Consider the following 57,671-nt stretch of genomic DNA (forward strand, 5'->3'; position numbering starts at 1 on the left):
CGGGAAAACTCGCTTCGCTCAGACAGTTCCCGTTCTTTTTTCCGCCCGCTTACACAAATTCAAGGCGCCATCTAGGGCAGGGTACGGCCACACCATCTGTGCGCTGCCCGTGGCGCTGTGTTTCTTGCTCCTATCGAAGCCCAAAGCGTCAAGGCCAGGACTCCCAGAGCCGATGCTGACGCCCAAAGCCCCGGCGCTGGCACTCACAGAGTCAACGCCGGGCCTCTCAGAGTCGATGCTGACGCTCCAAGAGCCGGCGCTGACACTCAGACAGCCAACACTGGGACTCAGAGAGCCAGCACACCGAGCTCGAAGCGTCAGCGTCGGGCCTCCAAGAGCCGATGCTGACGCTCAAAGAGCCGGCGTTGACACTCAGAGAGCCAACACTGGGACTCAGAGAGCCAGCACACCGAGTCTCGAAGCGCCAACGCCGGGCCTCCAAGAGTCGACGCTGACGCTCAAAGCCCCGGCGCTGACATTCAAAGCGCCAACATCGGGACTCAGAGAGCCGGCACCGAGTCTCGAAGCGTCGGCGTCGGGTCCCCTAGAGCCAATGCTGACGCTCAAAGCCCCAGCGTTGACACTCAAAGAGCCAACGTCGGGACTCAGAGAGCCGGCACCGAGTCTCAAAGAGTCAACGTCGGGTCCCCTAGAGCCGATGCTGACGCTCAAAGCCCCGGCGCTGATACTCAAAGCGTCAACACCGGGACTCAGAGAGCCAGTACCGAGGGTTCCGCGACGGTGTGGCCGTTCCTTGCCCTAGATGGCGCCTTGAATTTCTGTTGCAGGGAGGAAAAAGAGGGGAGGCTTGTCTGAGCGAAGCGAGTTTGCCTCCCCTCCCTCCCTGCGACAGAAATTCAAGGAGTCTTTCGCCATCTCGGGCGCGCCTTTCTTTGCTGACTTTCTTTGGCAAGACAAAGAAAGTGAGTCAGCCCCGGCAGGGGATGAAACAAGGGGTGCACCACCAACAAAAAAACTCAAACCTTAAAAACAACAACCGCAAGCGGCGGCAACCGCAACACCAGAGACTGCCCCTGCCCATGCGCCGCCACATGATCCACATCCACCGCCCCACCATTCCCCATATCACTCCCGCCATACACAGCGGCATCCGTGTTCAGCACCTCGCGCCAATGCACAGCCCCGTCTGCCGGCGGCACGCCAATCCGATACCCCTCCCGCGGCACAGGCGTCATATTCGCCACCACCAGCATCGGCCGCCCCTCGCCATCCAGCCTTAGGAACGCAAACACACTGTTGGCCCGGTCATCGCCAATCACCCAGTTGAACCCTTCGGGCGCGCAGTCCCGCGCATGCAATGAAGGCTCGCTGCGGTACAGCGCGTTGAGGTCATGCACCAGCCGCTGCACGCCACGGTGCCGCGGGTCGTCCAGCAGGTGCCACTCGGGCGAGGCATCGTGGTTCCATTCCCCCACCTGCCCAAACTCGCACCCCATGAACAGCAGCTTCTTGCCCGGGTGCGTCCACATGAACGCCAGGTAGGCACGCAGGTTGGCGAGGCGCTGCCATTCATCACCCGGCATCTTGCCGAGCAGCGAGCCCTTGCCATGCACGACCTCATCGTGCGAGATCGGCAGGATGAAGTGCTCGGAAAACGCATACACCAGCCCGAACGTCATGCCGTCGTGATGGTGCTGGCGGTACACCGGGTCGCGCTGCATGTAGTGCAGCGTGTCGTGCATCCAGCCCATGTTCCACTTGTAGTCGAACCCCAGGCCGTTGAATTCCACGGGGGCGGTCACGCCCGGCCACGCGGTGGATTCTTCGGCGATGGTGATGGCGCCGTGGCAGCGTTCGTGCACCACCGTGTTCATCTGCTGCAGGAAAGCGACGGCTTCAAGGTTTTCACGGCCGCCGTAGCGGTTGGGTACCCACTCACCGGTGCGGCGGGAGTAGTCGCGGTAGAGCATCGAGGCCACGGCGTCCACACGCAGGCCGTCGATGTGAAAGCGTTCCAGCCATTCCAGCCCACTGGCGATCAGGAAGCCGCGCACTTCGTTGCGGCCGAAGTTGTAGATGAGCGTGTTCCAGTCCTGGTGGAAGCCTTCGCGCGGGTCCTGGTGTTCGTACAGCGACGTACCGTCGAATTGCGCCAGGCCGTGCGCGTCGGTCGGGAAGTGTGCGGGCACCCAGTCGACGATGACGCCCAGGTTTCCCCGGTGGCAGCGGTCGACAAAGCGGGCGAACGCCTCCGGCGTGCCGAAGCGCGCAGACGGCGCGAACAACCCCAGCGGTTGATAGCCCCAGCTGCCGCCGAATGGGTGTTCGGCCACCGGCAGCAGTTCGATGTGGGTGAAACCGAGTGCGCTCACATACGGGATCAGGCGGTCGGCGAGTTCGTCCCAGGTCAGGTTGCGGCCGCCGTCTTCCAGGTCGCGCAGCCACGAGCCCGCATGCACTTCGTAGATGGCGATGGGTGCGTCGGGCTTCTGGCGCTCGGCGCGGGTTTGCATCCAGTGCTCGTCACTCCAGCGCAAGGGCGCGGGGTCGGCTACGACCGAGGCGGTGGCCGGCGGCGGTTCGGTCTGGCGGGCCACGGGGTCTGCCTTGACCAGCAGGCGGCCGTCGGCGCCGAGCAGCTCGAACTTGTAGCGCGCGCCGGGGCCGGCACCGAGCCCGCTGGGCAGGAACAGTTCCCACACGCCGGCCTGGTGGCGCAGGCGCATCGGGTGGCGGCGACCGTCCCACTGGTTGAAGTCGCCCACCACGGACACCCGCTGCGCATTCGGCGCCCACACCGCAAAGCGCACGCCGCTCATGCCATCCATCTTCATGGCCTGCGCGCCCAGGCAGTTCGCCAGTGTCCAGTGCGTGCCCTCGTTGATCTGGCGCAGGTCTTCGTCGTCCAGCAGCAGGCCGAAGGCGTACGGGTCTTCGGCTTCCTGCACGGCTTCGTGACCCGTGCCGGCGGGCCACACGATGCGCAGTCGATAGACCTCCGGGTGGCCGTACACGTCCTGCGCATCGGCGCACAGCGGCCCGTGGAACAGCCCGGTACGGCCCACCGGCGTCAATTCGGTGATGATCTGGCGCCGTGCATCGATAGCCTGTACGCGGCGCGCGCCAGGGTAGAACGCGCGCACCATCCAGCGCGGCCCCTCTGCCGTCTCCACGCGATGCGGCCCCAGCACGGCGAACGGATCACCCAGGCGGCCATGCGTGAGCGCATCCACCTGTGTCTGGTCCACGCCGGGTGGCAGCGCCATCGGGGGTTCGGGCGCAGTGGTGGCTTTGGGTCGGGTGGCAAAGTCGAGCGCGGTCACGGTGGGCCTCCGGTCGAATCTTCCGCGGCGGGTGGCGGTGGTTCCGCATGCAGCAGGCGGCGTGCCACGCGCGTGAAGCCTGCCAGTGGAATCGGCAGCCACCCTGGCCGGTTGGAAGCCTCGTAGTTGACTTCGTACGCGGCCTTCTCCAGCAGGAAGAGGTCGAGCAGGTGGAGATCCACAACGGGCTGGTCGAGCGTGTTCAGATCGGGCCCCCGAATGGCGGCGGCATAGGCTTCCAGGAAGCGCTCCGTCGAGGCCGCGCGGAATACGTCGAGCAGATGGTTGCGGCGCTCCTGCGCGGGGCCGGCCACGTGCTCGGGGCCTTGCCGCATGGCACCCACCACGTAGTCGAGCGAGCGCATCAGCCCGGCCACGTCGCGCAGCGGGCTGGTCTTGCGCCGGCGCTCTTCCACCGGGCGCGAGGGCTCGCCTTCAAAGTCGATCAGGAAGGCATCGCCCTGTGCCACCAGCACCTGGCCGAGGTGGAAGTCGCCGTGGATGCGCGAGAGCTTCGCGCCCAGGCCGTCCTCCGCATGTTTTCGCGCGGCGTCGAGCAGTGCCTGGCGTTGTGACAGCAGCCACTGCACGTCGGGTTGCTGGGCGCTCTCCGGGTTTTGCTGTTGCCATGCCGTCAGGTTGTCGAGCGCGCGGGTGAGCTGTTCGCTCACGCGGGCTGTCCAATAGGCAGCGTCATCGGTGTCGGCAATCCGGGCACCGAAGTTCGGGTCTTCCGTGGGCGCAGCCAGTGCCGCATGCAGCTCGCCCAGGCGCGTGCCGATCATGCCGATGAAGCTGACGTAGCCGGCCAGGGCCTCGTCGGTGTCCACGCGGGCCTCGGATACCGCCACCGGTGACGATGCCCCGTCGCCCGCCGTCACGCCTTCCATCTGCACGGCCAGTTCATCGATGTTGCGGCGCAGGTAGTCCAGCGCCCATGTCCACGCATCGCCCTGGTTGGGCACGAAGCTCTGCATGACGGCCAGTGTGGCGCGTTCGCCGGCCGCGCTGTGGTGCGCGATTTCGCCGATCAGCGCGGCCGTGTTGGCATAGCCCACGCGCGTGAGGTGGCGCGTCATCTCCACCTCGGGGTGGATGCCTATGGCGATGCGGCGGATCAGTTTGACGATGACCGATTCGCCAATCACCAGCGAGCTGTTCGATTGTTCTGCAGCCAGCCAGTGGATGGGCGCGTCAGGCGCAAGCGGCAGCGGGGCCGGGCGCACGGCCCCGGCTTCTGCGCTTTCGGCGGGCTCGGCCAGCTCTGCGATGTTCGGTTCGGGCTCGAAGCTGACGGTGCCGTCGTTGGCTTCCAGCGTGACCCCGCGCACGAGGTTGGTGAGCAGCGCGCGCGCGAACGTCTCAGTGGCGAAGGCGTCGGTGAGGTAGCCGACATGGCGGCCACGGCGCACGCGCGCCAAGGCGAGCTGAATCGGTAGCGCCGGCAGCGTGGCCGACTCCCATGCGATCGACAGCGGCAGCAGGTAGCGCTCGACACGCTCGGTGCCATCCGGCGCCCCCAGTGTGACGGCCACCTCGTTGAAGAACACCTCGGGCCGCGTCGCGCCGGCCAGCGGGCGGTTGGTGGACGCGGCATCCACCGGCACTGCCGCGCCCCAGGCGAACTTCGCGCTGCGCAGCACGCTGTCCTTGGCGGCAAACCAGCGGCGCTTGGGCAGGTAGGTGGGCAGGATCTCGCGTTCGATCTGCTGGCGGTGTGCCTCGCGCAGGCGCGTGTCGGCCACGGCATCCAGCCCGGCGCGCAGCACCAGCGTGGTGAACTCCGGCAGTTGCTCGGCTGCGGGTTGCGACCAGCTTGGGCCGGGCTCGTTCTCGCGCAGCTCCAGCCAGTAGAACGCATACGGCGGCAGCGTGAGCAGGTACGACAACTGGCCGATGGGCGGAAACGCCGTCCCGCCGATCAGCTCCACCGGCACGCGCTGTGCAAACGCCGACAAGTCGAGCTCCACCGCCTGTGATGCGCGGGAGAGATTCGCCACGCACAGGATGGGTGCCTCGCCCTCCAGCGCGCGGATATAGGCCAGCACCTTGCGGTTGGCCGGCTGCAAAAATTGGATGGAGCCCCGCCCGAACACGCGATGCCGCTTGCGCGTGGCAAGCAGCCGGCGCGTCCAGTTCAGCAGCGAATGCGCATCGCGGCTCTGTGCCTCCACGTTGACCGATTCATAGCCGTACAGCGAGCCCATGATGGCCGGCAGCACCAGTTGCTCCGGATCGGCGCGAGAGAAGCCGCCGTTGCGGTCGGGCGACCACTGCATCGGCGTGCGCACGCCGTCACGGTCGCCCAGGTGGATGTTGTCGCCCATGCCGATCTCGTCACCGTAGTACATGACGGGCGTGCCGGGCATCGAGAACAGCAGGCTGTTCATGAGCTCCACGCGGCGGCGGTCGCGCTCCAGCAGCGGCGCGAGGCGGCGGCGGATGCCGAGGTTCAGGCGCGCGCGGCGATCGCTGGCGTAGACCTCCCAGAGGTAATCGCGCTCGGCGTCGGTCACCATTTCGAGCGTCAGCTCATCGTGGTTGCGCAGGAAGATCGCCCATTGGCAGGTGTTCGGCACTTCCGGCGTCTGCCGCATGATGTCGGTGATCGGGAAGCGGTCTTCGCGCGCGATCGCCATGTACATGCGCGGCATCAGCGGAAAGTGGAACGCCATGTGGCATTCGTCGCCGGCGCCGAAGTATTCCTGCGTGTCTTCCGGCCACTGGTTGGCCTCGGCCAGCAGCAGGCGGTTCTTGAACTCCGCGTCCATGGCCGCGCGGATCTTGCGCAGCACGGCGTGCGTCTCGGGCAGGTTCTCGTTCGACGTGCCTTCGCGCTCCACCAGGTACGGCACGGCGTCCAGCCGCAGGCCATCCACGCCCAGGTTCAGCCAGAACTTCATCACGCCGAGCACCGCTTTCAGCACGCGCGGGTTGTCGAAGTTCAGATCAGGCTGGTGCGAATAGAAGCGGTGCCAGTAGTAGGCCTTGGCCACCGGGTCCCATGTCCAGTTGGAGGGCTCGGTGTCGATGAAGATGATGCGCGTGCCGGCGTACTTCTTGTCGTTGTCGGACCACACATAAAAGTCGCGCAGCGCAGACCCCGGCTTGGCGCGCCGCGCGCGCTGGAACCACGGGTGCTGGTCCGACGTGTGGTTGATGACGAGTTCCGTGATGACGCGCAGCCCGCGCGCATGCGCCTCGGCAATGAAGCGGCGCGCGTCGGCCATGGTGCCGTAGTCGGGGTGCACGCTGCGGTATTCGGCGATGTCGTAGCCGTCATCGCGGCGCGGCGACGGGTAGAACGGCAGCAGCCAGATCACATCCACGCCCAGCTCGGCGATGTAGTCGAGCTTGGAGATCAGGCCGGGGAAATCCCCCACGCCGTCGTTGTCCGAATCGCAGAACGACTTGACGTGGATCTGATAGATGACGGCGTCCTTGTACCAGAGCGGGTCGTCCACCAGCAGCGCGGTCGGGTTGCGCGTCATGACGGTTGTTCCTCCGATGGCAGGGCCGGGCGCACGCGCCAGATGGCAAACGGCTGCTCGGGCTCCAGGCGGATGTGCTGCCACTTGCCGCGCCATACCGTGCGCTGGCCGCTGGCCAGGTTCTCCGCCATCAGCGCACCGTGGTCGGGCAGGCCCCATTGCCACAGCGGCAGTTCGATGTCGGATTCGTGCGCGTGATGCGGGTCGAGGTTGATGGCAACGAACAGCGTGTTGTCGCCGAAGCGGTCCTGCTCCCCATGCTGCAGGGCGTTGGCAACCTCGGCCGGGTTGCTGGGCAGCACCGGCGGCGTCGATTTGCTGAAGAACAGGATGTGCTCGCCCGAGGCGGGCTGGAACGTCACGCCCAGGTGCGAGTGCAGCGCCGGGTTTGCCCGGCGAATCCGGTTGAGCAGCGCGATCTCTTTGACGATGTTGCCGGGGCGGTCGTGGTCCCACGCGCGCAGCTGGTACTTCTCGGAATCGAGGTACTCCTCCTTGCCCGGGATCGATCGCCCTTCGCACAGCTCGAAGCCGTTGTACACGCCCCAGAGGCCCGACAGCGTGGCGGCCAGCGCGGCGCGGATCAAGAATCCTGGCCGGCCCGATGTCTGCAGAAACACCGGATTGATGTCCGGCGTGTTGACGAAGAAGTGCGGGCGGAAGTATTCCCGCACCGGCGTGCGCGTCAGCTCGGTCAGGTAGTCGATGAATTCCTGCTTGGTGTGCCGCCACGTGAAGTACGTGTACGACTGCGAGAACCCTACCTTCGCCAGCCGGTACATCACCTTGGGCCGCGTAAAGGCTTCGGACAGGAATACCGCATCGGGATAACGCGCGCGCACCTCGCCGATCATCCATTCCCAGAACGGCAACGGTTTGGTGTGCGGGTTGTCCACGCGGAACAGGCGCACGCCTTCGTCGGCCCAGAACATCACCACGTCGCGCAGGGCGATCCACAGCGCGGGTTTGGCGTCGTGCGCATAGAAGTCGACGTTGACGATGTCTTCGTACTTCTTGGGCGGGTTCTCGGCGTATTTGATGCTGCCGTCGGGGCGCCACGCAAACCAGCCGGGGTGCTCGCGCAGCCACGGGTGGTCGGGCGAGCATTGGATGGCGAAGTCGAGCGCCAGCTCCAGGCCTTTCTCGCGGGCTGCATCGCGCAGACGGCGGAAATCGTCCAGCGTGCCGAGCTGCGGGTGGATGGCATCGTGCCCGCCTTCTGCCGCGCCGATGGCGTACGGGCTGCCGGGGTCATCCGGGGCAGCCTGCAGGCTGTTGTTGCGGCCCTTGCGATTGGTCCGCCCGATGGGGTGGATGGGCGGGAAGTACAGCACGTCGAAGCCCATGCCGCGGATGGCGCCCAGGCGGCGGATCACATCATCGAAGGTGCCGTGCCGCTGTTCGTCGTCCGAGGCGGAGCGGGGGAAGATTTCGTACCAGCTGGCGAACGCCGCTCCGGCGCGTTCCACCTCCAGCGGATACGGCACGCTTTCCACATAGAACGGCCGGTAGTGCGAGGCCTGCGCCATCACCTGCGCGGTGACGGGGTCCAGCAGCAGCTTGAGGCGATGCTTAGGGTCTGCATCGGCCAGCAGGTGGGCGAGCTTGTGTAACGCGTCTGCCGCGGCCTCCTTCGGCGCGTGCTCGGCCGCCTGCGCAACCAGGCGCGCGCCTTCTTCCAGCTCCAGCGTCACGTCCACCCCGGCGGTGTGCTTTTTTTCCAGCTCCGAGCGGTACGTGCCGAACGCATCGCGCCACGCGCCCACGGCGTACACGTGCCGTCCGAGCCGTTCTGGCCGGAATGCGCCGCGCCAGCGGTCATTGCCCAGCGGCACCATCGGCACGTTTTGCCAGGTGTCTTCGTCCTGTGCGCGCCACAGCAGGTGCACGGCCAGTTGGTCGTGTCCGTCCATCAGCACATCCGCTTCGACGACGATGTCGTCGCCCACCAGGCGCTTCACGGCAAAGCGGCCGTCGTCAACGGAGGGCTGCACCTGTTCGATGCCGATGCGTGGCGACGCAATGGCGGCATTGACCGGGTCCTTCGCATCGCCACTCTTCGTGCGGGGGGCCTTTGCAGGCTTGCCGGCGGCGGGATAGCGCACCGGCGCGTTGCGGAACACGCGCCAGACCTGCACGTCGCCGGGCAGCAGGTCGATCTCGGCCAGGGGCCGGGCATCGGCGCGCAGGGTGTCGTCGCAACTGCCGACTGGTTCGGTCAGCAGGTCCAGCGCCACCCCGCGCGTGAAGCCGCCAGCCACGCCGGGCAGGAAGTGGTCCGCATGCACCGACACGCCCATGTGCAGATCCGGGTTGATGACGGTGAGCGTGGCGGCATCGCTCGCGCGCAGGTCGGGGCCGTCGGCGCGCAGCAGGGCAGTGGCCGGCGCATCGGGGCCGGTCAGCATGCGCAGTTCGGCGTGCGGTGCCACCGTGTTGGTCTCGCTGTTTGTCTCACACGCGGCGCGGATGGTGGCGTTCACATCGCGCACCGCGTCGCTCAAATCGAAGGCGGCGTGTGCGTCGATCCACTGCTGGTCGGACGGGTCGCCGCGCTCGGCCAGCATCGGCAGCAGCGCGCCGCGCTCGAACCCCAGCGGCATCAGCCAGCCGGCGTCGAGCGTATCGGCCACGTGCAGCAGCCGGCGGTACGCGCGCTCGCGCACCATCGCATCGCCGAATGCCTGGCCGTAGCGCGTGCCGAACGGCGCTTCCACGGTGGCAATGGGCGGCGCCACGGCGGCCAGCCGCGCGTGCTCCTCCACCATCCAGCCCGCGCGGAAATCCCACCAGCGCAGCGACGAGAACGTGGCATCGAAGCCGGCGCCCGCCAGCGCATCGATGGCGGCGCCATCCATGCCGGGGGTCCACGCGAGGAAGCGCAGCTCGGTCGCGTCCTTGCGTGCATCGTGTATCAGGGTTCGCCAACGCCCCGCAGGCAGGCGCGCGGGAGCTTCACAGCGGAATCCGCCGATGCCGAGCGCGGCCCAGGCGCGCAACTGCTGCGCCCACCACGCGAGGATGGCGTCGGCGCAGCGCGGGTCGTCATGCCGGAACGAGGCCACTTCGAGGTGCGAGGGCGGCAGGCGGGGGTCCAGCGCATCGCCGTCTTCGGCGTGGGCCGCAAACCAGTCGGGGTGGTCGGCGCGCAAGGGCGCATCTACGGCCACCCGGTCGATCACGAGGTCGAGCAGCGGCGCGAGCCCGCGCGCACGGCATGCTTCGGCCAGCTTGGCGATGGCCGCATCGGCCGGTCCGTCACCCAGCGCGTCGTGCAGTTGGGCGTGGTCCCGCGTGACGAACACGTTGCCGGCGGCGCCCACCGCAAATGGCGGCGCCATCAGCACATGATCGAAACCCAGTGAGGCGATGCGGTCCAGCACGCCATCCCACCGGTCGAGCCGGCCGAGTTGCAGCGGATGCAGGTAGCAGATGGCGGGGGCATAGGGGGGCGCCGTAGCGCTGGGCGCGCGGGGCACCGGCTTCGTCACCGATTTGGCTTCGCTGCCGGGGGGCTTGGCCGCCTTGAGCGCGGCCGTGGTTTTGCGGGAAGAGGCGGGCTTTGGCGATTTGGTCTCGGGCATGCGTGAAAGCGGGGCAGCGCGTCAGGTGCGGTCAGGCACGGATCTTCTCGGCGCGGGCGGCGCGCGCTACCGCGTGCGCTCTGACCTCGTCGGGCAGGGCCGTCGAGCGTCGCCGCGCCGGCGTGCGCACAGGTTGGTCGGGGCGTGGTGTGTGCAGCGGGTCTTGCGTGGCGGATGCCTGGGCCAGCGTCACGGCCGGCATTGGCGTAGCGGCCGGCACCAGGTTGCGATACAGCGCGATGTATTCACGCGCCGGCTGCGACCAGCCGAAATCGGTCGTCATGCCGTTGTATTGCAGGATGCGCCACGCCTGCGGCTGGGCAAAGATGCGCAGCGCGCGCTCCACGGCGGCCACCATCGCCTCGGCGGTGTCGCCGTCGAACAGGAAACCCGTGGCGCCGTGCAGCGCGGCTTCGGGCGAGCCGTGATCGGTGATGGTGTCGATCAGCCCGCCCGCGCGGGAGGCCACCGGCACCGTGCCGTAACGCATGGCGTACAGCGGGGTCAGGCCACAGGGTTCGAAGCGGCTGCCGTGCAGCAGGATGTCGGCGCCGCCGTGCAGCAGGTGGGCATGGGCCTCGGTGTAGCCGATCTTCACGGCCACCTGGCGCGGATAGCGCACCGCGAGTTCGGCCATGCCGGTCTCGTATCGGTGCTCACCGCAGCCGAGCACGGCCACCTGCAGTTGCGGGTTGGATTCGAGCAACTGCGGCAGCGCCTGCAGCGTCACGTCGGCCATCTTCTGGTGCGTCAGGCGGCTGCCCACCGCCAGCAACGGCGCCTTGGCATCCTCGGGCAGGCCGAAGCGCTGCTGCAGCGCGCGCTTGGCGATGTGCTTGCCGCTCAGGTTGGCGGCAAAGAACGGTTGCGGCAGCAGCGGGTCTTTCGACGGGTTCCACACATCGTTGTCAATGCCGTTGAGGATGGCGACGAGGTCCTGCTGGCGAGCACGCAGCAGGTCTTCCATGCCGCAGCCCGTGCCATCGATCAGGATCTCGCGCGCATAGGCGTGGCTGACCGTGGTGATGCGGTCGGCCCACAGCAGGCCGGCCTTCAGGAAGCTGAACTGGCCCCAGAATTCGGCCTCGTGCGCCGCATCGGGCGGCACGCCGATATCCGGCACCACGCGCATCGGGAAGTTGCCCTGGAAGGCGAGGTTGTGCACGGTAAAGACAGTCTTGACCGGCACCTGCGCGCGCTTGATGAACAGGGGCACCAGGCCTGTATGCCAGTCGTGTGCCTGCACGAGATCAAAGCGATGCACGCCGGGCATACCACCTGCCACGCGCGCGGCGGCCTGGCTGAAGGCGGCAAAGCGCAGGGCGTTGTCGTCATATGGCTCGCCGTGGTCGTCCAGGTACGGATTGCCCGGCCGCGCAAACAGCGCCGGCGCATCGAACAGCAGCACCGGAATGCCTTGCGGGCCCATACGGCCGTTCAGCAGGCGTGCACGACCGCCTGGCAGGTCGGTCCATTCGCACACGGTGCGCGGGTGCTGCAACTGGGCGATCGCGTCCGGATAGCCCGGCAGCATCACCGTCACCTTCAGGCCCGCACGCCGCAATGCGCCGGCGCACGCCCCGACCATATCTGCAAGGCCGCCGGTCTTGGCCAGCGGCACGGCTTCCGAAGCGACAAACAGGACGTTCAGCGACAAGGTCATGCTCCCGGGGGAATCGCCGGCCGGGCCATCAGCCACCAGCATGAGCGGTGGAGGGCGCAGGTGCGCGGCGGAGGTTTTTGATCCTCCCCATCGCGCAAGACCTATGCCAGTCGGACAGACGCTGACAAAGCTGTGAACCTTCGAGCACGGCGCCTTGGCTGTACGTGATGCGCGCCGTTCGCGAACGGGTGCGGGGTGTGCAACCTGCGGGTGCGTTGTGTAATTTCGTCTATGCGTGCGGACGCACATCGAAGGGATGTGGTGCTTCGGGCAGCGGTCGCCGGGCGTCAGAGCAATAGAAAAAAACAATCAGTAAAATCAGATCAATCAACTTGTGCAATAGGTCGAACGACGATACGATTCACTCCGTTGTCAACCAAGCAACCCAACCGAAAACCACTATGTCGCTGATCAATACTCAAGTCCAACCGTTCAAGGCCCAAGCGTTCCATAACGGCAAGTTCATCGAAGTTACGGATGAGTCGCTCAAGGGCAAGTGGTCCGTGCTGATCTTCATGCCGGCCGCATTCACCTTCAACTGCCCGACCGAAGTGGAAGACGCAGCGGACAACTACGCTGAATTCCAGAAGGCTGGTGCTGAGGTCTACATCGTCACGACCGACACGCACTTCTCGCACAAGGTGTGGCACGAAACCTCGCCGGCCGTCGGCAAGGCCCAGTTCCCGCTGGTGGGCGACCCCACCCACGCGCTGACCAACGCCTTCGGCGTGCACATCCCCGAAGAAGGCCTGGCCCTGCGCGGCACGTTCGTGATCGACCCGCAAGGCGTGATCAAGACGATGGAAGTGCACGACAACGCCATCGCCCGTGACGTGAAGGAAACCCTGCGCAAGCTCAAGGCTGCCCAGTTCGTCGCCAACAACCCGGGCAACGTGTGCCCGGCCAAGTGGAACGAAGGCGCGAAGACCATCAAGCCGTCGCTGGACCTGGTCGGCAAGATCTAAGTTGTCAAGGCTGTTGCTGCAGAAATGCAGCGTGAAAAACGGCCGGCTCTGCCGGCCGTTTGCTTAAGGGCGCAGGCATGTGCCGCGCCCCGTTTCAGACTCAACGAATACAAAGGAAGTCGTCATGCTGGATGCTGATGTCAAGGCCCAACTGAAGGCCTACCTCGAACGCCTCGTGCAGCCCATTGAGCTGGTCGCCAACGTCGATGACAGCGAGGGCTCCCGCGACATGATGGACCTGCTGCGTGATGTGGCCGAGCAGTCCAGCATGATCGTGCTGACCGAACAACGCGACGCTGCCGAACGCGCACCGTCGTTCCTGATCCGCCGCACCGGCGCCGATGTGAGCGTGCGCTTTGCCGCCATCCCGACGGGCCACGAGTTCACCTCGCTCGTGCTGGCGCTCCTGCAAGTGGGCGGCTATGCGCCCAAGCTCGAAGCCGACGTCATCGAGCAGATCCGGAATATCGAAGGGGATTTCCGCTTCGAGACCTACATGTCGCTCACGTGCCAGAACTGCCCGGACGTGGTCCAGGCGCTGAACGTGATGTCCGTGATCAACCCGCGCATCCAGCACGTCGCCATCGACGGCGCGCTGTATCAGGGCGAAATCGAAGCGCGCCAGATCATGGCCGTGCCGACCGTGTTCCTGAACGGCGAAACGTTTGGGACGGGCCGCATGGGCGTGGAAGAAATTCTCGCCAAGATCGACACCGGCGCTGCCGCGCGTGATGCTGAAAAGCTCGCCGCCAAGGATCCGTACGAAGTGCTGATCGTCGGCGGTGGCCCGGCAGGCGCCGCTGCAGCCGTGTACGCGGCACGCAAGGGCGTGCGCACCGGTGTGGTGGCCGAACGCTTTGGCGGCCAGGTGCTCGACACGCTGGGCATCGAGAACTTCATCTCCGTGCAGGAGACCGAAGGGCCGAAGTTTGCCGCCGCGCTGGAGCAGCACGTGCGCCAGTACGACGTCGACATCATGAACACGCAGCGCGCGGTCAAGCTCACGCCGGCAGACAAGCCGGGCGGCTTTGCCGAGGTCACGCTGGCCAATGGCGCGGTGCTCAAGGGCCGCTCGATCATCCTGTCGACCGGCGCGCGCTGGCGCAACGTCAACGTGCCGGGCGAGCAGGAGTACAAGAACAAGGGCGTGGCCTACTGCCCGCACTGCGATGGCCCGCTGTTCAAGGGCAAGCGCGTGGCCGTGATCGGTGGCGGCAACTCGGGCGTGGAAGCGGCCATCGACCTCGCCGGCCTGGTGAATCACGTCACGCTGATCGAGTTTGCGAGCGAGCTGAAGGCCGATGCCGTGCTGGTGCGCAAGCTGCAAAGCCTGTCGAACGCCACCATCGTCACCAACGCGCAGACCACCGAGATCACCGGTGACGGCCAGAAGGTCAACGGCTTGCGCTACAAGAGCCGCGTGGATGGCGTCGAGCACGAAATCGCGCTCGAAGGCGTGTTCGTGCAGATCGGCCTGGTGCCCAACACTGAGTGGCTGGACGGTGCACTGGAACGCAACCGCTTCGGCGAGATCGTCGTCGACGCGCGCGGCCAGACCAGCGCGGAAGGCGTGTTCGCCGCAGGCGATGCGACCACGACGCCGTACAAGCAGATCATCATCGCCACCGGTGATGGCGCTAAGGCTGCATTGTCGGCGTTCGACCACCTGATCCGCGTGCCGCTGGCCGAAGCGGCCTGAAGCTGAAACACGCTGTACGAAGCCGGACCTTGCGCAAAGCAGGTCCGGCTTTTTTCTTTGGCATTCAACCGGCGGCGGAAAGCAGTGTCTTTGCCCGCTCGCTGCACATATCGACCAGACGATCGCGCAGCACGCGGCCCGCGCTGTCGACGTCCGGCCGGGCAAACAGAGCCAGCTCGAGCCCACCAATTTCCGGAAATCCATCCGCGGTGCCGAGCACCCGATGCCCGGCCTGCACGGTGCTGGCCGGCAGCAGGCTTACGCCCAACCCCGCGCTGACCGCCGCACACAGGCTGGCCAGGCTCGGGCTTGAATACGTGATGCGCCACGCTTGGCCGATCGATTCCAGCGCGTGCAGCATCTCCTGCCGATACAGCGCGCCGACTGGAAACACCACCAGCGGCAGCGGCGGTTGCGATGGTCCGGGCGGCGGCATGTGCGGCCGCTCGGCGCTGTCGATCCAACAGATCGGTTCCGCCCAGCGCGCATGGCAGTCGCTGTCGGTGCCCCATTGCTTGACCAGCAGCAAGTCCAGATCGCCATTGCGGTACTGGCGCAGCAGATGGTGAGACAAGCCGCTTTCCACCTCCAGCCGCAGCCGTGGGCGTTCGCGCGCAAAGCTGGCGATGAGCGGCATCAGCGCGCCGCTGCCGAGGTCTTCCGGCACGCCCAGGCGCAGCACGCCCTCGGTGTGCTCGGGGCTGAGCGCCTCGCTGGCCTCGTTGGCCAGGCGCAGCAGCCGGCGCGCATAGCCGAGCAGGCGATCGCCTTCTTCGGTGGGCAGCACCTGGCGCTGGCTGCGGTCGAGCAGGCGGCAGTCCAGTTGCTGCTCCAGCCGCAGGATCTGCTGGCTGACGGTCGATTGCGTCAGGTGCAGGTGCTCGGCTGCCCGCGTGAAGTTGCCGGTATCCACCACCGTGACAAAGCTGCGCAATAGGACGAGATCAATCATTTGAAATCTCACTGGACGTCATTCAACTATTTAATTTGAACATATTTAGGCGCGCAACCATAATCGGCTGCTTACTCACCGCAAATGGAGGTCGCCGGCATGGCATTGCGTGTCTGGAAACGTTGGCTGGTTCTCGCATGCGCGTTTGGCGCGGCAACTGGCGGCGCAGCGGCCGGTGAGCCGTCCTGGCTGTTGAATGCAGCGGCCAAGGGCGATACCGGCAAGGTGGTCGAGCAGTTGAAGCAAGGCGTGCCGGTGGATGTGCGTGATGGCGGCGACAACACGCCGCTATTGCTCGCCACGCAAGGCAATCACGTCGACACGGCACGCGCCCTGATCGACGCCGGCGCCGACGTCAACGCAAAGAACAAGCGGCTCGATAGCGCCTATCTGCTGGCCGGCGCCGAAGGGCGGCTCGAGATCCTGCGCCTCACGCTCAGCCACGGCGCCAACCTCAAGAGCACCAACCGCTACGGCGGCACGGCGCTGATCCCTGCCTGCGAACGCGGCCACGTCGAAGTTGTCAAGACGCTGCTCGATGCCGGCGTCGACGTGAACCACGTCAACAAGCTCGGCTGGACGGGGCTGCTCGAAGCCATTCTGCTGAGCGACGGCGGCCCGCGCCACCAGCAGATCGTCCGTTTGCTGATCGATCACGGCGCCAATGTCAACCTCGCCGACAGCAAGGGCGTGACGCCGCTACAGCACGCCCGCGAGCGTGGCCAGAAGGCGATCGCTGACATGCTCGTCGCTGCCGGAGCGCGTTGATCTGCAGGTCGCAAGTCACTCACCCATCACGCTGACTGGAGAACACCATGACCGATGAACAGTACATGCGCGAAGCCGTTGCACAGGCCTACGCCAATGTGGAGGCCGGCGGCCAGCCGTTCGGCGCCGTGCTCGTGCGCAACGGCGAGATTCTCGCCAGCACCTCGAACAAGACGCACATTACGCACGACCCCACGGCCCACGCCGAGATCCAGGCCATTCGCGAAGCCAGCGCCAAGCTCGGCACGCCTGACATGACTGGCGCCGTCATGTACGCCAGTGGCCAACCGTGTTCCATGTGCTACGCCGCCATGGCGCGCTGCGGCATCCGGACCGCATTCGTTGCGTATTCGGATGCGGACGGCGAACCGTTCGATTTTTCGACTGTCGCGTCGTATGAAGAAATCAGCCGCGCTCCCGAGGCGCGTGTACTCCAACTGCGTCCGCTGAAGCCCACGGGTGAGCGCGGTCTGTACGAGGCGTGGCAGGCGCGTCAATCGTGAGCGAGGTGGCCGCACAGGGCGCCACAGCGGGCGCATCCTCCGCATCTTCCGCGCGCATCGACGCCGGTTGGATCGGCGTGGCGGTGGTGATCGCGCTTGGGCTGAACCTGCGGCCGATCCTCACGACCATCGGCCCGTTGCTGGCGGAGATTCGCGCCGGCACGGGCCTGGGTTTGCAAGGCGCATCGCTGCTCACGGTGATTCCCGTGCTGTGCATGGGCAGCGTGGCGCTGTTTTTGCCGTGGCTCGAACGCTGGCTGCCGGAGCATCGCGGTGTGGCATGCAGTCTGTTGGCCATCGCAGGCGCCTGCGTGTGGCGGCTGTGGGCAACACATGGTGCCGGGCTGATCGCCAGTGCGGCATTGGCCGGCACAGGCGTGGCGATCGTCCAGGCGCTGGTGCCCGGCATCGTCAAGCGATGGTTTCCGCAGCGCGTGCCGATGGCGCTGGGTTTGTACTCCTCGTCGCTGATGGCGGGCGGCGGCATTGCCGCCACGCTCAGTCCGCGCATTGCGCATATGGCGGACTGGCACGTTGGCCTCGGCGTGTGGGCGTTGCCGGCACTGGCGGCGCTGGTCCTGTGGTCCACCGCGCGCCCACGCGAAGCCGCCGCACCCGTGCAGCGCGGCCCCGTGCTCAACTTCTTCGGCAACCGGCGCGCGTGGCTCCTGGCGATCTACTTTGGCGCGGCCAACGGCGGCTACACCAGCATGATCGCGTGGCTGCCCATGTTCTATCGCCAACTCGGCTGGAGCGCGCAGAACGCCGGCGGCCTCATCGGCGTGATGACGATCTTCCAGGTGATGGGCGCGTTTGCCTTGCCGTTGCTGGCGCGGCGCTCGCCGGATCAGCGCCCGTGGCTGATGGCAATGCTGGTCATGCAGCTTCTGGGAATCGTCGGCCTGCTGCTCTCGCCTCTCACCGGCACCGTACTGTGGGTCGCGCTGATCGGCTGCGGCCTGGGCTCGATGTTCCCCCTGTGCCTGACGCTCACGCTGGATCACCTGCCTGACGCCCGTGCCGCGGGTTACCTCGCGGCATTCGTGCAAGGGATCGGCTTCATCATCACGGGGATCATTCCTTACGCAGTCGGCTGGCTGCGCGAAGCCACGGGGGGCTTCCAGATGCCGTGGCTGCTGCTGATCGCGATCGTGGTCGCATCGATGGCCACGACGCTACGCTTCGCGCCTGCCGGCTATACACGCGCCATTGGGTCCGTGTAACTCCGCGCGCGTTGCCGGGTCACCGCGCCCGGAGCAAGTTCACCCACGGCCTTCAAAAATCTCTTGTAATGCGAATCATTCGCATTTATAGTGTGTCCATCGACAGCGCTGCAGCCGATGGACACACCCCGAAAGGGCATCCCCAAAAGCACAGCGCGTCGAACCGAATTCCGCTGCGCGCGCCTGCCACTGCGTAAGTTGGCGCCCAGCCACCGGTCTTTTGTGGGGACCGCTCTGACACACAGAGCGTTTGGCCGTAGCAAGCCGCCCGACAGTCGGGAAAGCACTCAGACCCCGCTTTCCCGACTGCGACTTTCCCGGGCTGCCAGCCATGCCATTTTTTTTCAGAACGCAGTGACCGTGTCTGCACGGTTGCGAATGCCCGTCACTCGGTGTTCTGACCTGCTGTCGTGCCCCGCCTGCTGTACCCAAATCTCGCCCTAACGAACGCCATGCCAAACTCGACCGACCTACGCCGGGCCGGGCTCAAAGCCACGTCGCCGCGCGTCAAGATCCTGGAAATCCTGACCGCCGGCACGGACCACGGCCGTCACCTGAGCGCAGAAGATGTGTACCGCCAGTTGCTCACATCGGAGCTCGATGTCGGCATCTCGACGGTCTATCGCGTGCTCAATCAGCTGGTGGATGCCGGCGTGCTGCTGCGCCATACGTTCGAAGCCGGCCATGCGGTGTACGAACTCAACGAGGGTGCGCACCACGATCACCTGATCTGTCTGTCGTGCGGCCGCGTGGAAGAGTTTCACGACGATGCCATCGAGGCGCGGCAGGAGCACGTCGCAAACGATCGCGGCTTCGTCCTGCGCGATCACGCGCTCGCGCTCTATGGCGTGTGCCCAGCGTGTCAGGCGGCCGCCGGCGCTTCACACTGACACCGTACGGTAACGCCCTGAAACAGTATCGGGGCATCGTGGCGAAACTCATCGGGCGGCGGCGGTTCCAACCACCGTGTTACCCAGGAGATGCCGATGCGACGCCGTCTGAAGTCCGAAGATGAACTCAAGACACTGCTGGCCCGCTGCGTCCAGCAACACCCGGAATGCGCCCAGTGCGAACTGCGCGCGATGTGCATTCACCGCCCCGATCACACCGGCTGCAATTGGAGCGCCGAGTTTGATTTCCCCACCGACGATGATGCGGCCGCCATTCGTGGCCTGTCAGTCGCCAAGCGCTTGTTGACGCTGGCACGCACGCAGTACAACGTGGTGCCGGCTCACTAACGGATAGCGTTATCCCTTTGCCTGGCGAGAGATCCGCTCGAGTAGTGCGCGAGCGCTTTCGCCATGCCCCTGCTGTGCCAGCAGGCGTGCATTCAGCACGAGGTTTTCGAGCACCAGCTTGGCGATGCTCGCGGTGAGCGAGACGATCACCTCGTCTTGGCTGAAATGGGCTTCTTCCATTTGCGACAGCTGGCGCGAGACCAGCTTGCAGACCAGGTCACGCAACATCTGCTCGTCGAAGGGCAGGTTGGCGAAATCCACTGGGTCTTCCTTCTCGACTTCCGCAATCAACTGGACCAGCAGTTCTTCGGTCATGATGCGTCCCCCGTTCAGGTTTGGACCAGTCTACGCCTGCGCTTCACAAAAACAAAACGGGCCCGCATGGTTTGTCCCCATGCGAGCCCGTTGGTGTTGTGACGTTGCGTCGGCGCGGTTACCTGCGGCGCACGAAGTGGATCGGCTGTTCCATCGCAGCGGACGACGATTCGCCCGACGCACAACCACTGCAACCGCTGCCGCAGGCGCTGCCCGAGAGCGGATCGGAGTGACACGACGGCGTCGCGCCAGGCGTGAGCAGGCGTTGCCCGAAGGCGCGCATCCACTCCGGTCGCGACGGCCGATCACACCAGCCAGCCACGCGCGCCATCGTGCGGGCGCGCATGGCCGGCGCATAGCGGCCAGTGAGCGACAGCGCGCTCACTGCCACGACCGTGGCAACGACGCCGGTTTCGACAACGTGGTACAGGCTCATGTCAGCACCCGTGCGATCTGGTAGGTGGCGAAGGCGGCCAGGTAGGCCAGCGCGAAGAGATACCCGGCGGTGCTCGCCATGACCTTCCACGAGTTCGTCTCGCGGCGGATGGTAGCCAGCGTCGAGATGCACTGCGGCGCGTACACGTACCACGCCAGGAAGGCCAGCGCCGTGGCCAGCGACCATTGCTGCGAGATGATCGGCGCGAGTTGCGCCGCTGCATCTTCATGCGTAGCCGACAACGAATACACCGTTGCCAGCGCGCCCACGGCCACTTCGCGCGCGGCCATGCCCGGAATCAGCGCAATGCACATCTGCCACGTAAAACCGATCGGCGCGAACACGACTTCCAGCGCGCGGCCGATCATGCCGGCAAAGCTGTAGTCGATGGCCGGTAGGGTGGCGTTTGCCGGCGGCGCCGGGAACGTCGACAGGAACCACAGCACCACCATCATCTTGAGGATGACCGTGCCGATGCGGCGCAGGAAGATGCGCGCGCGTTCCAGCAGACCCACAGCGAGGTTGCGCACGCTCGGCAGGCGGTACGATGGCAGTTCCAGGATGAGCGGGTGTTCGTTGCGATCGCGCTTGAGGTACTTGAGCACGTAGGCCACGACCAGCGCCGACACGATGCCCGCCATGTACAGCCCGAACAGCACCAGCCCCTGCAGGTTGAACACGCCCCACACCTGCCGCACCGGAATGAAGGCGCCGATCAGCAGCGCATACACCGGCAGCCGGGCAGAACACGTCATCAGCGGCGCAACGAGAATCGTCACCAGACGGTCGCGCGGATCCTGGATCGTGCGCGTGGCCATCACGCCGGGGATTGCACACGCAAAGCTGGAGAGCAGCGGGATGAACGAGCGGCCTGACAGCCCCGCGCCCGCCATCAGCCGGTCGAGCAGGAAGGCCGCACGCGGCAGATAGCCAGACTCTTCCAGTGACAGGATGAAGAGGAACAGGATCAGGATCTGCGGCAGGAACACCAGCACGCTGCCCGTGCCCGCGATGATCCCGTTGACCAGCAAGCTCTTGAGCATGCCGTCGGGCATGACCGTGCCGACCCACACGCCCACGGCTTCCACCGCGCCCTGGATGCCGTCCATGAGCGGCTGTGCCCACGAAAACACGGCCTGGAACATGAAGAACATCAGCACGGCCAGCAGCGCCAGGCCGAACACGGGGTGCAGCACGATGCGGTCGAGCCGGTCATCCAGCTCGGCGGTGCTGCGGGGCATCGAGACAGCCGCGTCGAGCAGGCGCTTCACCTCGATGTGCGGGTCGGCATCGGTCGGCAGCCCAACCGGCACGGCGGGCAACTGCTCGTGATCGATATGCGCGACAAGTTCTGCCGCGCCATTGCGCTTGATGGCCACCGTCTGCACCACCGGAACGCCCAGCGCAGCTTGCAGCTTGGCGCGGTCGATGCGGATGCCGCGCCGTTCGGCTGCATCCACCATGTTGAGTGCGAGCACCATCGGCAGCCCCAGGCGTTGCAGTTCCAGCACGAAGCGCAGATGCAGGCGCAGGTTGGTGGCATCCACCACGCAGATCAGCAGGTCGGGGCGGGCCTCGCCGCGGAACGTACCGAGGCAGATATCGCGGGTGATGGCTTCGTCGGGGCTGGTGGCGACCAGGCTGTAGGCGCCGGGCAGGTCGAGAATCTGCACATGCCGGCCCGACGGGGCGGTAAAGCGGCCTTCCTTGCGCTCGACCGTCACACCCGCGTAGTTGGCGACCTTCTGGCGGCTGCCCGTCAGCAGGTTGAACAGCGCGGTCTTGCCGCAGTTCGGGTTGCCGACCAGGGCGACGCGCAGTGCGCTGGAGGAGGAAGAGGTGGAGGAAGCGTGCATCTGCATGAAGCCGGATAAGCGGGGCCGCAAAGCGGCGGCAATGGGTGGCGGCGTTTGGCTGTCGTCAGGCCGCCTCGCGCTCCTTGGGCGGCGGAGCCGTTTCTGAGGCCGTAACGGCGCCGGGCTGCCCGGCCGCTTCGGCGCGCAAGCGTACGCGGGCCGCCTCCTGGCGGCGCAATGCAAAGCGGGTAAAGCCCACTTGTACGACCAGCGGGTCGCCGCCGAATGGGCCAACCGCCACGACCCGCACCTCTTCACCCGTCACGAACCCAAGTTCGCGCAGGCGCTGGCTGATGGGATCGGCGGGCTCACGGTCTTCAACGTGATCCACCACCGCCGTCGCCCGGCGGGAAAGCTCGGAAAGCCGCATCGTGCGTGATCGTTAATCTGAGGTGGTACAGCAAGGAGGCTAAATGCGAATCGTTTTCATTATATCGCAACATCACGCCTGACGGGCTGCGGCGTCCGGTCGCCGGGAATCGGTATTTCGGAGGGAGGGTTTATGCGGAGGTGGCGGCACAGGCGAGCGTTGTGCCAAAAGCACACCCGAAGGGGGCGCGGGCGCAAAACCGCCGTCAGTGCAGGGTTTTTGCCAAATTACCCCATCCTGGGTATTGGCGCGGGCATGGACCATTGCCTATGCTTCAAACGCGCTGAACTTCCCCGTTCAAAGCGTATTCTTCAAGCCACCGGGTACCGCTATCCGGTGGCTTTTTTCATGGGCGATTGCCGAGTGTAGGCGATGTGCGGGGGCAGGGGCCCCAGAGGGTGTGTTGTCCCCGTCGCGGTTTCCGATGGGCGCGGGTTGTCGGATCCCAGTTCGGGAGCGCGACAAACGGTGGCCTGCGCTGCGTGATCGCGCACGCTGCTACTGCCCGTTCGGCCGCCCGTGATGCCGATCTGCAGCGCGGTTTCGTACAGACTATCCACAAGTTGCGTGTGATAGGAATTGCAAGCAAAATGCTTGCGCACTGCGTCAGCCGCCTGCCGGCACGATGCTGCAACTGCATCGTGCGCCGAGGAGTCGGTCCTTGAGCCGCGCATCGTGCAAGCGCAGAGTGCACATGCTCTCCATATAAGGCTCTACCGGTCATCCAAGTGCCGAAGCACGCTCTCTTTCCCACCACGCTGCGTGGCCGCTTGCTTGCCCTTGCCGCGGTGGCCGCATTGCCGGCCATCATCGTGGCGATGGCCGGCGTGGCGCTCTACCGGGACCGGCTCAACGACCATCTTGCCCAACGCCTGACCCACGAAACCGAAGCCGCCGCCGCGCGCGTCGGCATGGTGCTGTCCAACGCGAATACGCTGCTCTCCGTGCTGGTGGCCGACGACTCGGCGCTGCGCATGGACGAGCAGGAGTGCAGCGGTTTCGTCAACCGCGTCTTCCATCACCAGAGTGAGCTCGCCAACCTCGGCATCATCGACGCGCATCGCAAGCTGGTATGCACGCCCGACACGGTGAAGCTCGGCATCGATTTGTCGGACCGGCCGTACGTCAACGAAATCATGGCGACGGGCCGACCATCCCTGTCGACCTTCGTCACCGGACGCGCTTCCGGCCAGGCCGTGTTGATTTCTGCGCGGCCAATGGCAGGCGGCGATGGCGCCATCCGTGGCGTGGCCTACGCTGCGGTGCGGCAGACCGCGCTGATGGCGGCGGCCGTGGACAACATGCCGGAGGCGCCGGTCTACCTGGTGGATGCGGCCGGCAACGTGTTGTCGACCCGCGGCACGCTGGAGGCTGCACAGGTGCCGGCCATCGTGCGTGGGCACCTGGTGGCCGCCGCGGGCCAGCAACCGGGCGCACCCGTGCTGGTGGACGACACCGACGGCGTACGCCGGGCTTACGCCGCGATGCTGGTGCCGCATGCGGCTGGCGGGCACCTGCGCATCGTGCGCGGCGTGGACGCCACCGACATCGTCCGCCAGCAGCGTGACATCACGCTGGCCGGCGGCGGCGCCATCCTGCTGATGGTCGTAATGCTGCTGGCGCTGATCCAGATGACGCTGCGGCGGCTGGTCATGCCGCGTATCGACGCGCTCGTGGATGCGGCACGCCATTACGCTGCGGGCGATTTTTCCGCGCGCGTGGCCGAACACGCATCGTCGCGCGACGAGTTGTCGGTGCTCGAACGCGCCTTCAATGAAATGCGCGGCGCCATCCAGCGGCACGACGCCACCGTCCACCGCCTGACCGAACGCTTCCAGCGCGTGGCGCGCGCCACCAACGACTGGATCTTCGACTGGAACATCGCCACGGGCGAGTCGTGGGCCAACGCCAGCCTGCATCGGTTGCTCGGCAGCGATGCGCTGCTGAGCCCGGGCGATGACGACGGCATGGGTGGCGGCACCTCGCGCACGCTGACCTTCCATCAGTTCGTGCACCCGGACGACGTGGAAGCCTTCGGCAACGCGTTGCGTGCGGTGTTGAACTCCGAGCGCGACAGCTGGCAGCGCGTCTGCCGCGTGATCGACGCTAACGGCGCGACGCGCACGGTGGAGATCCGCGCGAGCATCTACCGCGGCGACGATGGCCGCGCCGTGCGCATGGTCGGCGGGGTGACCGACATCTCGTTGCGCTCGGCCATGGAGCAGGAACTGCGCACCAGCGAAGCGAACCTGCGTGTGGCCGAGCAGATCGCGCTGCTGGGCAGCTGGCGCTGGGATGTGCTGCGCGATTCGGCCACGTGGTCGTCGGGCATGTATGTGCTGACCGGCATGCCGCTGGGCACGCCGCCCACCTTTGCGCAGCAGGGGCAGTTCTTCACCGCCGAGAGCTACAACCGCCTGCGCGAAGCGGCCAGCCGTGCCGTGACCGAGGGCGAGCCGTATTCGCTGGAGCTGGAGATGATTCGCCGCGACGGTGAACACCGCTGGGTGCTCTCGCGCGGCAACATCGAGCGCAACGATCGCGACGAGGTCGTTGCCCTGTTCGGCACCATGCAGGACATCACCGAGCGGCGCGAATCCGATGATCAGTTGCGCCTGCTGCGTCGCGTGGTCGAGTCCGTGCCATCGGGCATTTCCGTGGCCGACGCGCAGCAGCCGGATTTGCCGCTGGTCTATGTGAACCCTGGCTTCGAGCGCATGACTGGCTACCGCGCCGAAGAGGTGCTGGGCCGCAACGCCCGCTTCCTGCATTCGTCCGAGCCGGGGCAGCCGGCGCTCAATGAAGTGCGGGCCGCCCTGCGGGATGCGAGCGAGGCCCGCGTGCTGCTGCGCAACTTCCGCAAGGACGGCCACGCGTTCCTGAACAACTTCCTGCTCTCGCCCGTGCGCGATGCCAAGGGTGCGGTCACGCATTACGTTGGTATCCAGGACGACGTGACCGAGCAGGAAATGACGCGCACGCGCCTGGCGCAGCACGCCACCATCGATCCGCTCACCGGCCTGCCCAACCGCACGCTGCTGGCTGACCGCGTGCAGCAGTCGGTCGAGATGGCCGCGCGCCAGCGCAGCCGTTTCTATGTGGCGCTGGTCAACATCGATCGCTTCAAGGTCATCAACGACAGCCTTGGCCACCTGCTGGGCGACGAGGTGCTGCGCCGCGTGGCCGAGCGACTGCGCGACGCGGCCGATACGGTCGACACCGTGGCGCGCTTTGGCGGTGACGTGTTCGCGCTGGTGATCTCGCACGCGGGCTCGCGTGGTGTCGATGTCGGCTTCGATCTCTTTAACGAGCCGATTCGCGTGGAAGGCCACGAGGTGTTCGTGACGGCCAGCATCGGCGTGGCCGAGTATCCGGCGCACGGTGCGGATGCCGACAGCCTCATCCGCCATGCCGAGATGGCGATGTACTACGCCAAGCAGAACGGCCGCAACCGCCTGGAGTTCTTCGCACCCGAAATGGACATCGGCGTGTCGTACCGCCTGAACCTGGAGCATCAGATCCGGGCCGCGCTGGAGCATGGCCAGTTCCGCCTGCTGTACCAGCCGCAGATCGATACCAAGACCGGCCGCGTATGCGGGCTGGAAGCGCTGATCCGCTGGATCCACCCAACGCGCGGGCTGCTGCCGCCGGCCGCGTTCATCCCGGTGGCCGAGGAGAGCGGCCTGATCGTCGAGATCGGTAATTGGGTGCTGGCCGAGGCGGCGCAGCAGCACGCCCAATGGCATGCGCTCGGCCTGGCCGATGACCTGACGATTGCCGTGAACGTGTCGCCGCTGCAGTTCAAGCGCGGCACGGTGCTGCCGACGCTGCTCAAGCTGCAGCGCCAGTACGGTCTGGGCTCGGGCTTCCTGGAGCTGGAGGTGACCGAGTCGATGCTGATGGAAGGCACCGAGCGCACCATCGAAGACCTCACCGCCATCCGCCAGCTCGGCGTGCGTATCGCCATCGACGACTTCGGCACGGGCTATTCGAGCCTGGCGTATCTGAAGCGCTTGCCGATCGACCTGATCAAGATCGACCGCGCGTTCGTCAAGGACATCGACCGCGACTCCAACGACGCGGCCATCTGCACGACCGTGGTGGTGCTCGCCCACAACCTGGGGGTGAAGGTGTGCGCCGAAGGCGTGGAAGATGCCGCGCAGTCCGCCTTCCTGGCTTCGCACCAGTGCGACGTGCTGCAGGGCTACTACTTCAGCGAGCCGCTGCTGCCCGACGCGGTGACGGCGCTGCTGGAGCGCGACACACGCTTCGCGCTGTAGGCGCCGCCACTGCACTGTCAAGAGCGGAACACCGCCACCGCGTGCTTCAGGTCTTCCGATTGGCGGGCCAGCACCGAGGCGGCGGCCGCCGCTTCTTCCACCAGCGCGGCGTTCTGCTGCGTGACCCCATCGAGCTGTGAGACGGACGCGTTGATCTGCGCGATGCCGCTGCTCTGCTCACGCGAGCTGGCCGAGATTTCCGACATGAGCTGCGTGACGGTCTGCACCGATTGCACGATCTGCGTCATGGTGGCGCCGGCCTTGTTGACGAGGTCCACGCCATCGCGTACGGACTGGTCGGACGCGCGGATGATCTCCTTGCTTTGCGCGGCGGCCTGCGCGCTGCGTTGCGCGAGGCTGCGTACCTCGCCGGCGACGACCGCAAAGCCGCGGCCTTCTTCACCGGCGCGGGCCGCTTCCACCGCGGCGTTCAGCGCCAGGATGTTGGTCTGAAACGCGATGCTCTCGATGGTGGCGATGATCTCGGTCACGCGCTGGCTGTCGGCGCGGATGGCACCCATGGTCTGCACCACGCGCTGCACGACCTGGCCGCCGTCGGCCGCGATGGTGGAGGCCTCTTCGGCAAGGGCGCTGGCTTCGCGGGCGTGGTCGGCATTCTGCGCGACCATCGACGTGAGCTCTTCCATGCTCGATGCGGTTTCTTCCAGCGCGGCGGCCTGCTGCTCGGTGCGGGCCGAGAGGTCATGGTTGCCGGCGGAAATCTGCAGCGTGCTCTGCGCCACGTTGGCGGCGCCATCCTGGATGTCGTGCACGATGGACGACAGGCTCGCGCGCATGGTGCCCATGGCGCGCATCACCTCGCCCAGCTCGTCGCTGGAGCGGACTTCCACGGCAGCCGTCAGATCGCCTGCAGCCAGCCGCGTGGCCAGGGCGGCGGCTTCTTCCAGCGGGCGGATGAGCGTGCGCGCCAGCAGCGCGCCGGACATCGTCGCCAGCCCAGCGCAGCCCACGCCCGTGAGCCACAGCCAGTCGCGGCTGAACACCAGCCATGGCGTGCCATGCAGGTCGGCCGCTTCGAGGGCGAAGTGGGCCCATAACGTGCCGATCAGGATGGCCGACGCAATCAGGGTTTGCAGGCCGATCACCCTGAAGCGCAGGCTGTCATGCCGGAACAGGTTCAGGCCGCGCCGCCAGCCCGTACGCAGAATGCGCCCGGCGCGCACGGTGTAGGACGTGTCGCCCTCGTTGATGGCGGCGTAGGCGCGTTGCGCGCGTGCGATCTGAGCGGGCGTGGCCATCGAGCGCACCGACGTGTAGCCGACCACGCTACCGTTCTGGAGCACCGGCGTCACGTTGGCCTGCACCCAGTAGAAGCCGCCGTCCTTGCGGCGGTTCTTGACCAGGCCGCGCCAGGGCTTGCCGGCTTGCAGCGTAGTCCACAGGTCGGCGAAAGCGGCCTCGGGCATGTCGGGGTGGCGCACGAGATTGTGTGGCGCGCCCACCAGTTCGTCCCGCGTATAGCCGCTCACGCGTACGAACGCGGGGTTGGCGAAAACGATGCGGCCTTTGAGATCGGTGCGGGAGATGAGGTAGTCCGTCGGGGTGAGGGCGGTTTCGGCTTGGGTGACCGGCAGGTTCGTGCGCATGGTGGTGCCGCGCTTCGTGGGCGCGAGGAATGGCGTGAGGGAGTCGGATGTCCCCCTTTGCATCGGCTGACCTGCGGTGACCTGAAGACGACGCGTGCGCTGCGAGTTGATCTGGATCAAGTTACACGACCATCCGAAATGGGCATGGCCGTTGCTACATTCCTCGCCATGCGCCGGCGAGGCGGGCGCTGATGATGGAGGAACGAGGTGCACAAGATCTGTGGGGATGTCGAGATCGTCCCGCGAGTGATTCCTGCTGGCGGGCGGGGCTGGGAAGCGCGTATCGAAGTGGTATTCCGCAGCACCGAGGGGCAGTCGCTGTCCGGTTCGCAGGCGGTGCGGCCGGGCTGCACGTTCGGCTCGCCGCGCGAGGCGATGGACGCGGCGCTGCTTTACGGACAATGCCTGCTGCGCGACTGGGTGCGCGGCGCCGCACCCAACGCCAAAGCGCTCAGCTGACTCCGCCCTGGCTGCGGGACATCGTGCGGGTGCGCAGGGGCAGCAGTGGGTATCAGCGGGCCTCGGCCGCCTTGCGCTCTTCGCGTGTGAGGCCGGCCGTCCAGTAGCCCTTGGCGTCGATGGCGTCATGCGGTATCTGCCATGCGCCTTCGAGCAGCGCGCGCACGTGTTTGAGGAGCGACGCCTCGCCGGCCAGGAACACCTGCGGTGTGCCGGCGGGCATGGGCTGCGTGCTGAGCGCATCGACCATCATCGTGCCGGCATGGGCTGTGTCGCTTTCCACCCAATGGATAGTGATGGTGCGGCTGCTGGGGTGTGCTGCGAGCGCGCCTTCCAGCGGCAATTGAGCACGGGCGTCGCCGATGGCGATATAGGTGCACACCTGCGCGTGCTCCGGCAGGCTCTCCAGAATCGCGAAGATGGCGGGCAGCGCGGTTTCATCGCCGATGAGCAGCGTCCACGGTGCGGCCGGGTCGGCGCGGAAGCCGCGTTTGGGGCCGGCAAATTCCAGTTCGTCGCCGGGTGCGGCGTGCTCCAGCCAGCGCGCGGCGGGGCCGTGCTGTGCAGCGGGCGTTTCGTCGTGCACGACGAAGTCGATATCGAGCTCACCGCGAGCGGCGTCGTAGCGGCGGATGGTGTAGGCGCGGCCGAGCGTGCGGCCGGGGCCCGCAGCATCGTGCGGAAACATCAGCTTGATGGCCGCGCCGGGCGGGGCGTCGGCCAGGTCGGTGAGATCCGTGCCGGTTGCGCCGGTAAAGACCACGCGGCGCATGCGCGGCGACAGCGTATGGATGGCGCGCACACGCACGCGGCGTGTGGCGGGTTTGGCGGAACTGAGCAGCTGCGACATGAGACCTTGTGTGCGATGAAAGGCGAACATAGATGGGCTGCGGAACAGAAAGGGTGTTGACCCGGCGGGGTCAGCGCTCTCCGGCGATTTCCTTGAGTGCACGAAGCAGGATGTCTGCCACGCGCTGCTGTTCTTCGCGCGAGGCAAAGCGTTTTTCCATGAGGGCGAACTTTAGGCGCCAGCGTGCGGTGCGCAGCGGGTCATGGCCGGTGTCGGTCCATTCGGCGGCGTTGTCGGTTTCGCGGTCGAAGGCCATGGCCTCGTTCATGCGCTTCACGCGTTCGCCCATGGCACGCAGTTGCGCGAGGATGGCGTCGGCGCTGTGCTGGCGCTCCGCCAGCCATGCCTCACCCTCGGGCGTGATGCCGTAGCGCTTCTTGTTGCCTTCGGCGGTCACGGACGCAAAGCCGTGGTCTTCCAGATACGACAGCGCCGGATACACCATGCCCGGGCTCGGCGTGTAGAAACCCAGCGAATGCTCTTCCACCGCCTTGATCAGTTCATAGCCGTGGCGGGGGGCGTCCTTGAGCAGCGCCAGCAGCACGAGCTGCAGATCGGCCGAGCTGAGCCGACGACCGCGCCACGGGCTGCCGCCTTCGTCGTCGCCTTCACCGTAGCCGCCGGGGCCACCAAAGCCGCCCATGCCACGCCCAAACCCCCCGCGGCCATGACCGTGGCGGCCCATCATGAAATGCTTTTCCATCCACATCTTGTTGTGGCGCCCAAACCATCCGTGCATCGTCATTCCCCTGCAGAACATCATCAGATATATCGTAAGATACATCGGATGATAGTGGCGACGCTTCAGAAGTCAAGGACGACTGCGGAAAAAAATACCGAGGGATGGCTCAGGATTGCGCGTTCTCGCCGCCGAGCATCGCCACATGCACCAGCCAGCGCCGCACGATCTGCTCTTCTTCGGCGGTGAAGCCTGAGAGCAGCTCGCGCTCGATGCCGCCGGAGCGCTTGCGGCAGGCTTCGAGCAGCGCCAGGCCTTCCGGTGTCACGTCGATGTGCTGAATGCGGCCGTGCACTGCATGCGGCCGCCGCGTAATGGCGCCGCTGCGCTCCAGGTTGGCGACGATCACGCTCACGGTCTGCGGTGTGAGCAGCGCCAAGCGGGCGAGGTCGGCGTTGGAGACGCCGGGGTAGGCGCGGATCATCGTCAGCACCAGGAACTGGGGCAGCGTGACGCCCACGTCGGCCATGGCGCGCTCCATGCGCAGGCGGTGCGCGGCGCTGGCCTGGCGCAGGAGGTAGCCGAGGTAGCCCTCTTCGCCGCGTTTGCCCTGGCCGAGTGCGGGGATGGCAGGCACGGGCGTGTCGTTGCCCACGTTGTCCGAGGGGGTGCGCTTGCTCATGATGTCAGAGTTCGAATATGATGTTCGAGCACTGATATTATCACGCCTCCAACACGGATCTCGCTCAGGAGCCAGACATGGAAGATCTCTCGCCTCGCATGGATTACCCCGAATTTGTCGACACCGCCCTGGGCGTGGCGCCGGCATTGCAGGCGCTCGGCAAAGCGGTGGACGCCTCCGGGCTGGAAAAATCGCTGACCGAACTGGTCAAGCTGCGCGCGTCGCAAATCAACGGCTGCGCATTCTGCGTGCAGTTCCACCTGAACCTCGCACGCAAGCTGGGCGTGACATCGGCCAAGCTCGACCTGGTGGCCGTCTGGCGCGACACGCCGGCCGTGTTCACCGCGCGGGAGCGGGCTGCGCTGGCCTGGACGGAAGCGCTTACAACGCTGGCCCGCGCGGTCGGCCACGGCGTGGAAGACCATGAATACGATGCCGTGCGCCAGCACTTCTCCAAGACCGAGGTCGCGTTCCTCACGGCCGCGATCGCCAACATCCAGGCGTGGAACCGCATTGCCGTGGCGATGCGTTTTGCGCCGCAGGTGCCTGCAGCCACTCCCGCCGAGGCATGACCATGGACATCGTCCGCCCCATCGAAGACGAAGTCGCGTTACGCGCGTGCTTTCCCGTCATGCATCAACTGCGGCCGCACCTGGCGGACGCCGACGAACTGGTCGCACGCTGGCGCCGCCAGGTGGAAGACGGCTATCGCCTGATCGCTGTCTGGCGGGACGGCGCGCCCGTTGCGCTGGCCGGATATCGGTTGCAGGAGAACCTGGTCTACGGCCCGTTCCTGTATGTCGATGATCTCGTGACCGACGGCAACCTGCGCAGCAGCGGCCTCGGTAACGTGCTGATGGACCACCTTAAGGCTGAGGCCGCGCGCCTGGGCTGTGCGCGGCTGGTGCTCGACACGCCGTTGTCCAACGTGCTCGGCCACCGTTTCTACTACCGCAACGGGTTGCTGGCGGGCGCGCTGCGCTTCGGTTTCAACACCGGTATCAAGACGCAATTTGGAGGCATGCAATGACGACACTGCTGCACGTGGCAGTGAGCCCGCGCGACGACCGCTCGCATAGCCGTCGCGGAGCGCAGCTGGTGCTCGCACAGTTGGCGCAAGCCACTGGCCTGCGCGTTATCGAGCGCGATCTTGCCGCGACACCGCTGCCGCATCCCGACGCCGGCTTCGTCGAAGCCAGCCTGACGCCCGACACCAACCGCACCGAAGCGCATCGCGCCGCGCTTGCGCTGTCGGAAACGCTGATCGGCGAGTTGGAGGCGGCGGACGCGGTGCTGATCTCCACACCGGTGCACAACTACACGGTGCCATCGGCGTTGAAGGCATGGATCGATCTGGTGGTGCGGCCCGAACGCACGTTCCGTCGCACGGCCCAGGGCAAGGTGGGCGTGCTGGCGGATCGTTCGGTGCTGGTGGTATCGGCCTCGGGCGGCAACTTTGATGGCGCCCACGCGCAGACCGATTTCCTGATGCCGTATCTGCGTTATGTGTTTGCCACCGTGGGCATCCGCCAGGTGGAAGGCATCCGGCTGCAGAACACGGCGCGTGGCACCGAGTCAGCCACGCAGGCCTTCGAAGGGTTTAGGCAGGAATTGGCCGCGCGGATGTTGCTGATGCCGCTGGTGGCCTGACGCAGGCGATCCGCAAAAAGACACAGGCCGGTACATGACCGGCCTGTTCTGTTTTTATCGGCATCCGCCGTGGCGCGTCTGACCCCGCGGGCAGGGGTGGATGCGATTGCCGCCGCGGTCCCAGCCGCCCTGGCGCATCTCCCACCCGCGCGGGCCGTGCACCCAACGCGGCTGTCGCCAGTGATAGCCCGGGCGCCCGCGCATCTGATGGCCCGGCCTCCAGACGTAGCGGTTTCCGTGCCACTGCCAGTAGCCTGGCGCCCAGACATAGCCCGGCCGCATCCGCGGAATATGCTCGTGGCGCGGCGGTGGCGGCGGGCCGACCCGCACGTGGACGGAAACCTGCGCCTGTGCAGGCATTGCGATTGAACCCAAGGCGCCCGCAACCGCCAGGCCAATGCCGAGAATCCATGCGTTCTTCTTCATATGAGGAGTCCTCGAAAGCGTTCGTGCCTGGATCGTAGCATCGGGCTGACCGTTTTCTGGGCCTGGCGCACTGCGTCGCCGCTCAGTGACGCAATCAGGGTGCGGCCTGCGCGGCGTGCGTGAGTTGCTTCAGGGCCTGGACGAAGTAAGCGCGATCGTGCGGCGCCAGGTCTTGCATGGCTTGCGAGAGGCGCTCCACGGCAGTGCGCGCGGTGGCGTGGTCGCCGTCGGCATGGGCAAACCATGCCAGCTCCAGCAGCAACCCGCTGACCTGGACGTGGCCATAGCGGTGGTGGCCGCTGTCGTGTTCGCGCAGGCGGAGCGCGGCCACGTCGGCCCAGCGCGATGGCCAGTAGCGCGCGTCGAATGCCTCGGCAAAAGGGCCCGCGTGCAAGCCCATTTCAGCCAGCGTGAGTGGAGAGCGGCTTGTATCGGCGCGGGCAATGCGCATCAGCGCGATGGCATTCCACGCCGATTGCAGCGGCCCGCCGTTGCGCAGCGCCTGCCATTCGCTCATGGCGAGCCAGCGTACGGCGTCGACGGTGCCGTCGGCCTGGGCCGAGTGGGCAAGCGCATCGCGCAGCAGCCAGCATGTCATGCCGAGGTTGGCGGCCACCTGCTGCACGGCATCGGCGGCCTGGCTTTCCAGCGCGGCGGCCAAGGCGGTTTCGAACTGCGCGACGATGCGCTGCGCCGCCTGGGCACGCATGTCGGGGGCAACGCCGGCAGCATCGGCGTAGAGCAGCCGGGCGCGTTCGATCAACGCGCTCAGGTTGTTCCACTCGAAGCGGATCTGCGGGTGATGGCGCAGCAGGCTGCGGCCGGGTTCGGCATCGGCCAAGCGGGCGAGCAGGCCAGCGGCGAGGTCGAGGTCACGCCGGTCGTATGCGCACCATGCGGTGACAATGCGCTCCATGGCCGCGAGGTAATCGTTGCCGAGCACGTGACGCTGCCGGCGGTGCGCACGCAGTTGCGAGAGCAGGGCGCTGGCGCGCGTAGAGTCGCCCAGGCGGCGCGCGGCCATCGCTTCGCCAAGGGTGACGAGGGCGCGCTGGAAATCGTTGTCTGCCGCGTCACCCGCATGGCGCAGCGCAAGCAGGGCGCCTCCGCGTTCGGTATCCGACGCGCCGGTGCTGGCGCCCAGCGCATGAAGCAGGCGGCCCTCGCGCATGGCGTGGCGCGCGGCCAGGAAGGCGTGCCAGAACGCCGGGTTGGGCGTGCCCGGCACTGGGCCGGACAACGCGCTCGCATTGGCGTCTGGGATGGTGTCCGTGGCGCTCTCGGGTGCCGCGACGCCGAGGAAGGCACGCACGTCGGCATCGTCGGCGATGCGTCCTTCGACCAGGCAGACCACGCGCGCGGCATCTTCAGGGGTAAGCCAGAACGGGCCCTGGCTGCGCTTGTCGGCGTTGAGAAAGCGCGGTTCCCGATCGCGTTGCTCGCCCCAACCGGCCTGCACGCCCCAGTTCTGCCAGTCGCGAAAGGCGCGGCTAATCATCATGCGCTGCGTGCTGGCGTCCGATACCGCACCACGCAAGTCGGCCAAGCGCACCAGCGGCTGCTCCGGCGATAGACGATGCGCATACGCCAGCCGCACCAGCAGCCACAGGCTCTGGAACGGCGCACGCCGCCCATCGACGGTTTGCGGCGTGGTCAGCTCGACATGGAGAGCGGGCGAGGCGGACGAAAGAGGCGGCGTCATGCAGAAGGCCAGGCGAAGCGAACGTGGCGCCATTGTGCGCCAAGCCCTGTGTGACAGGCGTTACGCGCGTGACGTGGTGCGGGCCTTGCGCGCTGGCTGGCGCACTGCCCGCTCCCTACGATGCGCAGCGCCGGCACATGTCGAAACCCGCCGGCAATCCCCCACTACGTTCAAGGAGCCCTCCATGTTCTCTCGCTGGTCGAAGACCTTCGCGCTTGCCCTCACGGCGTGCACCGTTGCGATGAGCCCCCCAACTGCTCACGCCGAGTTGGTCGTGCGCGACGACCTCAAGCGCGTGTTCGACAACGCCGGTGTGTCCGGCACGTTTGTGCTGATGGACATCAGCGCCGACCGCACCTATGTCGTCGACCCGGCACGGGCCGCGCGGCGCATTCACCCCGCATCGACCTTCAAGATTCCGAACAGCCTGATTGCCTTCGACACCGGCGCCGTGCGCGACGACCACGAGGTGCTGCCCTATGGCGGCAAGCCCCAGCCATACAAGCAGTGGGAGCACGACATGGCGCTGCCCGAGGCAATTCGCCTGTCGGCCGTGCCGATCTATCAGGAAGTCGCGCGCCGCGTTGGCCCCGAACGCATGCAGGCCTACGTGGATGCGTTCGACTATGGCAACCGCCAGATCGGCAGCGTGATCGACCAGTTCTGGCTGCGCGGCCCGCTGGAGATTTCCGCTTTCGAAGAGGCGCGTTTCACCAGCCGCCTGGCGCTCGGGCAATTGCCCGTCAAGCCGCGCACATGGGACATCGTCCATCGCATGTTGCTGATCGAACAGCAGGGCGCCGCCGCGCTGTACGCCAAGACGGGTGTGGCGACCGAGTATCAGCCTCAGATTGGCTGGTGGGTCGGCTGGGTGGAACGCGCCGGCCGCGTCTATGCCTTTGCCTTGAATATCGACATGCCCCGTGAGGGCGATATGGCCAAGCGCATTCCGCTCGGCAAGGCGCTGATGCAGGCACTGGCGGTGTGGCCAACTCCGTAAGACTTCCAGCGCCGTATATTGGGATTCCTAGTTTCAATCAGGAATACCCTTGGTTATCGATCAGAACTAGGTTGTAAGACCATTCTTTTTGCAAACAATTGTTGCGTTAGGCCGTTACAAAATGGCCGTTAAAAAAATGTCAGGTGCGGTCGTCCATAAACGACTGATGAATACCGCGAAACGCCCGAGGGTCGGGCAAAGGGGATTGCGATGGGCAAGCTTGTCAAGAAAGGAGCGGTCGCCGTGATGGTGGCCATTGGGGCCACGGGTGCGCTGGCGGAGAGCGGCTCGGGCGGGGTGATCCGCTTTAGCGGGGCGGTCGTTGCCTCCGGCTACAGCGTGCTGGCTGGCCCGCGTGTTGATCCGGCGCCGAGCAATTTGCAGGCACGCGCGACTAGCTTACGCGGTCAGACGGTGGTGGATTTCAGCACGCCCGCTGCGCACCCCGTTCCGGCACGCATATGGCTGACGGCGCGTGAGAAGGTGTCTGGCCTGTGGCATCGCGTCACCGACGAGCGTAGCGTTGCCGGTACGCAGGTGAGCTACAACGGATTCAGCGGAAATCAGCTCTCGGGCAGCAACGGCAGGCTCACGGTATCGAGGCCGCCCTCTGCGGAACCCACAGTGGCCGTGGTGACGGTCGCATACCGATAGGCGGGGATTCTTCCCCGCCTTTTTTATCGCCCGCGCTTATGCCGCCACTGGCCCTACCGGCGATTGAAACGGGTGATATTGATAAAGCCAGGTCTCTGACAGCGGCTTGCCATCCACGCGCAGGAACAGGCGCATGTCCACCGGTTCCTTGCCGTCGACGGTCAGGTCGAACTGTGCGCGCCAGTGGCCCGGCACGCCGTTCGGCACGGCTTCCGTAAACACATACGAGAACTTGCCGCGCGAGGTGCTCAGCACCGCCTCTGGTTTCACACCAAAGGGCAGCTTCTCGAGGGGGCCACCCTTGAACTCCACCATGAATTTGCGCACGCCATGCGGACGCGGCTGGCCGGGCTGACCACCATTGCCCATGCGCGTGGCCACGCAGCGCGCCAGCGGCGTCGGGTATGGCTCGTCAGCCAGCCAGTGCAGGCGGTACCGCAGGCGGTACTGGCTGCCCGCACGCGCCGGCGCCTTCGGCACCCACATGGCGACGATGTTGTCGTGGATCTCGTCGTCGGTCGGAATCTCGATGAGCTGCACCGCGCCTTCGCCCCAGCCCTCCAGCGGCTCGACCCACAGACTCGGTCGGCGCTCGTAGTGCACGCCGTCCTGGTAGTTGTTGAATTCGCGATCACGCTGCAGCAGGCCGAACCCACGCGGGTTGTTGTCGCCAAAGGCCGAAGCCATCGTGCGCGGCGGATCGTTCAGCGGGCGCCAGATGCGCTCGCCATTGCCCGTCCACAGGGCTAGGCCGTCGGAGTCGTGCACCTCGGGGCGCCAGTCGGTGGCGGTGCCTTTGGCGGTTTCCGAGAACCAGTACATCGACGTGGCCGGCGCGATGCCGAAGCGCTCCACGTCCTTACGCAGGAAGATCGCCGTGTCGATGTCCATCACCACGCCCTTCGTGCGGTGCATCACGAAGCGGTACGCACCCGTGATGCTCGGGCCGTCGAGCAGCGTGTAGATGGTCACCGAATCGGCGCGGTTGTCTGCCGGCGTGTCGAACCACACGTGCGTGAAGTTGGGGAATTCCTCCGGCTTGCCGGCCTGCGCCACGTCCAGCGCAATGCCGCGTGCGGACAGCCCGTACTGATACAGCTCGCCGATGGCGCGGAAGTACGACGCGCCCAGGAAGGCGACCCAGTCGTTCTTCTTCCAGTCGAGCTTTTTCTGGTCGCCCAGGCGGCTTTCCTGGAAGCGGAAGCCGGCAAAGCCGCTGCCGCGCGGCAACTTGCGCGCGGGGCTGTCGGCGGGCATGTCGAAGTACGACTCGTCGTAGACGACCTCGCGCGCAGCGCCTTTTTCCACCACGTGCATGCGCACCGGCGCGCGGAAGAATGTGCCCAGGTGGAAGAACGTCACCGGAAACTGGCCGGGGCCGTCGGCAAACAGCGCGTGCGCGGTGTCGAACTTGATCTTGCCGTGCGCCTCGTAATCGATCTTGGCGAGGATGTCGGCCGGTGCGGTGGCGGGCGGCGTGTACGGCTTCCCGGCCATCGTGCGGGCGCGCTCGATCAGCGCATCGAAAGAGAACGGCTCGGCATCGCCGAGTTTGACGCGGCTGGCGGCCAGCGCTTCGGGCGTGATGCCGAGCGCGGCCAGCGTGGCGGTGACGGAAGCGGAGGCAAGCAGGGTTCGACGTGTGACCATAGGTGCCTGTGATGTGACTTAAGAATCAGAACAGTCCGACATGGTAACGCGGTGATGGGTTCCGACGCGGTCATGGGGTTCCCCCGGACGGCCGATCCGTAGCCATCCGGGCCTCAAAAACCGCCATTCGTCGCAACGGATTGGAAGACGCAAGTGCGGTCGACAATACTTGGCGGTAAAACCGAACCCCGGGGGGGCAGAGATGACACGACGACTCCGCAGCATGGGCATCGCTCTGGTGCTGGCCGGCATGGTGCCCGCGGTCGCCGCGTCACCTTGCGATGTGCCCGCACAGTTGAGCGACGGCTGGCAGATCGAAGCGAACCCCGCTGCCGTCGGCCTGGATGCTGGGCGCCTCTGCACCGTCCTGCGCAGTCTTGCCGACGGTGAAGCGAACGTCCACAGCCTGCTCGTCGCACGTCACGGTCGCCTGGTGGCGGAGGTCTACCACGCCGGCAAGGACGAACGCGTGAAGGACCTGTTCCGCACCACGCGCACGTTCGACGCCAATGCGCTGCATGACATCCGCTCGATCAGCAAATCGGTGACGAGCCTCCTGTGGGGCATCGCTCAGGGGCAGGGCAAGACGCCGCCGCTCGATACGCCTGTCCTGTCTCTGTTTCCCGAGTTGGCCAATCTGAACCGCGATGGCCGCGAGGCGATCACGCTGTCGCAGATGCTGTCGATGTCCAGCGGGCTGGCCTGGAACGAATGGCGCGCAACGAGCCTGTTCAACAACGACGAGTTCGGGCTGTTCTGGCACAGCTCCCAGGCGCACTACGTGTTCGATCGCCCCATGGCGGCGCAGGCGGGCACCCAATTCAATTACAACGGCGGCAATACCGCCGTGCTCGCACAGATCCTGGCCGGGCGGGTCGGCATGTCATTGCCGGACTACGCGCGCAAGCAGCTCTTCGAACCGCTGGGCATTGCCGAGTGGGAATGGGTGGAAGACTACCGTGGCCGTCCGCTGGCGTTTGCCGGCGTGCGCCTGCGCCCGCGAGACCTGGCGCGCATCGGCCAGCTTGTGCTGCAACATGGTCAATGGAATGGCCGGCAACTGGTGCCGGCCGAGTGGATTGCCGAATCAACGCGCCCGCACATCGACACCGGTATCGAGCCCGGCTTGCAGTACGGCTATCAGTGGTGGCTCGGCAAGGTGGTGGCGGGCGATACCGAGCAGTCGTGGATCGGCGGCATCGGCAATGGCGGCCAGCGCCTGTGGATCGTGCCGGGGCTCGACATGGTGATCGTCACCACGGCGGGCGACTACAACCAGCGCGCAAGCTGGAAGCAGACCAAAACCCTGTTCGCGCAGGTGATGGCGGCCGTGCAGCCGCCGCCTCCATAGGTGCGTTGCCGCGCGGCTTAGAGGAACCGGTCGAGAATCTTGCGGCTGTGCTTGTCCAGCGCAAACTGGTCACGGATCAGGTAATGGATGCCGTGGCTGTCGGAGATCAGCAGTGTGGTGCCGGTCAGGCGGCGGATGTCTTCTTCGCCGCGCAGCACGAGGTCGGTCTGGCCGCGGTCGGTCTGCACTGTCCACGTGCTGGGCGTGGCGTAGGTCGACACGCCGACGATCTTGCGAATCTCGGGCATGAATTCGCGCGCCGAGAGTTCGTCCTCGATCAGCGCGCGCGTGGGCGCGGGCAGCGCATCGAACTGCGTTATCCAGGCCAGTTCGCGGCCATCGGTGCTCATCAGGCTCAGGCCTTCGCTTGCGGCCGAGATAGGGAACGCGCGCACGGGCACCACGCCTTCGTGCACGGTGCCGTCGGCCAAGGTCATCACAAGCTTGCCGAAGCCGTTGCGGCTCAGGGTGAAATCGGGCGTTTGCATCGCAGGCTTTCCAGAAATCATCATGACTGTGCGTAGGCGGGCTCGGCGGCGTCCACGCGCTCGCCATCGCTCGTCATGTCGCTGTCGGCATCGACATTGCGGGCCTGCGCCTGATACAGCTTGTAGTACGCCCCTTCGCGCGCGAGCAGTTCATCGTGGTTGCCCACCTCGACGATCTGGCCGCGGTCCATGACGACCAGGCGATCAGCCTTGCGCAGTGTCGACAGACGGTGCGCAATGGCAATGGTCGTGCGGCCCTGCACGAGGTTGTCGAGCGCCTTCTGGATTTCTTTCTCGGTGGTCGTATCCACCGACGACGTGGCCTCGTCCATGATCAGGATGCGCGGGTTGATGAGCAGCGCACGGGCAATCGAAATGCGCTGGCGCTCGCCGCCTGAGAGCGCTTGGCCACGTTCGCCCACCAGCGAATCGTAGCCGTGTGGCAGGCGCAGGATGAACTCGTGTGCGTGCGCAGCGCGCGCGGCGGCAACGATCTCTTCGCGCGTGGCATCGGGTTTGCCGTAGGCGATGTTGTCCGCAATCGTGCCGAAGAACAGGAACGGCTCCTGCAGCACGAGGCCGATGTTGCGGCGGAATTCCGAGATGGGCAGCGAGCGGATGTCGACACCGTCCACCCGGATCGCGCCTTCCGATACATCGTAGAAACGGCAGATCAGGTTGACGAGCGTGCTCTTGCCAGAGCCGCTGTGGCCCACCAGGCCGATCATCTCGCCTGGCTGGATCGACAGGTTCAGGCCGCGGATCACCGCCCGGTTGCCGTAGCGGAAGCCCAGATCGCGCAGCTCGATCGCGCCATTCACCTTCTCCAGGTGCGTGGGCTTGGCGGGCTCCGGCACGCTCGACACGTGGTCGAGGATGTCGAAGATCCGCTTGGCGCCGGCCGCGGCTTTCTGCGTGACCGACACGATACGGCTCATCGAATCCAGCCGCGTATAGAAACGGCTGATATAAGTCAGGAACGCCACCAGCACACCCACGGTGATGGCGCTGTGGCTGACTTGGTAGATCCCGAAGATCCACACCACAAGCAGGCCGATCTCGGTCAGCAGCGTCACCGTCGGGCTGAACATCGACCACACCGAGTTGACGCGGTCGTTGATGGCCAGGTTGTGCTTGTTGGCCTCGGCAAAGCGCGTGACTTCGCGCTTTTCCTGCGCGAACGCCTTGACCACGCGGATGCCCGGAATCGTATCGGCCAGCACGTTGGTGATTTCCGACCAGATCCGGTCAATCTTCTCGAAGCCGTGGCGCAGGCGGTCGCGCACCAGGTGGATCATCCACGCGATGAAGGGCAGCGGCACCAGCGTGACGAGCGCCAGCCACGGGTCGATCGACACCAGGATCACCGCCGTCATCGCGATCATCAGCACGTCGGTGGCGAAGTCGAGCAGGTGCAATGACAGGAATACGCTGATCCGGTCGCTCTCGGAGCCGATGCGCGCCATCAGGTCGCCGGTGCGCTTGCCGCCGAAGTATTCGAGCGACAGCTTGAGCAGGTGCTCGTACGTGGTGGTGCGCAGGTCGGCGCTGATGCGCTCGGACACGCGCGCCAGCAGGTAGGTGCGCGCCCAGCCCAGCGCCCACGCCACCAGTGCGGCACCGAACAGGCCCGAAAGGTAAAGCGCGACCAGGCTGTAATCGACCGGCTTGCCGTTCTGGAACGGGATCAGCACGTTGTCCATCAGCGGCATGGTCAGGTACGGCGGCACCAGCGTAGCGGCGGTGCCGAGCAGCAGCAGGGCGAAGCCGGCCGCCAATTCCCACTGGTACGGCCGGGCGAAGCGCCACAGGCGCAGCAGCGCCCACGTGGACGGCGGTTGCTCCAGCTCGCGGCTGCACTGTGGGCAGGTGTCTTCGCCGGGCGGCAGCGGCGCCTTGCAGGTCGGGCAGACGTCGTCGTCGACCTGCGTGGCGGGTGCGCCCTCGGTCAAGGCGTTGCGGCGCGCTTCGAACACGTCGGCCAGCCGCAGGGCGTCGGTGTTGTGGCCCAGCGTGTAGCGCCAACTGGCAAGGCGGCGCCGGCCGTCAGTCAGCTCCAGCGTGCCCACGCCGGCATGGTCGGTGTGCGATAGCGTCATGCCGGGGACGATGTCCCAGCTTTGCAAGTCCTTCTCGCCGGGGGCGCGCCCGATCAGGCGGCGATTCGTAACAACCAGCCACCCTTGGGTAAAATGCAGCCTTGCGTCCAGATCCAGCTGCAGTCCGGCCAGGACGGTTTCCTCAGGAGCGAGGCTCGTGTCGAGCTCGGCACTCCAGGGGGCCCGGATGGGCTCGGTAGCGGGGACGGACGTCGGGGAGGACTGGGTCATGATCGGCGCAAAGAACTCAAAAAGCGCGTCCAAATGGCCCCAAAAACAGCCCAAAACGGGAAAAGGACGAACATAAATCGGAGCAATGGTGCGGGTCGCGCGTCTGGCGGCCCAAAATTTTGCTCGCAAGTATACATAGCCGCGCGACCCCGGCGTTTGACGCGCTGCACAACGAGCTTCCAGCTCAAGAGGTCAACGCCAACGCCGTTGTAACGTTATTGAAAGGTTAGGCTCCGATTTCTCGGGCGTTTCGCCCACTGCTTTCCAAGCAAATTCGATGAAGAAGAAGGACATTGAGATTCTCGATGTCATGTCGCTGCGCGGCCCGAATATGTGGACATATCGGCCTGTGCTGGAGGCATGGGTCGACATTGGTGAACTGGAGGATTTCCCCTCCAACACGATTCCCGGGTTTTACGAACGCCTGTCGACATGGCTGCCCACGCTGATCGAGCATCGCTGCAGCCCCGGCGTGCGCGGCGGTTTCCTGATGCGCCTGCAGGAAGGCACGTGGCCCGGCCACATCCTGGAGCACGTCACCCTGGAGCTGCAGAACCTGGCCGGCATGCCGGGCGGTTTCGGCAAGGCGCGCGAGACCCCGGTCCGCGGCGTGTACAAGGTCATCGTCCGTGCCTGGCACGAACAGGTGACGCGCGCTGCGCTGGCGGCCGCGCGGGACTTGGTCATGGCCGCCATTGAAGACCGCCCCTACGATGTGGATGCGACCGTCGAACGCTTGCGCGACCTGGTGGAAGAGCACTGCCTCGGCCCCAGCACGGCATGCATCGTCGACGCCGCTACGGAGCGCGGTATTCCGTCGATTCGCCTGTCCGACGGCAACCTTGTGCAGCTCGGCTACGGCGCGCGCCAGCGCCGCATCTGGACGGCCGAGACCGATCGCACCAGCGCCATCGCCGAATCCATCTCGCGCGACAAGGACCTGACCAAGAGCCTGCTGCAATCGTGCGGCGTGCCTGTGCCGGAAGGCCGCATGGTCGACAGCGCCGAAGACGCCTGGGACGCCGCCGAAGACATCGGCGTGCCGGTGGTGGTCAAGCCGTACGACGGCAACCACGGCCGTGGCGTGTTCACGAACCTGATGACGCGCGAAGAGGTGGAAACCGCCTACGCCGTGGCCATTGAGGAGGGCAACGGCGTGATCGTCGAGCGCTTCGTCTCCGGCAACGAACACCGCCTGCTGGTGGTGGGGGGCCGCGTGGCGGCGGCGGCCATGGGCGAGACGGCTTCGGTCGTGGGCGATGGCACCTCCACCATCGACGCCCTGATCGAATCGCAGATCAACGCCGACCCGCGCCGTGGTCCCACCGAAGAGCATCCGCTGAACCCCGTGCGCCTGGATTCCGCCGCTCTGCTGGAACTCAAGCGCCAGGGCTATGCCGACGGCAGCGCCGTGCCGCCCGCTGGCCGCACCGTGCTGATCCAGCGCAACGGCAACGTCGCCTTTGACGTGACCGACCGTGTGCATCCGAGCGTGGCGGCCCATGCGTCGCTGGCGGCGCGGGTGGTCGGTCTGGACATTGCCGGTGTAGACCTCGTGGCCGAAGACATCTCGCGCCCGCTGGACGAACAGCGGGGCGCCATCGTGGAAGTCAACGCCGGGCCGGGCCTGCTGATGCATATCCGACCGGCCGAGGGCGAACCGCGCCCCGTGGGCCGCGCGATTGTCGATCACCTGTTCTCCGACAAGGATGGCGCGCAAGGGGGGGAACAAGACAGTGGCCGCATTCCCATCGTCGGCATCACGGGCACCAACGGCAAGACCGTGGTCGCCAAGCTGGTGGCGCAACTGCTGCAGCTGTCGGGCAAGCACACGGGCCTGGGCTGCAGCGACGGCCTGTTCCTGGACCGACGCCAGGTTGAAGCTGGGCACCAAGGCGGGCGCCGCGGCGACCGCGCTGCCTGGGATGCCTGCCACCGCATCCTGATGAACCGCGCGGTGGAAGCCGCCGTATTCGAAAGCGATAGCGGCATGATCCTCTCGCAGGGGCTGCCGTATGACCGCTGCCAGGTCGGTGTGGTCACCAATTTCGGCAAGCCGGACCACCTGGGCGATTTCTACGTCGAAGACGACGACCGCATGTATAGCGTCCTGCGCACGCAGATCGACGTGGTGCTGAAAACCGGCGTGGGTGTACTCAACGCCGCCGACGCGCGCTTGGTCGAGATGGCCGAGCTGTGCGACGGCGAGGTGATCTTCTTCGCCTTGTCGGGCGACCTGCCCGCCATTGCTGCGCACCGCGCTGCGGGCAAGCGCGCTGTGTTTGTGCGTGACGGCAAGGTGGTGCTCGCCACCGGCGCGAGTGAAGTGGCGCTTGCCGACGTGTCGGCCATCCCGCTCGCCTACGGCGGCCGCGTGCCGTTCCAGGTCGAGAACGTGCTGGCCGCCGTGGCCACCGGCTGGGCGCTGGGCATTTCGAATGACCTGATCCGCGCCGGCATTGTCACGTTCGACGTGGGCCAGGTGGACGTGCCGGGCCGCTTCACGCTGTTCCAGCACAGCGGCGCCACGATCGTGGTGGACGACGCGCACAACGCATCGGCACTCGAGGCACTGGCTGGCGCGCTGGAACACTTCCCGGCCAAGCGCCGCACGCTGGTGTTCGGCGCCGGCCTGCAACGCCGCGACGAAGACCTCGTGGCGCAGGGCACCGCCATCGGCCAGGCCTTCGACCGCGTGCTCCTGTGCGAAGACACGAGCGTCCAGCGCGAGCAGTCCGAGGCGCAGGCGCACGCGCTGCTCAAGCAAGGGCTGCAGGCTGGGGGCCGCGTGGCCGAGATCGTGGTCGACGGAGGCAAGCGCCGGGATGCCGTGGAAGCGGCCCTGTCGCAGCTCGCGGCCGGTGATCTGCTGGTCCTGCAAGGCGACGAATGCGCGATCGAGGCCACCGTCGAACAGGTACACCAGTGGATGGGCCGCGCGGAACAGCGCGCCTGAACCCCACAAGCACAACGGAAAGCCGACTGTATGGAAGTCTCTCGTATCCGCGCCCTGCGCGGCCCGAATCTCTGGTGTCGTCACACGGCCATCGAAGCCATCGTGGCGTGTTCGGATCATTCGCTCCTGCTGACCGAACTGCCGGGCTTTGAAGATCGCCTGCGGGCGCGCTTCCCGGCCATCGGTCCGCTGCGCCCGGACGACGAAGCCGATGCGCCATCGATGGCGCATGCACTGGAAGCCGCCGCACTCGGCCTGCAGGCCGCTGCGGGCTGCCCGGTGACTTTTGGCCACACCGAGCCCACGCTCGAACCCGGCACCTACCAGGTGGTGGTCGAATACAGCGAAGAGGAGGTCGGGCGACTGGCGTTCGAGCTGGCCGGCCAGCTCTGCCTGGCCGCGCGCGACGACCTGCCGTTCGATCTGGACGACGCGCTGCATCGCCTGCGCGAGCTCGACGAAGACGTGCGCCTGGGGCCGAGCACCGGTTCCATCGTCTATGCGGCCGTGGCGCGCGGCATTCCATACCGCCGGCTGACGCAGGGGTCGATGGTGCAGTTTGGCTGGGGCAGCAAGCAGCGCCGCATCCAGGCCGCCGAGACTGACATGACCAGCGCCGTGGCCGAGTCCATCGCGCAGGACAAGGATCTGACCAAGACCCTGCTGCACGCGGCCGGCGTGCCGGTGCCGCTCGGCCGTTCCGTCACCAGCGCCGAAGAGGCCTGGGAAGCCGCGCAGGAAATCAACGGCCCGGTGGTGGTCAAGCCGCGCGACGGCAACCAGGGCAAGGGCGTGGCGGTGCGCATCCGCACCCGCGAAGAAGTGATGACGGCCTACGAGGTAGCAGCCGACATTTCATCGGACGTGATCGTCGAGCGCTATATCCCGGGCCACGATTTCCGCCTGCTCGTGGTGGGCAAGCATCTGGTGGCGGCTGCGCGCCGCGACCCGCCGCAAGTCATCGGCGATGGAAAGCACACCGTGCGTGAGCTGGTCGACGAAGTGAACCGTGACCCGCGCCGCGGCGAAGGGCATGCCACATCGCTCACCAAGATCCGCTTTGACGACATCGCGCTGGCCACGCTTGCCAAGCAGGGCCTCTCTGCCGACGCCGTGCCGCCCAAGGGCACGCGCGTGGTCTTGCGCAACAACGCAAACCTTTCCACCGGTGGCAGCGCGACCGACGTGACCGACGACGTCCATCCGGCCATCGCCGCACGCGCCGTGGCAGCCGCGCAGATGGTCGGCCTCGACATCTGCGGCGTGGACGCCGTGTGCGAAACGATGCTCAAGCCGTTCGAGGACCAGGCCGGCGGCATCGTCGAGGTGAATGCCGCGCCTGGCCTGCGCATGCACCTGCAGCCGTCGTACGGCAAGGGTCGCGCAGTGGGCGAAGCCATCGTCTCGACGATGTTTGCCGACGGCGATGACGGCCGCATCCCTGTGGTGGCGGTCTCCGGCACCAACGGCAAGACGACGACGGTGCGCCTGATCACGCATTTGCTGGCCACAAGTGGCCTGCGCATGGGCATGACCGGCACCGACGGCGTGTATATCCGAGGCCAGCGCATCGACACCGGCGACTGCAGCGGCCCGCGCAGCGCGCGCAACGTGCTGATGCATCCGGACGTGGACGCTGCCGTCTTCGAAACCGCGCGCGGCGGCCTGTTGCGCGAGGGCCTGGCCTTCGACCGTTGCGACGTGGCCGTGGTGACCAACGTGGGCGAGGGCGACCACCTGGGCCTGAACTACATCAGCACGGTCGAGGACTTGGCCGTGCTCAAGAGCGTGATCGTGCAGAACGTGGCGCCGCACGGCATGGCCGTGCTCAACGCCGCTGACCCGATGGTCGCGCGCATGGCCGACGGGTGCCCCGGCTCCGTCACCTTCTTCGCGCAGGACGCTAGCCTGCCGACCATGGCACTGCACCGCGCTCAGGGCAAGCGCGTGGTGTTTGTCGATGGCGGCGAGATCGTGGCCACCGAAGGCAGCAATACGGAAATGCGCGAAACGCGCATCGCACTGGCCGACATTCCGCTCACGCGCAACGGCACGATCGGTTTCCAGGTCGAGAACGCGATGTCGTCGATTGCCGCAGCGTGGGCGCTGGGCATCGACTGGGCGGTCATCCGCCGCGGGTTGGCCACGTTCGTGAACGATGCCGCCACGGCGCCGGGGCGCTTCAACCTGTTCGACTACAAGGGCGCTACGCTGATTGCGGATTACGGCCACAACCCGGATGCCATCCAGGCGCTGTGCAACGCCGTGGCCACCATGCCGGCGCAGCGCCGGTCGGTGGTGATCAGCGGTGCGGGCGATCGTCGTGACGAGGACATCCGCAAGCAGACGCAGATCCTCGGCGGTGTGTTTGATGACGTCGTGCTGTATGAGGATCAGTGCCAGCGTGGCCGTGAGGATGGTGAAGTGTTAGCGCTGCTGCGTGAAGGGCTGCAGGGGGCGCAACGCACTAGCCGCATTGATGAGATTCGCGGTGAGTTTCTGGCTATCGATACGGCGTTGGGGCGGTTGCAGCCTGGTGATCTTTGCTTGATCTTGATTGATCAGGTGGAGGAGGCGCTGGAGCATATTGCTAAGCGCGTTGCTGAATGAGTTGGAACCCCGGTTGAGTGATCGCCGGGGTTTTGTTTTTGTGGTCCATCCCCGTTTCGTGCCCGGCAGGGGATGAAACCACGAGTGCACCATTCGGCGTCGAGCGCCGCGCCATGCGTGCCGGAGAACGCTTCTGCGACACACATGGCGTAGCGGCTCGGCACCTGATCCATCAGGCACACGCCATCAGATCCGCCACGCCCTGGCTGGCCTCGGCGCGGATGCTTGCCACATCCAGCCCGCACACCACACCTTCGTCCACCACCACGCGGCCAGCGATGATGCTGGTGCGCACGGTGATGGGCTCGCCGGCCGCCACCGGCGCGAGCGCCGGGTCGTGGAAGCCGTAGAAGCGCGGGTGGTTGATGTCGTAGAGCACCAGATCGGCCGCTTGGCCGACTTGCAGCGTGCCGACTTCGCCCAGGCCCAGCACGCGCGCACCGCCGGCCGTGGCCCAATGGATGACGTCTTCGGCCGTGGTGGCGCTGGCGCCCTGTGCGGCACGGTGGATCAGCCAGGTGGTGTTGACTTCGCCGGTCATGCTGCCCGATTCGTTCGACGCCACGCCATCCACCCCCAGCGACACCGGCACGCCGGCCGCGGCCATTTGCGGCACCGGTGCGATGCCGCTGCCCAGCCGGCTGTTGCTGACAGGGCAGTGCGCGATACCCGTGCCGGTTTGCGCGAGCATGCGGATCTCTCCGGGCTGCAGGTGCACCATGTGCGCGAACCAGACGTCCGGCCCCAGCCACTCGTGCTCGGCGACGAACTCGACCGGCAGGCAGTTGTACTTCTCGCGGCAGAAGCGCACGTAGTTGTCGGTTTCTGACAGGTGCGTGTGCATGCGCAGGTTCAGCGCGCGTGCCACGTGCGCCATTTCCGCCAGCAGGGCCGGCGGCAACGAGAACGTGGGCGTGGTCGGGGCGACCACCACGCGGCGCATCGCGTCAGGGGCCTCGTCGTGATAGCGATTTTTGAGCCGCTCGATGTCGGCCACCATCTGGTCGAACGTCTCGGGCTGCAGCGCCGTCTTCGAGAAACCCGGGTGGCTGCTGGCCGATTCAACGGCGCCACCGCGGCACAGTACAAAGCGCATGCCGAACTCGTCGGCCACGTCGAACAGCATGTCGCCCGACTCGGTGCTGCCGCCGGCGTGATAGAGGTAGTGGTGATCGGCACACGTGGTGGCGCCCGACAGCAGCAACTCTGCCATGCCCAGGCGCGCGGCAGTGCGCATCAGCGCCGGCGTGAACAGCGGCAGGCGCGGATACGGCACGCTGGCGAGCCACCCCTGCAGGTCCTGGTTCATGCCTTCCGGCACGGCCTTGAGCAGGTTCTGGAACAGATGATGGTGCGTGTTGATCCAGCCCGGGTAGACGAGGCAGTCGCTGGCGTCGATCACGCGCTCGCCGGGGCGGGGCATGAGGTCGGGGCCCATTTCGGCGATGCGGCCGCCGGCGATGCGGATGTCGACGGCGCCCGCGCGCGCGGCGTCACCGCGCAGGCCGGTCATGACCGCCATGGGGCGGCGGATCAGGATGTCTTGCGGCGTGTTGTGCATGGAGGTGTCCGGTGGAAAGTCAGGCACGGCCAGCCGTGCGCACGATGTTGGATGGCACGTGCGCTTCTTCGGTACCGTTGAGCAGCAGGTTCAGCGCCACCGACACCAGGCAGGCGATGACCACGCCGCTGTGCAGGAACGGCTGCGCCCAGTCGGGCATCTGCTTGAACAGCGCCGGGGCGAGCACGGGGATCAGCGCGGCAGCAATCGTGAAGCCCACGATCAGCACGTTGTAGCGGTTTTCTTCATAGTCCACGCGCGCCAGCGTCTGAATGCCCGCGGCAGCCACCACACCGAACATGGCGATACCGGCACCGCCCAGCGCGGCCGGAGGCGTTGCGGCAATCACGGCGCCGGCCTTGGGCACCAGCGCCACCAGGCACATCAGCACGCCGCTCACGGCCACCACCCAGCGGCTGCGCACGCCGGTGAGCACCACCAGGCCGACGTTTTCCATGAAGGCGATGAACGGGAAGGCCGCGAACATGCCGGCAATGGCGCTGGCCAGGCCGTTGGCACGCAGGCCGTTGATGGCTTCTTCCTCGTGGATGGGCTTTTCGACGATGTCGCCGATGGCCAGGAACAGGCCCATCGATTCCACCATCTGCACGATCATCACCACGATCATGGTCAGCGCAGGCACCAGGGCAAAGATGGGCATCCCGAAGTGGAACGGTACGGGCAGCGTGGCCCACGGCGCATCTGCCACGCCGTGGAAGTCGCCCATGCCCAGGGCGTAGCCGAGCAGCGTGCCGACGATCATGCCGATCAGCACAGCAAGATTGCGCAGCAGCGGGGTGCCGAAGCGGTTGATGAGGAGGATGGTGAGCACGACGATGACCGCGACCATCAGGTACAGCGGCGCACCGAAGTTGCCGGCGTTGCGCCCGCCGCCCACCCAGTCATAGGCGACCGGAAAGAGCTGCAGGCCGATGACGGTCACGATGCAGCCCGTGACCACCGGTGGAAAAAATCGCCGCAGCCGCCCCACCAGCGGTGCGGCGAGCAGCGTAAACAGCCCGGCCGTGATGACCGCACCGCACACGCCCGCGAAACCCACGGCAGGGTTGGTGCCGATGGCGATGACCGGCCCTACGCTGCTGAACGCGACCCCCTGCAGGATCGGCAACCGTACCCCGAATTTCCAGAACCCGATGGTCTGCAGCAGCGTGGCGATGCCCGAGCAGAACAACGTTGTGCTGATGAGGACAATGGTGTCCGCCTGCGACATCTTGAGCGCCGATGCAATGATCAACGGCACCGCGATGGCGCCGATGTACGACACCGCCATATGCTGCAAGCCCAGCGTCAACATCTGTCGGGTCGACAAAATCTGGTCGACCGGGTGTACGGTTGCTGTCATGGTTGTCTCCTGATTGTGATGCCCGAGGCGTGCCAGTGGCCGCCGTCGGGTCAATGGAGTGTCATGGCATGGTCATCTCGCCAGACACGCGTTGAAACCGTCCTGCAGGGCCGCACGATCAAGGTTGCGGCCGATGAAGACGATCTTGCTGCTGCGCGCTTCGTTGCCCCAGGGCTGCGTCGCGCGAAAGTCGATGAGGCTGTGCACGCCCTGCAGCACGTAGCGCTGTGACTGTCCCTGCACAGCCAGGATGCCCTTCATGCGGAACAGTGTTTCCGCTTGCGCGTTGCGCAGGGTTTCGATCCAGGCGTGGAAGCGGGCGAGGTCCACGTCAGCGGGCACGTCAAAGCCCACTGAGCTGACGCTCGGATCGTGCTGGTGGTCATGCGCGTCGGCATGGGCGTGCTCATGATCGTGGTCGTGTTCGTCGTGATCATGGTGGTCATGATCGTGGTGCTCGCCATGGTCAGCATCGGCGCCGATCTCCAGCAGCTTCTGCGTGGCCTCGAAGGCGCCCACGCCGATGATCTTGTCCAGGTCGATCTCCGCATAGCTGGAGGTGACGATGTCGGCCGTGGCGTTCAAACCTCGGATGCGCCCGCGCAGCGCGTCGATGGCACCTGCGTCCACCAGGTCCATCTTGTTGATGACGATGCGGTCTGCGCAGACGATCTGGTCGACGGCCTGGTTGTCGACGCCGTCGAGCTGCAGGTCGTCCAGATGCGCGCCGATGTGCTTGGCGTCGACCATGGTGACGATGGCATCCAGCTCCACGTGCTCGGCGATCGGGTCGTCGATGAAGAACGACTGCGCCACCGGGTACGGATCGGCCAGGCCGCTGGTTTCCACCAGGATGTGGTCAAGCCGCTCGGGCCGTGCGACGAGCTGGCGCACGATGCGCACGAGGTCTTCGCGCACTTCGGCCGTGCAGCACACGCAGCCGTTGACCATCTCGTAGATCTCTTCGTTTTCGGAGGCCATCACGAGGCCGCCGTCGATGCCGACCTCGCCGAATTCGTTTTCGATCACGGCGATCTTGCGGCCGTGGTTTTCGCGCAGGATGGTGTTGAGCAGCGTGGTTTTGCCGGCGCCCAGGAAGCCGGTCAGGATGGTGACCGGAATCTTGGTGTTCGGGCCGGGCAGGTGGGCGTGCGCCGTGGTGTGCGAGGTCATGCGATCTCCTTGTCGAGCGTGGGTGGGGTACGGACTAGGGTAGGTAAGGCTTCTTCGCCCCAACGCAGGGCGGTGCCGGCATCGAGCCCGAAGAGGTCGAGTACGCGGCCGAGGGTGTGGTCGATCATGTCGTCCAACGTATTGGGTCGCGCATAGAAGGCCGGCACGGGCGGGGCGACGATGGCGCCCATCTCCGTGACGGCCTGCATGTTGCGCAGGTGTGCAAGCGTGAATGGCGTCTCGCGCGCCATCAGTACCAGCGGACGGCGCTCCTTGAGCGTGACATCCGCTGCGCGGGTCAGCAGCGTCGACGAGACACCGGTGGCGATTTCCGCCAGCGATTTCATCGAACACGGCGCCACGATCATCCCGAGCGCGCGAAACGATCCGCTGGCAATGCCGGCGGCCATGTCGTCTGCCCGGTGGTAATGCGTGGCGCGGTCGATCACGTCGGCCAGCTTGTACGGCGTTTCGTGCGTCATCGTCAGCAAGGCGGACCGCGTGACGACGAGGTGCGTTTCCACCTCCAGCGCCCGCAGCAGCTCCAGCAGGCGCACGCCGTAGATGAAGCCCGACGCCCCGCTGATGCCGACCACCATGCGCGGCGGCGCAGCGGGACGGAGATGGCGGCCAATCATGATTGCACCCCTGCCTGACGAAGGATCTCGCCCGCCCGCGCGATGACGGCCGGATCGAGGCGCGCGCGGATGCCTTCGAAGCCGGCGCCGCGCGTGGCATCAATGCCCATGCGCGAGGTCGTGCCGTGTACCGACGACGACGGATCGAGCGGGCTGCCCGGCAGGCCATCGATCATGAACAGATCCTGATGCGGCTGGAAATGCGTGGCCATGGCCCACAGCACCTGCTCGTCCTGCTGCAGATCGATGTCCGAATCGACGGCGATTACGGTCTTGAGGTACGGGTCCCAGCCGAGCAGGGCCAGCATGATCTGGCGTGCTTCACCGTCACGTGTCGGGTTGAGCGCCACGTAGCAGTGGAAGTGCGTGCCCGAGTTGGGGTAGTGCAGTGCCGTCACCGAGGGGAAGCGCGCCTTGAGCTTCTCGCTCATCTCGGCCTCGCGTGGCAGGCGGGCCAGCGTCAGGTGCTCGGCGTACTGGCCGCCTACCACGTCGACGAGCCACGCATCGCGCCGGCGCATCAACGAATCGATGCGCAGCACGTTGTTGGTGGAGCGGTCTGACGAATAGCCGGTGAATTCGCCGAACGGACCTTCTTCCGCATAGGCTGCCGGGTCGATGGTGCCCTCGAGCACGAACTCGGCGGCCGCCGGCACGCCGATGCCGTAGCGCGGCGTGCGCACGATATCGAGCGGCGCACCCAGCAGGCCACCGGCCACGGCGCGTTCGTCGGCGCCGAAGGGCAGGCGCGCCGCAGCGGCCAGCATGAACAGCGGATGCGCGCCCACCACCATCGCCACGCGCAGCACGTCGCCGCGCTCGCGGGCGGCTTGCAGCATGCGCCACAGGTGCCCGCGCGAGTGCAGGCTGGTGGCCAGCGCGTTGCGTGCGTGTCGCATCGAGCGGTGGTAGCTCATGTTCGCCACGCCCGTCACCGGGTCTTCGGCCACGATGATGGCGTTGGTGACGTAGGGGGCGCGGTCGCTCTCGAAGTGCTTGATCATCGGCAGCAGCGCAACGTCCACCGCATCGCCCTCGATCACCTCGTCGGTGATGGGCCCGTGTGAAACGACACGCGGTGCGATGGGGGCGTTGGCACGCGCCTGGAAGGCATCGTGCAGTTGCTGCGGCGGCACGTCGAACAACCGCGCCAGCCGTGACCGCGAGGCAAAGACATTGGTGACCAGCGGCACCTGCAGGCCGCTGACCCGCTCGCAGACCAGCATGGGGTTCCGGTTGCGCGCAGCAAGCTGGTCGATGACGGCGGTGACATCCTGGTCGGCGGAAACGCCGCTACGCAGGGTCAGCACATCATCCGGATACAGCTCGCGATAGAGATTGGCGAAGACGTGGAAGTCCTGGCCTTCGCCAAGCCGGGTCATGCTCATGGCACACCTCGCTAGAGGCGGGCGCCCACACCACTGAGGCGCGGCGCCCGCGGGATCGGCGCTCAGGCCGCTTCTGCTGTCTGGACGTAGGTCGACTTCAGGCGCAGTTCCGCCTCGGCCAGGTCCTTGGGCGGCTTGGTGGGCTCGATGCCGACCAGTCGCGCAATGTTGTTGCCCAGATAGTCTTCGAGGTGGTCTTCGTCGATGCCCAGCCCCTGCGGCGGCGCCGAGCACAGCACCTCCAGCTCGCGCAGCCACATGCCCGGCTCGTTGGGCGGCGAATCGGTGCCGAAGACGATCTTGTCGCGCGGCAGCTGCTTCGCGAATTCAACGATGCGCGACTGGAAGCACCAACCCGATTCGCAGTACACGTTGGGCGTGTCCATCGCCATCCAGAACGCCTCGAACGAGTAGTTGCCGCCCGTCTGGATACCGAAGTGGCCGATGATGAAGTTCACCATCGGGAACTCGCGGATGATCGGGTAGAACATTGTCGGGATGGTGTACGGGCCGTCGCCGGTGTGGATCAGCACCACGATGTTGTACTTGGCGCAGACCTTCATGGCCGGGCGCAGCCAGTCCAGTGCGCGGTCGGGGCGGTAGCCGTGCATGTTGGCGTGCAGCTTGACCATCTTGAAGCCGTATTCCTTGATGTGGAATTCCAGCTCCGCCGCGCCGTTTTCCGGGCCCCAGCGCGGGTTGAAGGTGAAGTTGCCGATGAAGCGGTCGGGGTACTTCTGCGTGAGCTCGGCGATGTACGACATGTAGTCGCGAATGCCCTCGCGGCCACGGCGGTTGCCGTCGCGGTAGCCGGTGTTGCCCGGCGGCGGCTGGATGAAGCCCATGTCGATGCGGCGCGGCTTGCCGTTGATCATGTAGGGGCCGTCCATCAGCTGGATCATGCGCTCGCCGTTGAACGGCGTGCCGGTGTGGCGCCAGGCCTCGTCGACGAGGTTGGTCGGGTGCAGATGGGTATCGATAATCATGTGTGCGCTCCGTGCGGTCTGCGGTGGCTCAGGCGACAGCCAGCGCGAGCTGCGCTTCGGCTTCGGCCACGGTCTTGGGCGGACGGGTCGGCTCCAGGCCGATCATGCGGGCGATGTTGTTGCCCAGGTAATCCTCGAGCGTGTCTTCGTCGAGGTTCAGGCCCTGCGGCGGGTCCATGCACAGCACTTCCAGCAGGCGCAGCCACATGCCGGGCTCGTTGGGCGGCGTGTCGGTGCCGAACAGGATCTTGTGCTTGGGCAGTACCTTGGCGAATTCGACGATGCGCGACTGCAGGCACCAGCCCGATTCGCAGTACACGTTGGGCAGCTCCATCGCCCACTGCATCGGCTCGAACACGTACACACCGCCGGTCTGCACACCGAAGTGCGCCATGATGAAATCGACGTTCGGGAACCGCTTGATCATCGGAATCCATTCCGACGGGATGCTGTAGGGGCCGTCACCGGTATGCAGCTTGACGGGCACGCCCAGCTCGGCGCATTTCTCGAAGGCCGGTATCACCCAGTCCAGTGCGCGGTCGGGCCGGTAGGCGTGCATGTTGGCCTGCATCTGGACCATCTTGAAGCCGTGCTCCTTGACGTAGCGCTCGATGGCTTCCACGCCGTTCTGCACGCCGCAGCGCGGGTTGTAGACGAAGCAGCCCAGGAAGCGGTCGGGGTACGTCTGCACCATCTTGAGGGTGTACGCCATGTAGGCGTCGATGGACTCGCGGCCCGTGAGCTCGCCGTCCGTCCACGTATAGATGGTGTTGCCCTGCGGCGGCTGGATGAAGGCCTTGTCGATACGGCGTGGCTTGCCGTTGATCATGTAGGGGCCGTCCATCATTTCGAGCAGGCGCTCGCCGGTGAAGGGGTCGCCGTCGTGCCACCACGCGAGGTCCACCAGGTCGGTGGGGTAGCAGCTGATGTCGATGATCATCGTTGGATCTCCTGATGACTGGGAGGAAGCGTGATGGCTTCCCGGTGAGGGCAGGCACGTCCTGCAGCGCGGCGCTCTTGCTAGGCGTGTGCCTTCCCCTCGCCGGATCGCGTGATGCCGGATGCGTGCTGCTTGGGGCGCAGTATCGGAGTCGGGGGCGGGGGCCGGCCAATACTATTTGGCGGCGGTCTTGATACGTTGCCGATATCGGCAAGAGCGCGGCAAGCGGGCGGGAAGGAGCGGAAGGAGAAAAGCGGCGGCTCAGCCGCCCAGCGTGTCGCGCGCGAGTTGCTGCACGGCATTCACCACGGCTCGGGCACGTTCGCCCTGGCCGCGTTGCCAGACGGCATAGAGGTTGTAGTGCGCGGGGATGGTCACATCGGTCAACTGAACGAGGCGGCCATGCTGCAGCGCATCGGCGGCCAGCAGGCCGCGCACCAGCGCCACGCCGATGCCGGCCTCGGCCGCTGACACCATGTTGGCCGCGTTGTCGAAGGCGGCCACCACGGCTGGCTCCAGCGGCTCCTGTGCGGCCGCGTCGAGCCAAGGAATCCACGAGCGGCGTGTGTAGCCCAGCAGCGGCAACGCCATCATGGCCGACGGCGCCATCGGCACCTGCACGCCATGCCGCTCCAAGAGGGCAGGCGCCGCTACGGCGGTGACGTGGTCGCCACAGATCAGCGCCATCTCGCAGTCATCCCATTCGCCGTAGCCGTAGCGCAACGACACATCCACGCGCTCGAACGAGGGCCGCTCGCCGCGCGTGGTGGACAGGAACATCACCTGATAGCCCGGCAGCGCCGCGAGCAACTGCGGCAGCCGCGCATTCAGCCAGCCCTGCGCCAGCTCGCTGTCGACATCGACGATGAGGGTTTGCGGCACGCGCCGGTTGCGCACCGAAGACAGCGCCCGGTCCACCTGCCCGAAGCCGTCGGTGAGCATGCTGGCGAAGAGCTGGCCGGCGTCGGTCAGCACGATGCCGCCGGCCTCGCGCACGAACAGCGGCTGGCCGATGAACTCCTCCAGCGAGCGGATCTGCTGGCTGATGGCGCTGTGCGTCAGGTCCAGCTGCTGCGCGGCCTTGGTAAAGCTACCGGTGCGGGCGGCCTGCAGGAAGGCATGCATCGACTGGATCGACGGATAACGCTTGTACATGGCGGCCTTGGCTGGGTTGTTAGTTCGACTTACACGGGTTGGCAGAAATCATCGCTGGCCGGGCATGGGGGCGCGGCGTCATATTGCAGCCCAGAAGCGGCCGCATCAGACGGCCTGTTCCCGGAGGAGACAATGATGACCGACATTTTGGTCAATGGCACCCCGCACCCGCTGGATGATGCCGACGCCGACATGCCCCTGCTGTGGGTGCTGCGCGATCGGCTCAAGCTGACCGGCACCAAGTTCGGCTGTGGTGGCGGCTTTTGCGGGGCCTGCACGGTCCACCTGGACGGCGCGCCCGTCCGCGCCTGCATCACGCCCGCGTCGGTGGCGGTTGGGCACAAGATCACCACCATCGAAGGGCTCTCGAAGGATGGCACGCACCCGCTGCAGCGCGCCTGGGTGGCTGAAGACGTGCCGCAGTGCGGCTATTGCCAGTCGGGGCAGATCATGTCGGCGGCGGCGCTGCTGGCCTCCGGCGGCCCCGTCAACGACGAAGCCATCACCAATGCCATGGCCGGCAACATCTGCCGCTGCGGCACCTACGGCCGCATCCGCCAGGCCATCAAGCGTGCCGCCGACGAGCGAGGCAAGGCATGAGCGCGCCGCGTGAACCTCATGCGCCGATGCTCGACGTACCGTCGCGCCGCCGCTTCCTGCAGCAGAGCGCGCTGCTGACGGCGGGACTGGCGGTCGGCTTTCGCCTGCCTGATGCGCTGGCCGCCGGCAAGGATGCCGCCGCAGGC

The 57,671-nt window shown here is 66.3% G+C and carries 45 protein-coding genes (1 of these 45 cut by a window edge); 19 read left to right on the top strand and 26 right to left on the bottom strand.

Annotated elements, in window-relative coordinates; genetic code table 11:
* Positions 1-977 precede the first annotated feature (977 nt).
* Genes glgB through glgA form a run of 4 tightly spaced genes read right to left on the bottom strand, consistent with a single transcriptional unit; the run spans position 978 to position 12,022 of the window.
* Positions 978-3,227: a 1,4-alpha-glucan branching protein GlgB gene (glgB, locus tag NG900_RS13780; protein ID WP_252682137.1), complete on the bottom strand. Its 2,250-nt coding sequence runs from the start codon at positions 3,225-3,227 to the stop codon at positions 978-980.
* 53 nt (positions 3,228-3,280) lie between these two features.
* On the bottom strand, positions 3,281-6,775 hold the full coding sequence (treS, locus tag NG900_RS13785) for a maltose alpha-D-glucosyltransferase (protein WP_252681214.1): 3,495 nt from the start codon (positions 6,773-6,775) through the stop codon (positions 3,281-3,283).
* On the bottom strand, positions 6,772-10,359 hold the full coding sequence (locus NG900_RS13790) for a maltotransferase domain-containing protein (protein WP_252681216.1): 3,588 nt from the start codon (positions 10,357-10,359) through the stop codon (positions 6,772-6,774). The genes treS and NG900_RS13790 overlap by 4 nt, the downstream gene beginning before the upstream one ends.
* Positions 10,360-10,390: 31 nt before the next feature.
* Positions 10,391-12,022 (bottom strand): glycogen synthase GlgA, encoded by a 1,632-nt coding sequence (gene glgA / locus NG900_RS13795; RefSeq protein WP_252681219.1) that lies wholly within the window; start codon positions 12,020-12,022, stop codon positions 10,391-10,393.
* Between the two features lie 401 nt (positions 12,023-12,423).
* On the opposite strand from glgA, the gene ahpC reads away from it, so the two are divergent.
* Entirely contained in the window at positions 12,424-12,987 is a 564-nt protein-coding gene (gene ahpC, locus NG900_RS13800) for an alkyl hydroperoxide reductase subunit C (RefSeq protein ID WP_004627987.1), read from the top strand.
* 124 nt (positions 12,988-13,111) lie between these two features.
* The gene (ahpF, locus tag NG900_RS13805) at positions 13,112-14,686 is read left to right on the top strand and encodes an alkyl hydroperoxide reductase subunit F (RefSeq protein ID WP_252681222.1); all 1,575 of its coding nucleotides are present in this window, start codon (positions 13,112-13,114) and stop codon (positions 14,684-14,686) included.
* A gap of 64 nt (positions 14,687-14,750) precedes the next feature.
* Here the strand turns inward: ahpF and NG900_RS13810 are convergent, their stop codons facing one another.
* Positions 14,751-15,638 (bottom strand): LysR family transcriptional regulator, encoded by an 888-nt coding sequence (locus tag NG900_RS13810; RefSeq protein WP_252681225.1) that lies wholly within the window; start codon positions 15,636-15,638, stop codon positions 14,751-14,753.
* Between the two features lie 99 nt (positions 15,639-15,737).
* On the opposite strand from NG900_RS13810, the gene NG900_RS13815 reads away from it, so the two are divergent.
* From NG900_RS13815 to NG900_RS13835, 5 genes are all read left to right on the top strand, one after another.
* A complete protein-coding gene (locus NG900_RS13815) occupies positions 15,738-16,406 on the top strand; it encodes an ankyrin repeat domain-containing protein (RefSeq protein ID WP_252681227.1) in 669 nt (222 codons plus the stop codon).
* 47 nt (positions 16,407-16,453) lie between these two features.
* On the top strand, positions 16,454-16,909 hold the full coding sequence (locus NG900_RS13820; protein ID WP_252681229.1) for a nucleoside deaminase: 456 nt from the start codon (positions 16,454-16,456) through the stop codon (positions 16,907-16,909).
* Positions 16,906-18,132, top strand: coding sequence for a CynX/NimT family MFS transporter (locus NG900_RS13825; RefSeq protein WP_252681232.1), 1,227 nt, complete (start codon positions 16,906-16,908; stop codon positions 18,130-18,132). The genes NG900_RS13820 and NG900_RS13825 overlap by 4 nt, the downstream gene beginning before the upstream one ends.
* Positions 18,133-18,584: 452 nt before the next feature.
* Positions 18,585-19,022 carry a ferric iron uptake transcriptional regulator gene (fur, locus tag NG900_RS13830; RefSeq protein WP_252681235.1) on the top strand — a complete coding sequence of 146 codons (438 nt, stop codon included), beginning with the start codon at positions 18,585-18,587 and terminating at the stop codon, positions 19,020-19,022.
* 96 nt (positions 19,023-19,118) lie between these two features.
* Entirely contained in the window at positions 19,119-19,370 is a 252-nt protein-coding gene (locus NG900_RS13835; RefSeq protein WP_252681239.1) for a hypothetical protein, read from the top strand.
* 9 nt (positions 19,371-19,379) lie between these two features.
* Here the strand turns inward: NG900_RS13835 and NG900_RS13840 are convergent, their stop codons facing one another.
* The 4 genes from NG900_RS13840 to NG900_RS13855 form a co-directional block, all read right to left on the bottom strand.
* Positions 19,380-19,685 (bottom strand): hypothetical protein, encoded by a 306-nt coding sequence (locus tag NG900_RS13840; RefSeq protein ID WP_252681242.1) that lies wholly within the window; start codon positions 19,683-19,685, stop codon positions 19,380-19,382.
* Between the two features lie 118 nt (positions 19,686-19,803).
* Entirely contained in the window at positions 19,804-20,121 is a 318-nt protein-coding gene (locus tag NG900_RS13845) for a DUF6587 family protein (protein WP_252681245.1), read from the bottom strand.
* Positions 20,118-21,983, bottom strand: a complete 1,866-nt coding sequence (gene feoB / locus NG900_RS13850) for a ferrous iron transporter B (RefSeq protein WP_252681248.1) — start codon at positions 21,981-21,983, stop codon at positions 20,118-20,120. The genes NG900_RS13845 and feoB overlap by 4 nt, the downstream gene beginning before the upstream one ends.
* Positions 21,984-22,041: 58 nt before the next feature.
* Positions 22,042-22,347, bottom strand: coding sequence for a FeoA family protein (locus NG900_RS13855; RefSeq protein ID WP_252681251.1), 306 nt, complete (start codon positions 22,345-22,347; stop codon positions 22,042-22,044).
* A 728-nt stretch (positions 22,348-23,075) separates the two neighbouring features.
* Between NG900_RS13855 and NG900_RS13860 the strand changes: the two genes are divergently transcribed.
* The gene (locus NG900_RS13860) at positions 23,076-26,627 is read left to right on the top strand and encodes an EAL domain-containing protein (RefSeq protein WP_252681254.1); all 3,552 of its coding nucleotides are present in this window, start codon (positions 23,076-23,078) and stop codon (positions 26,625-26,627) included.
* 17 nt (positions 26,628-26,644) lie between these two features.
* Here NG900_RS13860 and NG900_RS13865 read toward each other — a convergent pair whose 3' ends face one another.
* Complete coding sequence (locus tag NG900_RS13865) at positions 26,645-28,234, bottom strand: methyl-accepting chemotaxis protein (RefSeq protein WP_252681257.1); 1,590 nt, start codon at positions 28,232-28,234, stop codon at positions 26,645-26,647.
* Positions 28,235-28,441: 207 nt separating this feature from the next.
* On the opposite strand from NG900_RS13865, the gene NG900_RS13870 reads away from it, so the two are divergent.
* Entirely contained in the window at positions 28,442-28,693 is a 252-nt protein-coding gene (locus NG900_RS13870) for a hypothetical protein (RefSeq protein ID WP_252681260.1), read from the top strand.
* Between the two features lie 52 nt (positions 28,694-28,745).
* On the opposite strand, the gene NG900_RS13875 is transcribed toward NG900_RS13870, so the two are convergent.
* From NG900_RS13875 to NG900_RS13885, 3 genes are all read right to left on the bottom strand, one after another.
* Positions 28,746-29,573 (bottom strand): siderophore-interacting protein, encoded by an 828-nt coding sequence (locus tag NG900_RS13875; protein WP_252681262.1) that lies wholly within the window; start codon positions 29,571-29,573, stop codon positions 28,746-28,748.
* Positions 29,574-29,613: 40 nt separating this feature from the next.
* Complete coding sequence (locus NG900_RS13880; protein ID WP_252681265.1) at positions 29,614-30,282, bottom strand: PadR family transcriptional regulator; 669 nt, start codon at positions 30,280-30,282, stop codon at positions 29,614-29,616.
* Between the two features lie 109 nt (positions 30,283-30,391).
* Entirely contained in the window at positions 30,392-30,904 is a 513-nt protein-coding gene (locus NG900_RS13885) for a MarR family winged helix-turn-helix transcriptional regulator (protein WP_252681267.1), read from the bottom strand.
* Positions 30,905-30,981: 77 nt separating this feature from the next.
* On the opposite strand from NG900_RS13885, the gene NG900_RS13890 reads away from it, so the two are divergent.
* The 3 genes from NG900_RS13890 to NG900_RS13900 are packed head-to-tail and all read left to right on the top strand — an operon-like array spanning position 30,982 to position 32,554.
* Positions 30,982-31,476 (top strand): carboxymuconolactone decarboxylase family protein, encoded by a 495-nt coding sequence (locus NG900_RS13890; protein ID WP_252681270.1) that lies wholly within the window; start codon positions 30,982-30,984, stop codon positions 31,474-31,476.
* Positions 31,473-31,934, top strand: coding sequence for a GNAT family N-acetyltransferase (locus tag NG900_RS13895; protein ID WP_252681273.1), 462 nt, complete (start codon positions 31,473-31,475; stop codon positions 31,932-31,934). The genes NG900_RS13890 and NG900_RS13895 overlap by 4 nt, the downstream gene beginning before the upstream one ends.
* Positions 31,931-32,554, top strand: coding sequence for an FMN-dependent NADH-azoreductase (locus NG900_RS13900; protein WP_252681276.1), 624 nt, complete (start codon positions 31,931-31,933; stop codon positions 32,552-32,554). The genes NG900_RS13895 and NG900_RS13900 overlap by 4 nt, the downstream gene beginning before the upstream one ends.
* Positions 32,555-32,608: 54 nt before the next feature.
* Here NG900_RS13900 and NG900_RS13905 read toward each other — a convergent pair whose 3' ends face one another.
* A complete protein-coding gene (locus tag NG900_RS13905) occupies positions 32,609-32,980 on the bottom strand; it encodes a YXWGXW repeat-containing protein (RefSeq protein ID WP_252681278.1) in 372 nt (123 codons plus the stop codon).
* 94 nt (positions 32,981-33,074) lie between these two features.
* Positions 33,075-34,682, bottom strand: a complete 1,608-nt coding sequence (locus NG900_RS13910) for a hypothetical protein (RefSeq protein ID WP_252681281.1) — start codon at positions 34,680-34,682, stop codon at positions 33,075-33,077.
* 184 nt (positions 34,683-34,866) lie between these two features.
* On the opposite strand from NG900_RS13910, the gene blaOXA reads away from it, so the two are divergent.
* Together blaOXA and NG900_RS13920 are read left to right on the top strand one after the other, a co-directional pair.
* Positions 34,867-35,682, top strand: coding sequence for an OXA-60 family carbapenem-hydrolyzing class D beta-lactamase (gene blaOXA / locus NG900_RS13915; RefSeq protein ID WP_252681283.1), 816 nt, complete (start codon positions 34,867-34,869; stop codon positions 35,680-35,682).
* 210 nt (positions 35,683-35,892) lie between these two features.
* A complete protein-coding gene (locus NG900_RS13920; protein ID WP_252681286.1) occupies positions 35,893-36,336 on the top strand; it encodes a hypothetical protein in 444 nt (147 codons plus the stop codon).
* Between the two features lie 36 nt (positions 36,337-36,372).
* Here NG900_RS13920 and NG900_RS13925 read toward each other — a convergent pair whose 3' ends face one another.
* A complete protein-coding gene (locus NG900_RS13925; protein WP_252681289.1) occupies positions 36,373-37,986 on the bottom strand; it encodes an OpgD/OpgG family glucan biosynthesis protein in 1,614 nt (537 codons plus the stop codon).
* Positions 37,987-38,188: 202 nt separating this feature from the next.
* On the opposite strand from NG900_RS13925, the gene NG900_RS13930 reads away from it, so the two are divergent.
* Positions 38,189-39,337, top strand: a complete 1,149-nt coding sequence (locus tag NG900_RS13930; protein ID WP_252681292.1) for a serine hydrolase domain-containing protein — start codon at positions 38,189-38,191, stop codon at positions 39,335-39,337.
* 17 nt (positions 39,338-39,354) lie between these two features.
* On the opposite strand, the gene NG900_RS13935 is transcribed toward NG900_RS13930, so the two are convergent.
* Positions 39,355-39,825 carry a cyanophycin metabolism-associated DUF1854 family protein gene (locus NG900_RS13935; RefSeq protein WP_420804152.1) on the bottom strand — a complete coding sequence of 157 codons (471 nt, stop codon included), beginning with the start codon at positions 39,823-39,825 and terminating at the stop codon, positions 39,355-39,357.
* Positions 39,826-39,845: 20 nt separating this feature from the next.
* On the bottom strand, positions 39,846-42,155 hold the full coding sequence (locus NG900_RS13940; RefSeq protein WP_252681294.1) for a cyanophycin metabolism-associated ABC transporter: 2,310 nt from the start codon (positions 42,153-42,155) through the stop codon (positions 39,846-39,848).
* A 277-nt stretch (positions 42,156-42,432) separates the two neighbouring features.
* On the opposite strand from NG900_RS13940, the gene cphA (NG900_RS13945) reads away from it, so the two are divergent.
* Both cphA (NG900_RS13945) and cphA (NG900_RS13950) read left to right on the top strand, forming a co-directional pair.
* Complete coding sequence (gene cphA, locus NG900_RS13945) at positions 42,433-45,111, top strand: cyanophycin synthetase (RefSeq protein WP_252681296.1); 2,679 nt, start codon at positions 42,433-42,435, stop codon at positions 45,109-45,111.
* Between the two features lie 30 nt (positions 45,112-45,141).
* Positions 45,142-47,721, top strand: coding sequence for a cyanophycin synthetase (gene cphA, locus NG900_RS13950; protein WP_252681298.1), 2,580 nt, complete (start codon positions 45,142-45,144; stop codon positions 47,719-47,721).
* A gap of 172 nt (positions 47,722-47,893) precedes the next feature.
* Here cphA (NG900_RS13950) and NG900_RS13955 read toward each other — a convergent pair whose 3' ends face one another.
* The 8 genes from NG900_RS13955 to NG900_RS13990 all read right to left on the bottom strand — a co-directional run bounded on the left by NG900_RS13955 (position 47,894) and on the right by NG900_RS13990 (position 56,925).
* Positions 47,894-49,282, bottom strand: coding sequence for an amidohydrolase family protein (locus tag NG900_RS13955; protein WP_252681300.1), 1,389 nt, complete (start codon positions 49,280-49,282; stop codon positions 47,894-47,896).
* Between the two features lie 19 nt (positions 49,283-49,301).
* Positions 49,302-50,645 (bottom strand): nucleobase:cation symporter-2 family protein, encoded by a 1,344-nt coding sequence (locus tag NG900_RS13960; RefSeq protein ID WP_252681302.1) that lies wholly within the window; start codon positions 50,643-50,645, stop codon positions 49,302-49,304.
* Positions 50,646-50,717: 72 nt separating this feature from the next.
* Positions 50,718-51,818 (bottom strand): CobW family GTP-binding protein, encoded by a 1,101-nt coding sequence (locus NG900_RS13965; RefSeq protein WP_252681304.1) that lies wholly within the window; start codon positions 51,816-51,818, stop codon positions 50,718-50,720.
* Positions 51,815-52,456, bottom strand: coding sequence for a UbiX family flavin prenyltransferase (locus tag NG900_RS13970; RefSeq protein WP_252681306.1), 642 nt, complete (start codon positions 52,454-52,456; stop codon positions 51,815-51,817). The genes NG900_RS13965 and NG900_RS13970 overlap by 4 nt, the downstream gene beginning before the upstream one ends.
* Positions 52,453-53,844, bottom strand: a complete 1,392-nt coding sequence (locus NG900_RS13975; protein WP_252681309.1) for a UbiD family decarboxylase — start codon at positions 53,842-53,844, stop codon at positions 52,453-52,455. Before NG900_RS13975 ends, NG900_RS13970 begins: the two co-directional genes overlap by 4 nt.
* A 62-nt stretch (positions 53,845-53,906) precedes the next feature.
* Positions 53,907-54,830 (bottom strand): amidohydrolase family protein, encoded by a 924-nt coding sequence (locus NG900_RS13980; protein WP_252681312.1) that lies wholly within the window; start codon positions 54,828-54,830, stop codon positions 53,907-53,909.
* A 28-nt stretch (positions 54,831-54,858) separates the two neighbouring features.
* Complete coding sequence (locus tag NG900_RS13985; RefSeq protein ID WP_252681313.1) at positions 54,859-55,770, bottom strand: amidohydrolase family protein; 912 nt, start codon at positions 55,768-55,770, stop codon at positions 54,859-54,861.
* 261 nt (positions 55,771-56,031) lie between these two features.
* Positions 56,032-56,925: a LysR family transcriptional regulator gene (locus tag NG900_RS13990; protein WP_252681315.1), complete on the bottom strand. Its 894-nt coding sequence runs from the start codon at positions 56,923-56,925 to the stop codon at positions 56,032-56,034.
* A 135-nt stretch (positions 56,926-57,060) separates the two neighbouring features.
* Between NG900_RS13990 and NG900_RS13995 the strand changes: the two genes are divergently transcribed.
* Together NG900_RS13995 and NG900_RS14000 are read left to right on the top strand one after the other, a co-directional pair.
* On the top strand, positions 57,061-57,525 hold the full coding sequence (locus NG900_RS13995; protein ID WP_252682141.1) for a (2Fe-2S)-binding protein: 465 nt from the start codon (positions 57,061-57,063) through the stop codon (positions 57,523-57,525).
* Positions 57,522-57,671, top strand: the 5' end (the start) of a protein-coding gene (locus tag NG900_RS14000) for a xanthine dehydrogenase family protein molybdopterin-binding subunit (protein ID WP_252681317.1). It continues 2,073 nt past the right edge of the window; the window shows 150 of its 2,223 coding nt (coding positions 1-150); the start codon lies at positions 57,522-57,524; its stop codon lies off the right edge, out of view. Before NG900_RS13995 ends, NG900_RS14000 begins: the two co-directional genes overlap by 4 nt.

The organism is Ralstonia soli (assembly GCF_023955655.1).
Taxonomy (GTDB): domain Bacteria; phylum Pseudomonadota; class Gammaproteobacteria; order Burkholderiales; family Burkholderiaceae; genus Ralstonia; species Ralstonia soli.

Bases quoted from the DNA above. Each gene is read 5' to 3' on its own strand.
- glgB (WP_252682137.1), bottom strand. From the start codon at position 3,227: ATGGCGCTGCCACCCGGCGTGGACCAGACACAGGTGGATGCGCTCACG.
- treS (WP_252681214.1), bottom strand. From the start codon at position 6,775: ATGACGCGCAACCCGACCGCGCTGCTGGTGGACGACCCGCTCTGGTAC.
- NG900_RS13790 (WP_252681216.1), bottom strand. From the start codon at position 10,359: ATGCCCGAGACCAAATCGCCAAAGCCCGCCTCTTCCCGCAAAACCACG.
- glgA (WP_252681219.1), bottom strand. From the start codon at position 12,022: ATGACCTTGTCGCTGAACGTCCTGTTTGTCGCTTCGGAAGCCGTGCCG.
- ahpC (WP_004627987.1), top strand. From the start codon at position 12,424: ATGTCGCTGATCAATACTCAAGTCCAACCGTTCAAGGCCCAAGCGTTC.
- ahpF (WP_252681222.1), top strand. From the start codon at position 13,112: ATGCTGGATGCTGATGTCAAGGCCCAACTGAAGGCCTACCTCGAACGC.
- NG900_RS13810 (WP_252681225.1), bottom strand. From the start codon at position 15,638: ATGATTGATCTCGTCCTATTGCGCAGCTTTGTCACGGTGGTGGATACC.
- NG900_RS13815 (WP_252681227.1), top strand. From the start codon at position 15,738: ATGGCATTGCGTGTCTGGAAACGTTGGCTGGTTCTCGCATGCGCGTTT.
- NG900_RS13820 (WP_252681229.1), top strand. From the start codon at position 16,454: ATGACCGATGAACAGTACATGCGCGAAGCCGTTGCACAGGCCTACGCC.
- fur (WP_252681235.1), top strand. From the start codon at position 18,585: ATGCCAAACTCGACCGACCTACGCCGGGCCGGGCTCAAAGCCACGTCG.
- NG900_RS13835 (WP_252681239.1), top strand. From the start codon at position 19,119: ATGCGACGCCGTCTGAAGTCCGAAGATGAACTCAAGACACTGCTGGCC.
- NG900_RS13840 (WP_252681242.1), bottom strand. From the start codon at position 19,685: ATGACCGAAGAACTGCTGGTCCAGTTGATTGCGGAAGTCGAGAAGGAA.
- NG900_RS13845 (WP_252681245.1), bottom strand. From the start codon at position 20,121: ATGAGCCTGTACCACGTTGTCGAAACCGGCGTCGTTGCCACGGTCGTG.
- feoB (WP_252681248.1), bottom strand. From the start codon at position 21,983: ATGCAGATGCACGCTTCCTCCACCTCTTCCTCCTCCAGCGCACTGCGC.
- NG900_RS13855 (WP_252681251.1), bottom strand. From the start codon at position 22,347: ATGCGGCTTTCCGAGCTTTCCCGCCGGGCGACGGCGGTGGTGGATCAC.
- NG900_RS13865 (WP_252681257.1), bottom strand. From the start codon at position 28,234: ATGCGCACGAACCTGCCGGTCACCCAAGCCGAAACCGCCCTCACCCCG.
- NG900_RS13875 (WP_252681262.1), bottom strand. From the start codon at position 29,573: ATGTTCGCCTTTCATCGCACACAAGGTCTCATGTCGCAGCTGCTCAGT.
- NG900_RS13880 (WP_252681265.1), bottom strand. From the start codon at position 30,282: ATGCACGGATGGTTTGGGCGCCACAACAAGATGTGGATGGAAAAGCAT.
- NG900_RS13885 (WP_252681267.1), bottom strand. From the start codon at position 30,904: ATGAGCAAGCGCACCCCCTCGGACAACGTGGGCAACGACACGCCCGTG.
- NG900_RS13890 (WP_252681270.1), top strand. From the start codon at position 30,982: ATGGAAGATCTCTCGCCTCGCATGGATTACCCCGAATTTGTCGACACC.
- NG900_RS13895 (WP_252681273.1), top strand. From the start codon at position 31,473: ATGACCATGGACATCGTCCGCCCCATCGAAGACGAAGTCGCGTTACGC.
- NG900_RS13900 (WP_252681276.1), top strand. From the start codon at position 31,931: ATGACGACACTGCTGCACGTGGCAGTGAGCCCGCGCGACGACCGCTCG.
- NG900_RS13905 (WP_252681278.1), bottom strand. From the start codon at position 32,980: ATGAAGAAGAACGCATGGATTCTCGGCATTGGCCTGGCGGTTGCGGGC.
- NG900_RS13910 (WP_252681281.1), bottom strand. From the start codon at position 34,682: ATGACGCCGCCTCTTTCGTCCGCCTCGCCCGCTCTCCATGTCGAGCTG.
- blaOXA (WP_252681283.1), top strand. From the start codon at position 34,867: ATGTTCTCTCGCTGGTCGAAGACCTTCGCGCTTGCCCTCACGGCGTGC.
- NG900_RS13920 (WP_252681286.1), top strand. From the start codon at position 35,893: ATGGGCAAGCTTGTCAAGAAAGGAGCGGTCGCCGTGATGGTGGCCATT.
- NG900_RS13925 (WP_252681289.1), bottom strand. From the start codon at position 37,986: ATGGTCACACGTCGAACCCTGCTTGCCTCCGCTTCCGTCACCGCCACG.
- NG900_RS13930 (WP_252681292.1), top strand. From the start codon at position 38,189: ATGACACGACGACTCCGCAGCATGGGCATCGCTCTGGTGCTGGCCGGC.
- NG900_RS13935 (WP_420804152.1), bottom strand. From the start codon at position 39,825: ATGCAAACGCCCGATTTCACCCTGAGCCGCAACGGCTTCGGCAAGCTT.
- NG900_RS13940 (WP_252681294.1), bottom strand. From the start codon at position 42,155: ATGACCCAGTCCTCCCCGACGTCCGTCCCCGCTACCGAGCCCATCCGG.
- cphA (WP_252681296.1), top strand. From the start codon at position 42,433: ATGAAGAAGAAGGACATTGAGATTCTCGATGTCATGTCGCTGCGCGGC.
- cphA (WP_252681298.1), top strand. From the start codon at position 45,142: ATGGAAGTCTCTCGTATCCGCGCCCTGCGCGGCCCGAATCTCTGGTGT.
- NG900_RS13955 (WP_252681300.1), bottom strand. From the start codon at position 49,282: ATGCACAACACGCCGCAAGACATCCTGATCCGCCGCCCCATGGCGGTC.
- NG900_RS13960 (WP_252681302.1), bottom strand. From the start codon at position 50,645: ATGACAGCAACCGTACACCCGGTCGACCAGATTTTGTCGACCCGACAG.
- NG900_RS13965 (WP_252681304.1), bottom strand. From the start codon at position 51,818: ATGACCTCGCACACCACGGCGCACGCCCACCTGCCCGGCCCGAACACC.
- NG900_RS13970 (WP_252681306.1), bottom strand. From the start codon at position 52,456: ATGATTGGCCGCCATCTCCGTCCCGCTGCGCCGCCGCGCATGGTGGTC.
- NG900_RS13975 (WP_252681309.1), bottom strand. From the start codon at position 53,844: ATGAGCATGACCCGGCTTGGCGAAGGCCAGGACTTCCACGTCTTCGCC.
- NG900_RS13980 (WP_252681312.1), bottom strand. From the start codon at position 54,830: ATGATTATCGATACCCATCTGCACCCGACCAACCTCGTCGACGAGGCC.
- NG900_RS13985 (WP_252681313.1), bottom strand. From the start codon at position 55,770: ATGATCATCGACATCAGCTGCTACCCCACCGACCTGGTGGACCTCGCG.
- NG900_RS13990 (WP_252681315.1), bottom strand. From the start codon at position 56,925: ATGTACAAGCGTTATCCGTCGATCCAGTCGATGCATGCCTTCCTGCAG.
- NG900_RS13995 (WP_252682141.1), top strand. From the start codon at position 57,061: ATGACCGACATTTTGGTCAATGGCACCCCGCACCCGCTGGATGATGCC.